A 56,398-nucleotide genomic window follows, 5' to 3' on the forward strand; every position below is an offset into this window, starting at 1 on the left:
GCGTCTGTTCGCGGGCTGTGGTAAGCGTCGGGAACGACAGAGCCTCGAGCGCGAGAGGCGCGTCGGCGCCACCGTCGCGCTTCGTCTCGGACGGCGGAAGAAGGATCCGCACTACGCGCCGATGAAGGCGAGTGCTGCGTCGACGTTGGTGCCCAGCGTCTCGACGCTGTCGATCGTCACCCGCGGAAGTGCTGATGACGGTCCGGTCCACACGGCATACCCCTCGAGGCTCTGCTCGACCGCGCGCCAGGTCGTCTCCTCGAGATGCGGAAGCCCTCGCTCACGCTTCTCGAGCCGGGCACGGTGCAGCGCCTCATCAGAGCAGACGACCTCGATGACCCGCAGCCGCACGTCGGCGCGTTCGGCCAGATCGCGCCACTGAAGGCGAGCCGCCTCGGCGGCGTTGACCGCGTCGACGATGACCGTGCGCCCCGAATCGAGCTCCTTTTCGGCGATCTCCTCGGCGACGAGATACGCCGCGAGCCCCGTGGGCTGGTCGGCGTCGATGCCGGCGCGCAGGATCGCGGACTCGATCGGGTCCACCGACACGACGGTGGCGCCGAGGCGGGCGCCGATGATCTCGGCGATCGTCGACTTGCCCGCACCCGGCAATCCGGCCATGACGATGAGCTGGGTGACGCTCAGGTCACCGAACTGGCGGTCGAACGGCTGCTCCCCCTGCATCCGCGACTCCTCAGGCGAGCTCGGCGCGCGAGGCCACGACCTGCACGGAGTTCGACTGCACCGAGAGGAAGCCCTCTTCTGCGTTCGCGGTGATCTTCTCACCGCCGGCGAGCGTGACGCGCACCTCACCGCCGGCGAGGATCGCGAGTAGTGGCTCGTGCCCGGGCAGGATGCCGATCTCGCCTTCGGTCGTGCGGGCGACGACCATGGTCGCCTCGCCCGACCAGACTTCCTGGTCGGCCGAGACGACGCTCACGTTGAGGCTGGCCATGCTCAGCCGTTCTCCTTCTGGATCTGCGCCCACTTCTCTTCGACGTCGGTGATGCCACCGACGTTGAAGAACGCCTGCTCGGCGACGTGGTCGAAGTCACCGCGCGCGATCGCGTCGAACGACTCGATGGTGTCCTTCAGCGGGACGGTCGAACCCTCGACGCCCGTGAACTTCTTCGCCATGTACGTGTTCTGCGAGAGGAACTGCTGGATGCGGCGCGCACGCGACACCGTGATCTTGTCTTCCTCGGAGAGCTCGTCGACACCGAGGATGGCGATGATCTCCTGGAGTTCCTTGTTCTTCTGCAGGATCTGCTTGACCGTCGTGGCGACGCGGTAGTGATCTTCGCCCAGGTAACGGGGGTCGAGGATGCGCGAGGTCGAGGTCAGCGGGTCGACGGCCGGGTACAAGCCCTTCGACGCGATCTCACGCGAGAGCTCGGTCGTCGCATCGAGGTGCGCGAAGGTCGTCGCCGGTGCTGGGTCGGTGTAGTCGTCGGCGGGCACGTAGATGGCCTGCAGCGAGGTGATCGAGTGACCGCGGGTCGACGTGATGCGCTCCTGGAGGATGCCCATCTCGTCGGCGAGGTTCGGCTGGTAGCCCACGGCCGACGGCATGCGGCCGAGCAGGGTCGAGACCTCGGAGCCTGCCTGCGTGAAGCGGAAGATGTTGTCGATGAAGAGCAGCACGTCCTGCTTCTGCACGTCGCGGAAGTACTCCGCCATCGTGAGCGCAGACAGGGCGACGCGAAGTCGCGTCCCCGGCGGCTCGTCCATCTGGCCGAAGACGAGGGCGGTCTTGTCGAAGACGCCCGCCTCCTCCATCTCGTGGATGAGGTCGTTGCCCTCACGGGTGCGCTCGCCGACACCGGCGAACACCGACACACCGCCGTGGTCTTGGGCGACACGCTGGATCATCTCCTGGATGAGCACGGTCTTGCCCACGCCGGCACCGCCGAAGAGGCCGATCTTGCCACCCTGCACATAGGGGGTGAGCAGGTCGATGACCTTGATGCCGGTCTCGAAGAGCTGGGTCTTGGACTCGAGCTGGTCGAATGCCGGGGGCTTGCGGTGGATCGGCCAGCGCTCGGTGACCTCGACGGTCTCGCCGGGCTCGCCGTTCAGCACCTCGCCGATGACGTTGAACACCTTGCCCTTGGTGACATCGCCGACCGGAACCGAGATCGCCTCGCCGGTGTCGGTGACCTCCTGGCCACGCACGAGGCCGTCGGTGGGCTTCAGCGCGATGGCGCGAACGAGGTCGTCGCCGAGGTGCTGCGCCACTTCGAGGGTGATGTTCGTGGTCTCGCCGCCGATGGTGATCTCGGTGCGGAGAGCGTTGTAGATCTCGGGGATCGAGTCATGGGGGAACTCGATGTCGACGACGGGGCCCGTGACCCGGGCGATGCGGCCGACGGCGCCGGCGGTCGACTCGGCGACCGGCGCGGTTGCGGTGTCAGTCATTCTGGCTCTCTCTTTTCTGGATTACTTCTTGACGACGAGCGCGTCAGCGCCGCCAACGATCTCGGCGATCTGCTGCGTGATCTCGGCTTGGCGCGCCTCGTTCGCGAGGCGGGTGTAGTCGGTGATGAGCTTGTCGGCGTTGTCGCTCGCCGACTTCATCGCCTTCTGAGTGGCAGCGTGCTTGGCCGCGGCCGACTGCAGCAGCGCGTTGAAGATTCGGCTCTCGATGTACACCGGCAGCAGCGAATCGAGCACGGTCTCGACGTCGGGCTCGAACTCGTAGAGCGGCTGCACGGCGGCGTCGGGCTCATCGACGCCCTCTACGACCTCGAGCGGCAGCAGGCGCACAACCTCGGGGGTCTGCGTCATCATGCTCACGAAGCGGTTGTAGACGACGTGGATCTCATCGACGCCGCCGTCGGCGGCATCGCGCAGGAACGCCTCGAGCACGGCCTCGGCCACGTCTTTGGCGAGGTCGAACTGCGGGTTCTCGGAGCTGCCGACCCATTGCCGTTCTGAGGAGCGACGGCGGAACTGGAAGTAGCTCACCGCCTTGCGGCCGATCAGGAAGTACACGACCTCCTTGCCCTGCGACCGCAGCAGCTCGCTGAGCTCTTCTGCCTCGCGCAGCACCTGCGAGTTGAAGGCGCCCGCGAGACCGCGGTCGGAGGTGACGATCAGCACGGCGGCGCGCTCGATCTTCTCGGGCTCGGTCGTCAGCACGTGGTCGACGTTCGAGTACGTCGCGACAGCCGAGACGGCGCGCGTGATCGCACGCGAGTAGGGCGTCGAAGCCGTCACCCGCGCCTGCGCCTTCTGGATGCGCGAGGCGGCGATGAGCTCCATCGCCTTGGTGATCTTCTTCGTCGTCTGGGCAGACTTGATCTTCTGCCGGTAGACCCGAAGTTGCGCTCCCATTTCTCTCCTGTATCGCTAGGGTTCGGTCGTCAATCGTGGAATCGCCTAGCGGCGAGCCTTGACGATCTTCTCCTGGTTGACGTCTTCGGCGGCGATGGCCTCGAACTGCTCGGAGCCGACCGAGGCGAGCGGCTTGCCCTCACCGGTCTGGAACTCCTGCTTGAACGCGTCGACCGACGACTCGAGCTGGGCGACGGTCTCGTCGGAGAGCACGTTCGATTCGCGCAACGTCGACAGCACCTCGGTGTTGCGGCCGAGGTAGTCGAGCAGCTCGCGCTCGAAGCGCAGGATGTCTTCGACCGGGACCTCGTCGAGCTTGCCGTTGGTGCCGGCCCAGATCGCGACGACCTGGTCTTCGACCGGGTACGGCGAGTACTGCGGCTGCTTGAGCAGCTCGGTGAGGCGTGCGCCTCGAGCGAGCTGGCGGCGGCTGGCCGCGTCGAGGTCGGAGGCGAACATCGCGAACGCCTCGAGCGAGCGGTACTGCGCGAGCTCGAGCTTCAGCGTTCCCGAAACCTTCTTGATCGACTTCACCTGGGCGTCGCCACCGACTCGCGAGACCGAGATGCCCACGTCGACCGCGGGGCGCTGGTTTGAGTTGAAGAGGTCGGACTGGAGGAAGATCTGGCCGTCGGTGATCGAGATCACGTTGGTCGGGATGTACGCCGAGACGTCGTTGGCCTTGGTCTCGATGATCGGCAGACCGGTCATCGAGCCCGCGCCGAGCTCGTCGGAGAGCTTCGCGCAACGCTCGAGCAGACGCGAGTGCAGGTAGAAGACGTCGCCGGGGTATGCCTCGCGACCCGGCGGACGGCGCAGCAGCAGCGACACGGCGCGGTAGGCCTCGGCCTGCTTCGACAGGTCGTCGAAGATGATGAGGACGTGCTTCGAGTCGTACATCCAGTGCTGGCCGATGGCCGAACCGGTGTACGGCGCGAGGTACTTGAAGCCCGCGGGGTCGGAGGCCGGAGCCGCGACGATGGTCGTGTACTCCATCGCGCCGGCGTCTTCGAGGGCGCCCTTCACCGAGGCGATGGTCGAACCCTTCTGGCCGATCGCCACGTAGATGCAGCGAACCTGCTTGTTGACGTCGCCCGAGTCCCAGTTGGCCTTCTGGTTGATGATCGTGTCGATCGCGATCGCGGTCTTGCCGGTCTGGCGGTCGCCGATGATGAGCTGGCGCTGGCCGCGGCCGACGGGGATCATCGCGTCGATGGCCTTGATGCCGGTCTGCAGCGGTTCGTGCACCGACTTGCGCTGCATGACGCCGGGCGCCTGCAGCTCGAGGGCACGACGGCCCTCGATGCCGGTGATCTCGCCCAGGCCGTCGATGGGGTTTCCGAGCGGATCGACGACACGGCCGAGGTAGCCCTCGCCGACGGGAACCGAGAGGACCTCGCCGGTGCGGGTCACCTCCATGCCCTCTTCGATGCCGGTGAACTCGCCGAGCACGACGACGCCGATCTCGTCTTCGTCGAGGTTCAGCGCGAGACCGAGCGTGCCGTCGGCGAAGCGGATGAGTTCGTTCGCCATGACCGAGGGCAGGCCCTCGACATGCGCGATGCCGTCGGCTGCGTCGGTGACGTAGCCGACCTCGGTCTTCTGCGCTGCACCCGGCTCGTACGCCGAGGCGAACTCCGCGAGAGCCGAACGGATCTCGTCGGGGCTGATGGAGAGTTCTGCCATTGCCATTTCCTTTTCTGGGGCTGGCCCTTATCTGTACAGGTCGTACAGCTACTGGTCTGTCGCGGCGCAGGCCGCCGGTCGTTGTGGTCCGGCGTCAGCCGGCGAGCTGCTGCCTCAGCGAGCTGAGGCGGCTGGCGACGCTGCCGTCGAAGACGTCGTCGCCGATCTGCACGCGAACCCCTCCGACGACGGTGGGATCGACGATGGTGTCGAAGCGAATGCGGCGGCCGCCCGTCTGGGCGGCGAGTCCCTGCTCGAGACGCGCGAGCTGCGCGTCGCTGAGCGGCACTGCGGTGGTGACCGTGGCGATGCCGAAACCGCGCTGGTCGGCGACGACGGATGCCGCGTGCCGCAGCATCTCGCCGATGCGGCGGCCGCGCGGCTGCTGCACCAGGTGGCGCACGATCGCAACGGTGGCCGGCGAAACCTTGCCCACGAGGAGGCGGTCGACGAGGACGGCCTTGGCCGCCGACGAACCGAGCTTCGAACCCAGCGCGAGTTCGAGTCCCGCATCAGCGGCTACAGTGCGCTCGAACGCGAACAACTCGGCGTCGATCTCGATGTCGTCGCCGGTCGCCTCTGCTGCCACGCGGATGCCGAGGTCTTCGACGCCCCCGAGGAAGTCGTGGCCACTCGACCAGCGGCTCGACGCAGCACTCGTGAGCAGCGTGGCCGCGTCGGCCGAGATTCTGCTGCCGAACACGGCGTCGACCAGGGCGCGCTTCTGCACCGCGTCGGCCTCGTTGTCGATGAGTGCCGAGCGCAGCTGCGACGTGCCGTGGATCGCGCGGACCGCGGCGAGGAGGTCTTCTGCGACCGACAGGTCAGCGCGGCCGAGTGCCGTCAGCGCGGCGCGCGTGCCGGTCAGGGCCTCTCTCGTAGCGCTACCCATGGACTACTTCTTTCCTGCGGCGGTGGCCTCGGCGGCCTCGAGGTCTGCGAGGAACCGGTCGACCACCGCGGCAGCCTTCTTGTCGTCGGTGAGCGACTCGCCGATGACGCCGGACGCAAGGTCGATCGCGAGAGTGCCGACCTCGGAGCGCAGCGACACGAGGGCAGACTGACGCTCGGCGTCGATCTGCGCTTGCGCGCTCGCGGTGACGCGAGCGGCTTCGGTCGTGGCGGCCTCTTTGGCCTCTGCGACGATCTTCTTGCCGTCTTCGCGCGCGGTCTCGCGGATGCGGCCGGCCTCGGTGCGAGCGTCGGCGAGCTGGGCGGTGTACTCCTCGAGCGCCGCCTCGGCCTTGCGCTGCGCCTCATCGGCCTTCGCGATGTTGCCTTCGATCGCCTCGCCGCGCTCATCGAGCAGCTTCTGCACGCGCGGCAGCACGTACTTCCAGAAGAAGATGAGGATGATGACGAAGGCGACCGCCGACCAGATGATGTCGTACGGCGCGGGAAGGAGCGGGTTGATGCTCTCTTCTTCAGTCGCCGCAGTCACGATTGCCTGGAGCATTGGTACCTCGGTGTCTCGTCAGGGGGTGATTACGGGAACGGGATGAACGCCACGGCGATCGCGATGAAGGCGAGCGCCTCGGTGAACGCGATGCCGAGGAACATGAGGCCCGTGAGACGACCCTGGAGCTCAGGCTGGCGTGCGACCGACTCGACCGTCTTGCCCACGACGATGCCGACGCCGATGGCCGGGCCGATCGTTGCGATGCCATAGGCGACGGGCGCCAGGTTGCCGCTGACCTCAGCGAGGATTGTCGTTGCGTCCATGTGTGTTTCCTTTCAGGTTGTCGAACCGGGGTTTTCGGTTCGCTCAGTGTTCTTCGGTCAGCGCGAGCTGGATGTACACGGCCGAGAGCAGGGTGAAGACGTAGGCCTGCAGCACGGCGACGAGGATCTCGAACAGTGTGAATGCCAGGCCGAACGCGAAGGTGCCGATGCTGAACAGGCTCCACAGGCCGCCGGCCGTGAAGATGAAGAACTGCGTGGCCGAGAAGCAGAGCACGAGCAGCATGTGCCCGGCGACCATGTTCATCAGCAGTCGCAACGCGAGCGTGATCGGCCGCAGGATGAACGTCGAGACGAACTCGATGGGCGTGACGACGATGTAGAGCGGCCACGGCACGCCCGACGGGAACAGCGAGTTCCTGAAGAACGCGCCCGGGTGCTTCTTGATGCCCGCGTACATGAACGCGATGTACGAGATGATCGCGAGGAAGAGCGGGAAGCCGATGACCGAGCTGCCCGCGATGTTGATGCCGGGGATGACGCCGGTCAGGTTCATCGCGAGGATGAGGAAGAACAGCGTCGTCAGCAGGGGCAGGAATCGCTTGCCGTCGCGCTTGCCGAGCGTGTCGTACACCATGCTGTTGCGCACGAAGTCGAGCGCGAGTTCGGCGAGGCTCTGGCCGCGGCCGGGCACGAGCTTCATGCGCCGTGTCGCGAGCCAGAAGAGCAGGATCAGCACTGCGACGACGAACAGCCGGATGAGGACGATGCGGTTGATCTCGAACCAGGTGCCTTCGAAGAGGATCACCGGCGGGAAGAAGTCGGTCAGCGAAGGACCATGGAACTCGCCCGAACCACCTTCTTCGGAGGTCGCGAACGGGAGCATGTGAACGAGAGCGTTACCTAGCAGCGCTGTCTCCAGTTTCGGGGCGTGTCGTTACGCGCAAAGAAGGGGGGATCGCGTTCGACTCTAGCAAGAAGAACGGCGGATCACCGAATCGTCAGGACGTGGAATCGGGACCTTGGGGGCCGGGCAGATCTACATCGCTGACGTAGGGAACCCGGGCGTTGCGGAAGGCCAGCACGTCGACAACGAGGCTGCCGATGACGGCGACGACGATCGTGATGAAGAAGACGTACGGGTCGATGTACTCCTGGCGGCTCACGAAGAGCACGGCGACGAAGAAGACGAGCAGCTTCGCCAGCCACCCGCCGAGCACGATGCCGAAGAACAGCGTCGAGAACATCTGCCCCTTGGCCACGTGCGAGGCGATGAGCACGGTGGCCGCCGTGAGGCCGAAGAACACCACCGTGAGCACCGCTGCGATGAGCGCGCTCGTGAGCCCGGGGATTCCGGCGACCAGGTAGCCGACGATCGATCCGACGACGGCGAGCCCCACGGCGAGGATCGCTCCGTAGACCAGCGCGAGCCGCAGGATCGGCGCGACCGCCGGGGTCGTGGAGGCCGCGGGGCGCCCGTCGGCGGGCGTGTCGGGAAGTGCGTCGGTCATCGTGCTCCTGGGTCGGGGTCGCCCGATTCTACCGAGCCGGCCTGTTCGCCTGCTGCGACCTTCGTGACCGACGCCTCCGCGGCCACCGTGAGCCGCTTGCGGCGACCGAGCGGCGCCAGCGTGACCGCGGCCAAGATGAGGAATCCGATCGCGATGAGCACGAACGCCCACATCGAGTCGATGCCGAAGTAGACCGGGAAGACGTAGGTGAGCAGGCACCCGATCGAGGCGACCGCGGTCCAGCCGTAGAAGATGAGCACGGCGTTGAGGTGCGAGTGGCCCATGTCGAGCAGCCTGTGGTGCAGGTGCTTGCGGTCGGCGGCGAACGGCGACTTGCCGGCGCGCAGGCGCCGCACCACGGCGAGGCCGAAATCGAGCAGCGGGATGATGAGCACGAGGAACGGCAGCAGGATCGGGATGAACGCGGCGAACAACTGGTCGAACCCGACGCCGGTCGGGTTCAGCTGGCCCGTGACCGAGATCGCCGCGGTCGACATGAGCAGGCCGATGAGCATCGAGCCCGCGTCGCCCATGAACAGCTTCGCGGGGTGCCAGTTGAGCGGCAGGAACCCGGCGCAGGCGCCCACGAGCACGATCGCGAGCAGCGACGCGAGGTTGAAGTAGTTGAGCGGCGAGGTCTGCTGCACGAGCAGGTAGGTGTAGAGGAAGAACACGCCGTTGGCGATGAGCGCGACCCCGGCGACGAGCCCGTCGAGACCGTCGATGAAGTTGATGGCGTTCATCACGAGCACGATCGTCAGCACCGTGAGCGTCACGCTCACCCACGAGGGAATGAGCGTGATGCCGCCGATCGGCAGCGACACGATCGACACGCCCTGCCACGCGATGAGCCCTGCCGCGAGGAACTGGCCGGCGAGTTTCGTGGTCCAGTCGAGGTCCCAGATGTCGTCGGCGACGCCGATGAGCACGATGAGCAGCGCCGCGCCCAGGATCGCAAGCATCTGGCCGGGGTTCTGGAAGATGATCGCCACGTTCGAGAACCGCGACGAACCGAGCGTCGACACGAACGCGGCCGCGCCGATCGCCACGACGATGCCGACGAACATGGCGATGCCGCCGAGGCGCGGCGTCGGCCGGGTGTGCACGTCGCGTTCGCGGATCTTCGGGTAGAGCCGGTACTTCAGGCTCAGCTTCCACACGAGGATCGATCCGCCGAGCGTCACGAGCGCGGTGAGCAGCGCGAGCAGCAGGAAAAGCGTCATGAGGCGGTGGAACCCGCTTCGTCGGCGACGCCGTCGATGTCGGATGCCTCGGGGTCGGCCTCTGCCGTCGATGCAGCACTCTCGGTCGGCGCGTCGGGATCTTCGGCGGCGTCGGCATCGCCGGCACCGGCGCCCTCGGGCGCGAGCATGTGCTCCCCCACCACCGCGGCGATGCGTTTGCGCGAGATGACCCCCGCGCGCACGATGCGCAGCACCCCCTCGCCGTCGTGGATGCCCGTGGCGTCGACGATCGTCGACGAGGTGTCGCCGGGGCGTTCGCCGATCGCCTCGTAGGACTCGCCCGCCGGTCCGCCGTCGAGGTACACGGCCACATGTTCGCCGAGCATCTGCTCGGCCTCGGCGGCGGTGGTCGCCGACGGCATGCCCGACAGGTTCGCCGACGACACCGCGAGCGGGCCGGTCTCGGCGAGCAACTCGAGCGCGATCGGGTTGGCGGGCATGCGCAGTGCCACGGTGCCGCGGGTCTCGCCGAGGTCCCATTGCAGCGAGGGCTGCGCACGCAGGATCACGGTGAGCCCGCCGGGCCAGAACTCCGCGACGAGCTGTCGCACGGCCTCGGGGATGTCGACGGCGAGCGCGTCGAGGGTGGGAATGCCGGGGATGAGCACGGGCGGCGGCGCAGTGCGTTCACGCCCCTTGGCGGCGAGCAGGCCCGCCACCGCCTGGGCGCTGAACGCGTCGGCGGCGAGACCGTAGACCGTGTCGGTCGGGATCACGACGAGCTGCCCCCGGCCGATGGCACCCCTCGCGAGTCGCATGCCGGTGAGCAGTTGGGAGTCGACCGAGCAGTCGAAGATGGCAGTCATGACCTGCCGATTCTAGACCAGCGGCGCGGGCCGGACGGATGGCCCGGGGCGGGCGTTTCGCCGCGAGGCCGCCCGCCCGGGTCATCCGATCAGCGCCTGCCGGCCTTGCGGCGGAACAGCCACGCCCCCCAGATCGCGGCCGCGGCGATGATGGCGACGCACCAGCCGATCGCCCACCACGCCGAGTCGTCGACCGGCGTGCCCATGAGCAGCGCGCGGATCGTCTCGATGACGGGTGTGATGGGCTGGTTGTCGGCGATCCACTGCAGCCATTCGGGCATGGTCTCGACGGGCACGAACGCGCTCGACACGTACGGCAGGAACAGCAGGATGAAGCCGTAACCGCTCGCGGCGTCGGGACTCGATGCGGCCAGGCCGATCGCCGCGAACAGGTACGTGATGGCGAGGATGTACAGCGCGATCACGCCGAACACCGCAACCCAGTCGAGGAACGTCGCCGAGGGCCGGAAGCCGACGAGCAGGGCGGCCGCGACGACGATGGCGGTCGCGAGCAGGTTGCGGGCGAGGCTCGCGACGACGTGCCCGGTGAGCACCGCGCCGCTGCGCAGGGGCATCGTGCGGAACCGGTCGATGATGCCCGTGGTCATGTCACGCGACACCGCGACGGCGGTGGATGCGGCCCCGAATCCCGCGCACAGCAGGATGATGCCGGGCACGACATAGTCGACGTAGCCGCCCGAGGGGTCGATCGCGTTGCCGAAGATGAATGTGAACATCAGCATGAGCATCACGGGAAGCACGACGGCCATGAGCAACGCCTCGATGTCGCGGATCGAGTGGATCAGGCTGCGGTTGATGAAGGTCGACTCGGCGGTGAAGCCACGCAGTCGCGGGCGGGTGGCGGTGAGTGTGGTCATGGTCGTCACTTCGATTCGATGAGGTCGCGGGCGGTTCGATCGGATGTCCCGTCGCCGGCGGTGATCGCGAGGAACACGTCGTCGAGGCTCGGGCGGCGGATGGTCACCTGCACGCCCTCGGCCGCGGCGGCCGGGGTGCGGTCGAGCTCGTCGATGGCTGCTCGCAACCCGTGCACGGAGCCGTCGGTGGGCAGCTCGCGGAGAAGCCCGCCGTCATGGCTTCGCAGTTCGACGACGTCGCCGCCGATGCGGGCCTTGAGCTCGTCTGCGGTGCCCTCGGCCGCGATGCGCCCGCCGTCGAGCACCGCGATGCGATCGGCCAGCCGGTCGGCCTCCTCGAGATACTGCGTCGTGAGGAAGACCGTGGTGCCGGCATCGGCAAGCGAGCGGATGAGCGACCAGAGCTCCTGGCGACTGCGGGTGTCGAGGCCGGTCGTCGGCTCGTCGAGGAAGATCACCGGCACGTCGACGACGAGGCTGAGCGCCAGGTCGAGCCGACGGCGCATACCGCCCGAGTAGGTGCCGACACGCCGGTTCGCGGCATCCGACAGCCCGAAGCGCTCGGCGAGCTCCTCGGCCCGCGCCGAGGCATCACGACGCGACAGCCCTGAGAGCCGACCCAGCATGACGAGGTTCTCGTTGGCGGTGAGCACTTCGTCGACGGCCGCCGACTGGCCCGTGAGTGCGATGCGCTGCTTGACCTGGTCGGCGTCGGCGACGACGTCGTACCCGGCGACGCGGGCGCTGCCCTCGTCGGGTCGCACGAGCGTCGTGAGGATGTTGATCGTCGTCGTCTTGCCGGCGCCGTTGGGCCCCAGCAGCGCGAAGACGGTACCCGCGGCGACGGTGAGATCGAGGCCGTCGAGCACGTCGGTACGACCGAAGCGCTTGCGCAGCCCGGTCGCGTCGATGGCGTGAACCATGAGCTTCCCTTTCCTCTCCTGTCTGCGCCTGTGTCTTTCTGAGTATGGCGCAAACTGTTTATGTCATGCACTGTTGTTTAAGTAATACACAGTTCTAGACTGTCGTCAAGCGAATCGAAGGACGGAAGCCGAATGAGCGACGCGCGAGCCGACCCCGAACTCCCCCGCGGCGTCGCGCTCGCATGGGGTGTTGCCGTGAACCCGCAGCGCGGGCCGAAGCGCGAACTCTCGATCGAGCGCATCGTCGAGGCGGCGATCGAGATCGCCGACGCCGAAGGGCTCGCGGCCGTCTCGATGAGCCGCGTCGCGGCGTCGCTCGGGTTCACGACGATGTCGCTGTACCGCTACGTGACCAGCAAAGACGACCTCATCCTGCTCATGCAGGAGGGGGCCCTCACCCCGCCGGTGCCCGATGACACGATCGAACGCACCTGGCGCGACGGCATCACCGCGTGGATGCTCGCGATGCGCGGCGCGTACCGCGCGCACCCCTGGCTCGTCGACATCCCGATCTCGGGCGCACCCATCACACCCAACAGCCTGCTCATGGTCGACTGGTTCCTGCGCGAGGTGCGCGAGCTGCCCCTCAGCGACGGCGAGAAGATGTCGGCGCTGCTGCTCGTCACGAGCTACGCGCGCGCCACGAGCGCCCAGGAACGCGACCTCGGCGCCGCCGCCGCGGCCGCCTCCGATCCGGCGGATGTCACGGGGGCGAACTACTTCGAGGCCCTCGCCGAACTCGTCACCCCCGAGCGGTTCCCCTACCTCAGCCCGCTGCTCGCAGGCGGCGGCTACGTGGCCGCGCCCGGCACCGCACCCGACGAGTCCGACGACGACTTCGTGTTCGGCCTGGCGCGCATCCTCGATGGCATCGAGCACCACGTCGACCGCGTCGGCGCCGATGCGCCGCCGCCCGAGCGCCCCGCCCCGCTCCCGCCTCAGGTCGAACTACCCCGCGACCCCAAGGTGCGCGAGGCGGCGAAGGCGCGGCGCGAGGCCGAGAAGGCGTTGCGCGAGGCGCAGAAGCGCGAACGAGAGGCGATCAAGCGCGCCGTCGAGCGCGAGCAGCACGCGCGAGAGAAGGCCGAACGGGCGAAGTAGCGCCGCGAGAAGCGTCAGCGCAGGGCGGTCGTCGCCCGGTCTCGCCCGGTGAGGTCGCGGTGATGCGCGATCGCCCGCCATCCGTCGGCGGCGAGCAGTGCCGCGATCTCGGCTGCCTGCTGTTCGCCGTGCTCGATCACGAGCACTCCCCCCGGGTGCAGCAGGGCACGCGCCCGGTTCGACAGGGCCCGAACCACATCGAGCCCGTCGGGTCCCCCGTAGAGCGCGTGCTCGGGATCGTGCAGTCGCACCTCGGGGTCGCGCGGGATCGCGCCGTGAGGGATGTACGGCGGGTTCGACACCACGACGGCGACCGTGCCGTCGAGCTCGGGCAGCGCGACCGCGAGATCCGCGAAGACGAGCTCGAGGTTCGGAGCGGCGACCTCGTCGACGTTGCGCCGTGTCCACGGGAACGCCGCCGGCGAGTTCTCGACCGCCCACACCCTCGCGTGCGGCACCTCGGTCGCGAGGGCAAGGGCGATCGCGCCGCTTCCGGAGCCGAGGTCGATGCCGATCGGCTCGGGCTCGGCGCTCGCGCGCAGCGCATGGATGGCCAATTGCGCGACGCCCTCGGTCTCGGGGCGCGGAACGAAGACGCCCGGCCCGACCGAGAGCTCGAGCGAACGGAACGCCGCACGCCCGGTGAGATGCTGCAGCGGTTCACGCCGAGCGCGGCGCTCGACGAGACCGGCCAGCTCCGAGGCATCCGTCTCTTCGATCTCGCCGCCGACGACGATGCGCGCCTGCACCCCGCCGCGCGAGAGACCGAGCACGTGCCCGATGAGCAGGTCGGCGTCGACCTCGGGGTCGGGCACGCCGGCCGCTGCGAGGCGCGCCGCCGTCTCGTCGCGCACCGCGCGCAGCGACCGCGATCCTGGGGGTGTGCTCGTCGTATCCACGCAATGGAATGTAACCCACTCGCCCGTTCGACTGCCGATCCCTAGGCTGGGGCCGTTGATTCCGAGCATGAAACCGAGGAAGGCCGAACGATGGCGCAGATCTACGAGAACATCACCGAAGTCGTCGGCCGTACGCCGCTCGTGCGCCTGAACCGGCTCACCGAGGGCGCCGGCGCGACCGTGCTCGCGAAGCTCGAGTTCTACAACCCCGCCGCGAGCGTGAAAGACCGCATCGGCGTCGCGATCATCGACGCGGCCGAGCAGTCGGGCGAACTGACGCCCGGCGGCACCATCGTCGAGGGCACGAGCGGCAACACGGGCATCGCGCTCGCGCTCGTCGGCGCCGCGCGAGGCTACAACGTCGTGCTCACGATGCCCGAGACTGCGAGCGTCGAGCGTCGGGTCGTGCTGCGTGCCTTCGGCGCCGAGGTCGTGCTCACCCCCGGTGCAGAGGGCATGAAGGGCGCCGTGGCGCGCGCGCAGGAGATCGTCGCGAACACGCCCGGAGCGATCCTCGCCCGCCAGTTCGAGAACGAGGCCAACCCCGCGATCCACCGCGCCACCACCGGCCCCGAGATCTGGGATGACACCGACGGCGCCGTCGACATCCTCGTGTCGGGCATCGGCACGGGCGGCACCATCACGGGCGCGGGCGGGTTCCTCAAAGAGCGCAATCCCGACGTGAAGGTCGTCGCGGTCGAGCCGGCCGACTCCGCCATCCTCACGGGCGGCGCGCCCGGCCCCCACAAGATCCAGGGCATCGGCGCGAACTTCGTGCCCGACGTGCTCGACCGCGACGTCTACGACGAGGTCATCGACGTCGCCACGCCCGATGCCATCGCGACCGCACGCCGGCTCGCCGCCGACGAGGGGATCCTCGGCGGCATCTCGTCGGGCGCCGCCGTGTGGGCCGCACTCGAGGTCGCGAAACGCCCCGAGAACGACGGCAAGACCATCGTGGTCGTCGTGCCCGACTTCGGCGAGCGCTACCTCTCGACCGTGCTCTACGAAGACCTGCGCGACTGAGGCGGCGGTATTCGGTCGGCGGGCCTGATTGACTGGCTTCCGTGAACATCGTCCGCGCCCTTCGAGAAGACATCGCCACGGCGCGATCTCATGACCCAGCTTCGCGCAACGGGCTCGAGGTGTTCCTCGCGTACTCGGGGCTGCACGCCATCTGGGGCTACCGGCTCACCCACCTGCTCTGGGGGGCGGGGTTGCGCCTTCTCGCACGTGTCGTCTCGCAGTTCGTGCGCTTCCTCACGGGCATCGAGATCCACCCCGGCGCGACGATCGGCCGGCGGTTCTTCATCGATCACGGCATGGGCGTCGTCATCGGCGAGACCGCGGTGCTCGGCGACGACGTCATGCTGTACCACGGGGTCACCCTCGGCGGAAAGGCGGCACGCGGCGCGGGGCGCGGGGCCAAGCGACATCCGACCCTCGAAGACGGGGTGACCGTCGGCGCGGGCGCGAAGGTGCTCGGCGACGTCACGATCGGCGCATGGAGCGCCGTCGGCGCGAACGCCGTCGTGACCAAGGACGCGCCCCCGCACTCGCTCGTGGTCGGCATTCCCGCGACCTTCAAGCCGCTGTCGCACGACACGGCCGATGCCGCGCGCGGCATCCACGACTGGCACATCTGACCGCGCACCGGCCCTGCAGTCGCACCGGCCCTGCCCCCTGCCATCGTCCCGAAAACAGGAAGACACGCCGTCCAGGCGCCGAGAACAGGAACGGGGCGCCTCATCTCAGCGGGACTTCCTGTTTCCGGGGCGGGCAGAAGCCGTGACGACGTTGCCCCGGGCACGGTTCGTGCACGGGCTTCCGCAATCTCGACGCGAACGCCGGCCCCGTGGCATCCGTCAGTCTGCTGCTGCGTGCGTCTCGGTCACGCGTCGCCGAGGTGCGCGAGGCGCGCCTCTTCGTCGGCCTGGATCGCCGACTCGATGATCGGGTCGAGCGCCCCGTTCATGACCTGATCGAGGTTGTAGGCCTTGTACCCGGTGCGGTGATCGGCGATGCGGTTCTCGGGGAAGTTGTACGTGCGGATGCGCTCGGAACGGTCCATCGAGCGGATCTGCGATTTGCGGGCATCGGATGCCGCGGCCGCCAGCTCCTCTTGCTGGCGTGCCAGCAGGCGTGCGCGCAGCACACGCATGGCCGCCTCGCGGTTCTGCAGCTGCGACTTCTCGTTCTGCATCGACACGACGATGCCCGTGGGAAGGTGCGTGATACGCACGGCCGAATCGGTCGTGTTCACCGACTGGCCACCGGGACCCGACGAACGGTACACGTCGATCTTGAGGTCGTTCTGGTTGATGTCGACCTCTTCGGGCTCATCGACCTCGGGAAACACGAGCACGCCGGTCGTCGACGTGTGGATGCGGCCCTGCGTCTCGGTGACCGGCACGCGCTGCACGCGGTGCACGCCGCCCTCGTACTTCAAGTGCGCCCAGACGCCCAGCGACGGGTCGGTCGCGTTCGACTTGATCGCCACCTGCACGTCTTTGTAGCCGCCGAGGTCGGACTCGTTCTGGTCGAGGAGCTCGACCTTCCAGCCCTTCGACTGCGCGTACTGCATGTACATGCGCAGCAGGTCGCCCGCGAAGAGGGCGCTCTCGGCGCCGCCCTCGCCGCCCTTGACCTCCATGATGACGTCGCGTCCGTCGTCGGGGTCACGCGGGATCAGGAGGCGCCGCAGCTTCTCGTGAGCCTGGGCCAGCGCCTCCTCGAGCGCGGGCACCTCGTCGGCGAACCCGGCGTCGTCTTTCGCGAGCTCGCGGGCCGCCTCGAGGTCGTCGCTCGCCTGCTGCCACGCGACGTTCGCCGCGACGATCCGGCTCAGCTCGGCGTAGCGCCGGTTGACCTTCTTCGCGCGGGCGGCGTCGGCGTGCAGCGCCGGGTCGGCGAGCTCCTCTTGCAGCTTCGCGTGCTCGTCGAGCAGCGGCTGGACGGATTCGAACACGATTGCCTCAGCGGTGGTCGGTCTCGTGCCCGTGCGAGTTGCCGTGTCCGGTGGCGACCGGCATCGACTTCTGCATGAGCATGAGGAACTCGACGTTCGACTGCGTCTCTTTCAGGCGACCGAGCACGGCCTCGAGGGCGGGCTGCTGGTCGAGCCCGGCGAGGGCGCGACGCAGCTTCCACGTGATCTTGACCTCGTCGGGGCTCAGCAGCATCTCCTCGCGACGCGTCGACGAGGCGTTCACGTCGACCGCCGGGAAGATGCGCTTGTCGGCGAGCTGGCGCGACAGGCGCAGCTCGGAGTTGCCGGTGCCCTTGAACTCCTCGAAGATCACCTCGTCCATCTTCGAGCCGGTCTCGACGAGCGCGGTCGCGAGGATCGTGAGCGAGCCGCCGTTCTCAATGTTGCGTGCCGCGCCGAAGAAGCGCTTCGGCGGATACAGCGCCGAGGCGTCGACGCCGCCCGACAGGATTCGGCCCGAGGCCGGCGCGGCCAGGTTGTAGGCGCGCCCGAGACGGGTGATCGAGTCGAGCAGCACGACCACGTCGTGGCCGAGCTCGACGAGGCGCTTGGCGCGCTCGATGGCGAGTTCGGCGACGGTCGTGTGGTCTTCGGCCGGACGGTCGAAGGTCGAGGCGATCACCTCGCCCTTCACCGTGCGCTGCATGTCGGTGACCTCTTCGGGCCGCTCGTCGACGAGCACGACCATGAGGTGCACCTCGGGGTTGTTGATCGAGATGGCGTTCGCGATCTGCTGCAACACGATGGTCTTGCCGGCCTTCGGCGGTGCGACGATGAGCCCGCGCTGGCCCTTGCCGATCGGGGCGACCAGGTCGATGATGCGCTGCGTGAGCTTGGTGGGCTCGGTCTCGAGGCGCAGCCGCTCTTGTGGGTACAGGGGCGTGAGCTTCTGGAAGTCGACGCGTGCCGAGGCCTCGTCGATGGTCTGGCCGTTGACGGAGTCGACCTTGACGAGGGCGTTGTACTTCTGCCGGCTGTTCGACTCGCCGTCGCGGGGCTGCTTGATCGAGCCGACGACCGCGTCGCCCTTGCGCAGGTGGTACTTCTTCACCTGGCCGAGCGAGACGTAGACGTCGCTCGGGCCGGGAAGGTAGCCCGTGGTGCGCACGAACGCGTAGTTGTCGAGCACGTCGAGGATGCCGGCGATCGGGATCAGCACGTCGTCGTCGAGGATCTCGGGCTCGATGTCGTCGCCCGTGCCACCCTGGCCGCGGCGCTTGCGGTCGCGGTAACGGCTGCGACGGCCGCCCTCGCCCTCGCCCTGCTGGTCGCGGCCCTGCTGGTCGCGACCCTGCTGGTCGCGGCCCTGGCCCTGCTGCCCCTGGCCGCGGCCGCCTTCGGCCTGCTGCTTGGCGTCGTCGCCCTGCGCGGCCTTGGCTTCGTCGCCCTTGCGCTGCTCGCCGCCCTGCTGGCGGTCGCCGTTCTGGCGGCGCTCGCCCTGCTTCTGGGCGTCGTCGCCGCGGTCGCCACGCTCGCCGCGCTCGCCCCCGCGACGACCGCGGTTGCGGCTGCGGCCCTGGCGCGGCTCTTCGGCTGCGGGCTGCTCGCCCTCGGTGCCGCCCTCGGCGGGCTGTGCGCCGCGGGCGCCCTCGCCCGTGGCTGCCGCGAGCTCTTCGCGCACGGCGGCGCGAGCGGCCTCGCGAGCGTCGTCGGACTCGGACGCGGCCTCGGCCTCGGGTACGAGCCCGACACCGGCACTGCCGGCATTGACGTGCGTAAGTGCCGCGGTGGTCGCGCTCGTCGCGCGACGGGGCTGACGCCCACGCCGTGCGGGTGCGGCGGTTGCGGGGGCGTCGGTGACGACCGGGTCTGCCGCAGCGGATGACTCGGGCGCGGCTTCGTCGACAGCGGGGGTGTCGGGCACGGTGGCTGCCGGACGAGTGTCGACGGGCGCCTCGACGGGCTCGGCGGCCTCGGCCACGGTCTGGTCGGCGGCCGTCGGGGCCTCGACAGGGGCCGCGGCGGCAGCGTCACCGTCGGTCACGTCGACGTCGAGCGTGGGCGCCTCGCCTGCGTCGGCCGCCTGTCGCGCCGAGATCGCCTCGACGAGCTCGCCCTTGCGGAGCTTCGAGCCGCCCGAGATGCCGAGCGAGGCGGCGAGTTCTTGGAGCTCGGCGACCTTGAGGGTGGAGAGTCGGGCGCCGTTCGCCACGCCTGTGGCGTGATCGGATGCGTTGGTCACTGGGTATGTTCCTTTCCCCTGGCGCAGATTGCGAACCCAGGAGAGCTGATCGCACATCGACCATGTCGGTGCGCGGGGCGCAGACATGCGCGAAAGCGAAAGCAAGAGATTGCCGGGAAGTGCACGATGCGGCCGTGAGACGCGAACTGTGCGTCACCTGCCAGGTGCGCGATCAGTCTAACACCCGGAATCGGGTGCCTTGACACGCGCCACGCCCTGTCGAGGACGACTGCCCGGTCGGGCAGGCGCTCACCCGCCGTCAGGCGGGCTGCACCGTTGCGCCGAGGAAGTCGACGGCGAGGGGCAACGCCTGCCACGCGGTGTCGGCTGCGGCTTCGACACGCGCGATCGCGTCGGCACGCTCGCTCGGGTCGCTCGCGAGCACCAGGATCGACGGGCCCGCGCCCGAGACGACGGCCGGATGACCCGCCGCCCGCAATTCGCGGATGAGCTGGTCGGTCTCGGGCATCGCACCGGCACGGTAGTTCTGGTGCAGCTTGTCTTCGGTGGCCTGGAAGAGCAGTTCGGGGCTCTGGATGAGCGCGGCGATGAGCAGCGCCGAACGCGAGACGTTGAACACGGCGTCTTCGTGCGGCACCGACTCGGGCTGCAGCGAACGCGCGAGCGCGGTCGACATCTCGTGCGCGGGCACGAGCACCAGCGGCGAGACGCCGCGGTGCACGATGAGCTTCTTGTGCCGCGGACCCTCGGGCGTGACCCACGCGATCGTGAGCCCGCCGAAGAGCGCGGGTGCCACGTTGTCGGGGTGGCCCTCGAGCTCGGTGGCGAGCTCGAGCAGCTCATCTGCGGTGAACTCGACGACGCCCTCGAGCAGGCCCTTCGCCGCCACGACGCCCGCCACGATCGCGGCGCCCGACGATCCGAGGCCACGCCCGTGCGGAATCGTGTTGTGCGCGACGAGCGAGAGCCCGGGCAACGGCACTCCGGCCCGCGCGAAGGCGTGGGCGATCGAGCGCACGACGAGGTGCGACTCGTCGAGCGGCACCTCGCCGGCGCCGACGCCGTGCACCTCGACGACCACGCCCGGCGCCTGGGTGACCGCCACCTCGAGCTCGTCGTAGCGCGCGAGCGCGAGGCCGAGGGTGTCGAAGCCCGGGCCGAGATTCGCCGAGGTCGCCGGCACCTTCACCTGAACGCGACGCCCGACGAGTGTCGCCGACGGATCGGCGACGAGGGTTCCGGTCATGAGGCGAGCCCGAGCACCCCGGCGATCGCCACGGCGTCGACGGGCACCACCGTGGGTGCCACGTCGGAGCCGTCGGCGGTGCGCAGCGCCCACTGCGGGTCTTTCAGGCCGTGGCCGGTGACGGTGAGCACGACGCGCGCGCCGGCGGGGACGACCCCGGCGGCCGATCGCTCGAGCAGGCCAGCGACGCTGATCGCCGATGCGGGCTCGACGAAGATGCCGACCTCGGCCGAGAGGATGCGCTGGGCCTCGAGGATCTTGTCGTCGTCGATCGCGCCGAAGTATCCGTCGGTCTCGTCGCGCGCCTGCAGCGCGAGCTCCCACGACGCGGGGTTGCCGATGCGGATCGCACTCGCGATGGTGTCGGGGTCCTTCACGGGCTCGCCGCGCACGATGGGCGCGGAGCCTGAGGCCTGGAACCCGAACATGCGGGGCATGAGCGTGGCATTGCCCGCCGCGATGTCTTCACGGTAGCCGCGCGTGTACGCGGTGTAGTTGCCGGCATTGCCGACGGGGACGAAGTGGAAATCGGGTGCGTCGCCGAGCACTTCGACGACCTCGAACGCCGCGGTCTTCTGCCCCTCGATGCGGTCGTTGTTGACCGAGTTCACGAGATGCACCGGGTAGTTCGCGGCGAGGTCGCGGGCGATGTCGAGGCAGTCGTCGAAGTTGCCCTGCACCTGCAGCAGCTCGGCGTTGTGGGCGATGGCCTGACTCAGCTTGCCCATGGCGATCTTGCCCTCGGGCACGAGCACAGCAGCCTTGATGCCGGCGTGCGTCGCATAGGCGGCCGCCGAGGCGGAGGTGTTGCCGGTCGACGCGCAGATGACGACCTTCGCACCGTGCTCGACGGCCTTCGTGACGGCCATCGTCATGCCGCGGTCCTTGAACGAGCCGGTGGGGTTCATGCCCTCGAACTTGACCCAGACGTCGGCGCCCGTGCGGGCCGACAGCGCGGGCGCCGGAAGCAGGGGCGTGCCGCCCTCGCCCAGCGTGACGATGGGCGTGGCATCGGTGACGTCGAGCCGGTCGGCGTACTCGCGGATGACCCCGCGCCACTGACGCGAGTTCGCCTTGGGGGTGATGGGGTTGTTCACACTGCTCCTTCAACTCGGAGAACGGACGCGACGGATGCGACGACGGGGCTCTGGTTGAGGGCGGCGACGGTCTCGGCGAGCGCTGACTCCTTCGCCTCGTGCGTCCCGATGACCAGCGTAGCCCGCTCGGAGCCCTCGGCCACGGTCTGCTGCAACTGCTCGACCGAGACTCCGTGCTCGGCGAACGTATGGGCGATCTTCTCGAGCACGCCCGGCTCGTCGGTGACCTCGAGCGTGATTGCGTAGCGGGTCGTGATGCGGCCGATGTCGAGCACCGGGAGCTCGGCATGCGTCGATTCCGCCGTTCCCGGCCCGCCGATGACATGGCGCCGGGCGATCGCGACGAGGTCGCCGAGCACCGCCGACGCAGTCTGCACGCCTCCGGCGCCGGCGCCGTAGAACATGAGCGGACCGGCCGCGGCCGCCTCGACGAAGACCGCGTTGTTGGCGCCGTGCACGGCGGCGAGCGGGTGACTGCGCGGCACGAGTGCCGGGTAGACGCGCGCCGAGACGCCCTCGTCGCCGGTCTCGTCGTCGATGAGCCGCTCGCAGATCGCGAGGAGCTTGACGACGTAGCCCGCACGCTTGGCCGACTCGACCTGCTCGGCCGAGACGCCCGTGATGCCCTCGCGGTGCACCGCGTCGACGGGAACGCTCGTGTGGAACGCGAGGCTCGCGAGGATGGCCGCCTTCTGTGCGGCGTCGTAGCCGCCGATGTCGGCGGTCGGGTCGGCCTCGGCGTAGCCGAGCTCGGTCGCGGTGGCGAGCGCCGCCTCGAGCGATGCCCCGGTCTGATCCATGCGGTCGAGGATGAAGTTCGTGGTGCCGTTGACGATGCCGAGGATGCGGTCGATGCGGTCGCCCGCGAGGCTGTCGCGCAGGGGCCGGATGATCGGAATGGCTCCGCCGACGGCCGCCTCGTACGAGAGCTGCGCCCCCACTTGCTGCGCCGCTGCGAACAGTTCTGGGCCGTGCGTGGCGAGCAGGGCCTTGTTGCCCGTGACGACGTCGGCGCCCGAGGCGATGGCGGCGAGCACGAGCGTGCGGGCGGGCTCGAGGCCACCCATGAGCTCGATGACGATGTCGGAACCGTGGATGAGCGTCTCGGCGTCGGTCGTGAGCAACTCGGCCGGCAGGTCGGCGTCGCGCTTCGCGCTCGTGTCGCGCACTGCGATGCCCACGAGCTCGATCGGCGCACCGACGCGCTGCGCGAGCTCGTCGGCATGCTCGAGCAGCAGTCGGGCGACCTGCGAGCCGACCGATCCGGCGCCGAGGAGCCCGACTCGGATGGAGCGGTACTCGATCATGCAGGGTTCCCTTCGGTGGAGCGGTCAATGAGGTCGACCTCGAGCACTGCATCGCGGGCGAGCAGGTCGGCCTCGGTCTCGCCGTGCACGATCACTCGCGCTTCGCCGTCGCGCACCGCGACGACGGGCGGGCGGGGCACGTGGTTGTAGTTCGACGCGAGCGACCAGCAGTAGGCGCCGGTCGCCGCTACGGCGAGCAGGTCGCCGGGGGCGACGTCGTGGGGCAGGTACTCGGCGTCGACGACGATGTCGCCCGATTCGCAGTGCTTGCCGGCGACCCGCACGAGCGCGGGCGGGGCATCCGATGATCTGGAGGCGATGCGAGCCGTGTAGTCGGCGCCGTAGAGAGCGGTGCGTGCATTGTCGCTCATGCCGCCGTCGACCGAGACGTAGTGCCGCCATCCGCCCTCGATCTGCACCGGCTTGACCGTGCCGACCGTGTAGAGGGTGATGCCGGCCGGCCCGATGATCGACCGCCCCGGCTCGAACGCGAGCTTCGGAACGGGAATGCCCCGCTCGCGGCATCCGTCGGCGACCGCGTCGACGATGCCGAGCGCGATCTCTTCGATGGGCGTGGGCTCGTCGGCCGACGTGTAGGCGATGCCGAACCCGCCGCCGAGATTCAACTCGGGCACCGGTGCGATCGCCGCCAGCTCGGCGTGGGCTGCCAGCAGGCGCGACGCCGACTCGGCGAAGCCCGCCGAGTCGAAGATCTGCGAGCCGATGTGGCAGTGCAGACCGCGTAGGTCGAGGGAGGCGTGCGAACGGATGCGCGTGCCGAGCTCGGCGGCGCGCTCGAGCGAGACCCCGAACTTCTGGTCTTCGTGCGCGGTCGCGAGGAACTCGTGCGTAGACGCGTGCACCCCGCTGTTCACACGCAGCCGCACGCGCTGCACCCGGCCCGCACGAGCCGCGGCTTCGGCGACCCGCTCGATCTCGATCTCGCTGTCGATCACGATCGTGCCGACGCGCGCGGCGACTGCTCGTTCGATCTCGGCGAGCGACTTGTTGTTGCCGTGGAAGCCGATGCGCGAGGGATCGGCGCCGGCGGCGAGTGCGACGGCGAGCTCGCCGCCCGTGCACACGTCGACCGCGAGGCCTTCTTCGGCGACCCACCGCACGATGGCGGCCGACAGGAACGCCTTGCCTGCGTAATAGATCGTCACATCGGTGCCGGCCGTCGCCGCTGCAGCCTCGAACGCAGCGCGGATGCGCCGTGCCCGGGCCCGCGCGTCGGCCTCGTCGACGACGTACAGCGGCGTACCGTAGCGCCCGACGAGCGTCACGGCGTCGAGGCCGCCGATGACCAGTCGTCCGTGGGGGTCGCGATGGGAGCGCTCGGGCCAGACCAGCGGCGCAAGGGCGTTGGCGTCATCGGGCACACCGAGCCAGCCGGGCACGGGTGCACTTGATGCGACGGATGTCACGGGAAACCTCACGTGAGGGCGAATCGACGGATCGCTCGCGGCGAGCGAACCCGGATCGGTTCCTGAAGCCTGATGCGTGCCGGCCTTGTGGGTCGGCGTTACCGGCGAGTCTACCGACGGGGCGCCGGGCGAGCCGAATCGATGACGCTCAGGAACAGGTGCCCGTGGTGGCGAGGCTCTGCTCGTCGAGACTGATTCCGTTCGCCTCGAGGGTGACCGCCGCCGTGCCCGGCTCCACCGCGATCTGCGCCACCTCGACGCCTGCGGGAAGGTGCTCGGCGACGCACACCGGGATGGGGTCGCCGCCCGTGATGCGGTCGACGAGTCCTGAGACGTCGATGGCGCCGCCCCCGGCGCCGACCTCGACGCCGACGGGCTCGAGCAGCACCCGGTCTGCTGCGGCGATCGGCCGGGCGGTGACCGTGTAGTCGATGGGAATGCCGAGGAAGCGGGTCGTGTCGGAGTAGCCCACGATGCCGTCGCCCAGCACGACCTCGCCCTGGACCTCGGGAATCTCGATCAACTGGTTGATCGCCGCCTCGTCGGCGTCGAGCCTCGCGGTGATGTGACCGACGGGCGCGTCGAGCGCCGGCGGCAGGTCGGTGGCCACCACGTCGACCGAGATCGGGACGCCCTGCACGCTGAGCTCGGGCGCCGAGAGCTGCACGCGGTCGATGGAGCCCGCGAGGTACTGCGCGAGCACCGAGAACCCGCCGATCGAGACGTCGACCTCACCCTCGACGCCCGGCGGCAGCTCGGCCTCGATCTGCTCGGCCACGCGCTGCTCGGCGATGCCGCGCACCACGACGTCGGTGATGACCAGGAGCACCGCGACGGCGACCACGATCGCCGCCACGATGATCCACACGCGGCCCGCGCGACTCCGGTGTTCGCGGGGCGTGGCCCCGGCCGCGTCATCCGTCATCGGCGCCCCCTTCGTCTCTGCGACGCTACATGCGTTCGGGAGCGGACACGCCGAGCAGGTCGAGCCCGTTGCGGATGACCTGGCCGGTTGCGTCGTTCAGCCAGAGGCGCGTGCGGTGCAGGTCGCCGATGGGCTCGTCGCCCAGCGGCAGCACGCGGCAGTTGTCGTACCAGCGGTGGTAGAGGCCCGCGAGCTCTTCGATATACCGGGCCACGCGGTGCGGCTCGCGCAGCTCGGCCGACTGCGCGACGATACGCGGGAACTCCTGCAGTGCGCCGAGCAGCGCCGACTCGGTCTCGTGATCGAGCAGCTCGGGCGCGAACGTCGAGCGGTCGACGCCGACGGATGCCGCGTTGCGGTCGACCGCAGAGGTGCGGGCGTGCGCGTACTGCACGTAGAAGACCGGGTTGTCGTTCGTGCGGCGCTGCAGGATCTCGGGATCGATCGTGAGCGGCGAATCGGCCGGGTAACGGCCGAGCGTGTAACGCAGCGCGTCGGTGCCGAGCCAAGCCTGCAGGTCGTCGAGCTCGATGATGTTGCCCGCGCGCTTCGACAGCTTCGCGCCGTTGATCGACACGAGCTGGCCGATGAGCACCTCGATGTCGCGCTCGGGGTCGTCGCCGGCGGCACCCGCGAGCGCCTTGAGGCGGTGCACATACCCGTGGTGATCGGCGCCGAGCAGGTAGATCTTGTGCTTGAAGCCGCGATCGCCCTTGTCGAGGTAGTACGCGGCGTCGGCCGCGAAGTACGTGTACACGCCGTTGCCGCGACGGGCCACGCGATCTTTGTCGTCGCCGAAGTCGGTCGTGCGCACCCATACGGCGTCGTCTTCGTCGAAGACATGGCCCTGGGCGCGGAGACGCTCGATGGCCGTGTCGACGTCGGAGAGGCCGTCGTCGCCCTTGACCTGCATGCGCCGTTCGCTCGTCCATACGTCGAAGTGCACGTTGAAGCGATCGAGGGATTCGCGGATCTCGGCGAGCTGCAGTTCGTACGCGATCTCGGTCGCGGTGTGCAGCGCCACGTCGTCGGCGAGCTCGAGCAGCTTCGGCTCGCGCTCGAGCACCTGCTCGGCGAGATCGGCGATGTAGCTGCCCGGGTAGCCGCCCTCGGGGGTCGGCTCGCCCTTGGCCGCGGCGAGCACCGAGAGGCCGAAGACGGCCATCTGGCTGCCGGCGTCGTTGATGTAGTACTCGTTCGCCACCTCTGCGCCCGCCGCGCGCAGCACGCGGCCGATCGAGTCGCCGAGTGCGGCCCAGCGGGTGTGGCCGATATGCAGCGGCCCGGTGGGGTTGGCCGAGACGAACTCGAGGTTGATGACGCTGCCGGCGAGCGAGTCGCCGTGGCCGTAGCGCTCGCCGGCCTCGACGATGGTCTTCGCGAGGGCACCGGCAGCGGCCGCGTCGAGCCGGATGTTGATGAAGCCCGGCCCGGCGACCTCGGCGGTCGCGACCCCATCGATCGCGGCGAGGCCCTCGGCGAGCTCGGTCGCGATGTCGCGCGGGCTCTGGCCGAAGGGCTTCGCGATGCGCATCGCGATGCTCGACGCCCAGTCGCCGTGCTCGCGCAGCTTGGGGCGCTCGAGCGTGACATCACCGAGCGCGAGCCCGAGTTCGACTTCGACGCCCGCGGCACGACGTCGCTCGGCGAGGGCGAGCACGAGGTCGTACAGGACGCGGGAGAGGTCGGCTGGAGTCACTCCGAAATCCTACCCGCCGCGGTTGGTAAGGTTCGTCACATGCCGCGCCCGCTCCACCCCGCCCGAACCCCCGTCTTCGGCCCTGTGCTCGTCGCCGCGGCATCCGTTCTGCTGCTCACCGGATGCTCCGGGGCCATGCCAGGGGGGGCGACCGACCCGGGCGCTCCGCCCGCGGCATCCGAGTCGCCCGCGGCAACGGCGAGCCAGCCCGCCGAACCCGACGAGAAGCCCGTACCGTTCGAGGTCGCGTGCGACGAGCTGCTGAGCGCCGACGACGTCTACGCCTTCAACCCGAACTACGGCACCGACCCCGGGTTCGAGCCGAGCGCCGAGGCCTTGGTGGGCGTCGTCGACGAGGCGGGCACCGCGTGCGGGCTGCTGAACCAGACCAACGGCGCGGTCATCGAGTTCGGGGTCGCCACTCCCCCGGCGGGCGCCCTCGCGACGCGCATGGGCGACGCGGCATTGAACAGCAACGTGGTGCCCACATACGGCACGCCCCCCGACGTCGAGGGCTACTTCAGCCGCGCCGGCGACGTCGGTGAGGCCCAGGTGTTCACCGGCCGCTACTGGGTCGTCATCGACTCGACCGAGCTCGTCGAACCCGGCGACGCGCAGTCGCTCGTCTCGGCGCTGCTCGCGAACCTCCCGGCCGGCTGAGGGCCGGTCACGCATGCGAAGCACACACGGCACTCCCTCGTGGCTCGGCGCGGTGAACGACCGCGTCGGGCTCTCGGCGCTGCTCGACCACGGTCCGCTCACGCGCAACCGCATCTGCGAACTCGTCGGCGTCTCGAAGCCGACCGCCTCGATGATGATGAACCGGCTCATCGCCGCCGGGGCCGTCGAGGAGCGGGGGCAGGTCAGCGGCGGCTCGGGGCGCAACGCCACCCTCTACGCCGCCCGCACCGACCGACCGCTCGGGGTGGCGATCGCCATCGACGCGCACGAGTTGCGCGCGAGCGTCGTCGACGCGGCGGGCGGCGAGCGCCCGGTCGTGCGCACGGTGCTGCCCGGTGATGCCGCGGCCCGCTCGGCCGTCGGCGAGGTCGCCGCGGCGATCCGCGACGCGAGCGCCGCGGCCGGCACCGACCCCGACGAGGTGCACACGATCTGCATCGGCACGGCGGGCTATGTCGACCCGGGCGGCGAGGGCGCCCTGTTCAGCGAGACGCTGCCCGGCTGGCCGACCACCGGGCTGCGCGCGACGCTCGAGGCCGAGCTCGGCGTCGTCGCCTTCATCGAGAACGACGTGAACCTCGCCGCGCTCGCCGAGCGCGAGACCGGCGCGGGCGTCGACCGCGACGTGTTCGCACTGCTCTGGCTCGGCAACGGCGTCGGGGCGTCGTTCGATGTCGCGGGCGACCTGCACCGCGGCACGTTCGGCGGTGCCGGCGAGATCGGGTTCCTCCCGCTGTCGGTCGCGGCGCGGCAGCTCGACGACGCCGCGCACACCAGCCAGGACCTCGTCGGGGCCGTCGCCGTCGAACGGCTCGCGGCCGCGCAGGGCCTGGGCGCCGACGACTACCGGGGCACGATCGACGCGATCGCGGCGAGCCCCGACCGCGACCTGATCATCGATCGGCTCGGCGAGCGCATCGCCCACATCAGCCTCGCGCTGCTCGCCACGCTCGATCCGGGCCTGCTCGTGCTCGCGGGGCCGACCGTCGCCGTCGGCGGCCCGCGCCTCGCCGAGGCCGTCGAGCGCGACATCCGGCGACTGAGCCGCTGGTATCCCGACGTCGTCGCGACGCACGTCGAGGGCGATGCCGTGCTGGCGGGCGCTCGCGCGTTCCTCACGGCGAAGGTGCGCGACGAGTTGCTCGGCACGGTCGCTCAACTGACGATGTGAGCCCCTTCGCGACGTGAGCGTCGAGCGCACCCGGCGGTCGGGCCTGGGGCGCACAGGTGGTAATGTCTCTAGTCGTGCGCCTCCGTAGCTCAGGGGATAGAGCGCCGGTTTCCGGTACCGTAGGTCGGGGGTTCGAATCCCTCCGGGGGCACGTTTTCCGTTCGCGGGTCGAGGGCATTCGCCCTCCCCGTCGTTCGAGTCGCACCCACGATCGCGGTGTGCGGTCGTGGACGGGCGGCGCAACTGCCCCATAGACTCGACACCGTCTGCTGGCACGGGGGAAGGGCACTGGCGCATGCGGTTGCTACGCAACGGTTCGGTGGTTCTGGCGATCGTGGCAGGCATCGTGCTCGCGGGCGCAGCCGGCGCGGCGCGTGCCGATGACCCCGTCGCATTCGGGTCGTCGCCGGTCGTCGACGCCGCGGGCGTGCTCGGCGACCAGACCGACGACGTGGTCGCCTCGATCGACGCGGCCGCCGAGCGCAGCGGGCGCCAGCTGTTCGTCGCCTACGTCGACACGTTCACCAACCCCGAGGCCGCCGACGAGTGGGCGACCCGCACCGCGATCGACAACAACATGGGCAGCGAAGACTACCTGCTCGCCGTCGCGGTCGACGGGCGTGCGTACTACCTGTCGGCCGCCAGCGACGCATCGCTCTCCGATGCCGAACTCGACCGAATCAGCCTCGAGGTCATCGAACCACGGCTGCGCGACGAAGACTGGGCGGGCGCCGCGACAGCGGGCGCCGAAGCCATCGCCGGCGAAACCGGGGGCGGGGGCTTCGGCGTCGGGCTGATCTGGTTCCTGGTCATCGCCGCGGCCGTGGTCGTCGTCGTCGCGATCGTGCTCGCCCGCCGCAAGAAGAAGCGCGCCTCGGTCGACGCCGGCGGCGTGCCCCTTCCGTCGATCGACGACCTGCGCCGTCGCGCCGGCGGTGCGCTCGTGCAGGCCGACGATGCGCTCAAGACGAGCGCCGAAGAGCTCGGCTTCGCAGTCGCCTCGTATGGCGACGAGGCCACCACCGACTTCCGCACCGCGCTCGAGGCCGCGAAGGCGAAGGTCGCCGAGGCGTTCACGCTGCAGCAGCGCATCGACGACGCCGAGCCCGACACCGACGACGAGCGGCGCGCCTGGTACGGCGCGATCGTCGAGCTCACGGGCGAGGCCGACGCGCTGCTCGACGAGCAGGCCGAGCGGTTCGACGCCCTGCGCGACCTCGAGCGCAACGCGCCCGAAGCCCTCGCACGCGTCGAATCCGCCGCCACCACCGCCGAGCAGCAGATCGCACCGGCCGCCGAGCGGCTGAGCGGGCTCAGAGCGCAGTACGGTGAGAGCGCCCTCGCCGCCGTCGCCGACAACCCCGAGCAGGCGCAGGTGCGCATGACTTTCGCGCGCGAGTCGCTCGCCGCCGCGAAGTCCGCGGTCGAAGCCGGCCAGGGCGGCCCGGCGGCCGTGTCGATCCGGGCGGCCGAAGAGGCGGTCGACCAGGTCGAGCTGCTGTCGAATGCCGTCGAACGTCTCGCAGCAGATCTCGCCGCCGCCGACCAGGCACTCGCCGAAGGGGTTGCCGAACTCGAGCGCGACGTGCAGACGGCGCGCTCGCTGAACACCGAGGCCACGAACGCCATCGCCGATCGCGTCGCGGCCGAGGCGTCCGACATCCGCTCGTCGATCGGCGTTCCCGGGCGCGACCCCCTCGCGCTGCAGGCGAGACTCGACCAAGTCGACGCCGAGATCGACGCCGCCGTGCAGGGCGCCCGCGACGCCGCCGAGCAGGCGGCGCGCGCACGGGCACAACTCGACCGAAGCCTCGCAACCGCCCGTGCACAGGTGCACGCGACCGAGGACTACCTCGTCGCGCGCCGCGGCGCCGTCGGCGCCGAGGCACGCACCCGGCTCGCCGAGGCCGGCAGGCTGCTCGTGCAGGCCGAGGCCGCCGCACCGACCGACCCGGCCGCAGCGCTCGCGACCGCCCAGCGCGCCGACCAGCTCGCCCGATCGGCGATGTCACTCGCGCAACACGACGTCGGCGGGTTCAGCGGCGGCATGGGGGGCGGATTCGGCGGCAGCAGTGGTGGCGGGGGCAGCGACGTCTTCGGTGCCGTGCTCGGAGGCATCCTCATCAACTCGGTCCTCGGCGGCAGCGGGGGCGGCGGCTTCGGCGGAGGCGGCGGCTTCGGCGGCGGAGGATTCGGCGGCGGCGGGGGCGGCGGTCGACGCTCCCCCGGCAGTTTCGGCGGGTCGGGCACGCGCTCGCGCCGCGGAAGCGGAGGCCGATTCTGAACCGCAACGACCGCTGACCGAACCTCGACGACCCTGTTCTCACCACGAAAGGAACACCATGTCAAAGCAGTCCATCTTCGGCCGGATCTCGCAGCTCGTGCGAGCCAACATCAACGCGCTGATCGACCAGGCCGAAGACCCCCAGCTCATGCTCGACCAGATGGTGCGCGACTACACCAACTCCATCGCCGACGCCGAGGCCGCGATCGCCGAGACCATCGGCAACCTGCGCCTGCTCGAGGACGACCACCGCGAAGACGTCGACGCCGCACGCGAGTGGGGCGAGAAGGCGCTCGCCGCCAGCCGCAAGGGTGACGAGCTGCGCGCGGCGGGCGACGCGACCGACGCCGACAAGTTCGACAACCTGGCCAAGGTCGCCCTCAGCCGCCAGATCTCGTCCGAGAACGAGGCCCGGTCGGCCGAACCGCAGATCGCCGCGCAGACCGAGGTCGTCGACAAGCTGAAGGCCGGCCTCAACGGCATGAAAGAGAAGCTCGTCCAGCTGCAGAACAAGCGCAGCGAGCTCGTGGCCCGGGCGAAGACCGCCGAGGCGCAGAAGCAGGTGCACGACGCGGTCAAGTCGATCGACATCCTCGATCCCACGAGCGACATCGGCCGCTTCGAAGAGAAGATCCGTCGCGAGGAGGCGGTCGTGCGCGGCCAGGCCGAGCTCGCCGCGTCGAGCCTCGACGCGCAGTTCAACGAACTCGACGACCTGGGTGAGCTCACCGAGGTCGACGCGCGCCTGGCTGCGCTGAAGGCCGGCGGGTCGCAGAGCGCGATCTCGGGCTGAGCCGACACCCCCGTTGCAACGGCCGTGCCACGCGTCGACCACGCGCGGCACGGCCGTTCGCCGTCGGCGGAGTCGGAGACATCCATCGTGCATCGCGCACCGAGGAGCGCGATACTGGATCGCATGCCAGCAACCTTCGTCGTCGTGCCGCTCTGGCAGGGATCGGTCTCGGCTCGCGCGATGAGCCATGCCGACGGTGCCAGCGCCATCCAGGGCGACCTGCCCGCCTCGACCACCATCGTCGTCGACGTGCCCACCGAAGCCGGCGAATCGCTCGGCACCGGGGTGGCGCGCTACTCGACGATCCGTCGTGTGCGCGAGCTCGCCGGCGCCGCGCTCGACCGGGTGCCCGACTGGGCGATCACGATCGGCGGCGACTGCGGGGCCGCCGTCGCCGCCGCCGCGCACGCGCAGCAGCGTTCGGGCGGCGACGTGGCGGTGCTCTGGCTCGATGCGCACCCCGACCTGAACACGGCCGAGTCCTCGCCGTCAGGCGGGTTCGGCGGCATGGCCCTTCGGGCGATCGTCGGCGATGGGCCAGAGGGGCTCGCCCTCGACGACGCGACGCGAGTCTCGCCCGGCAGGGTCGTGCTCGGTGGCGTCCGCGCGGTCGACGACGAGGAGCGCCGCTTCATCGATGAGCACGGCATCGTCGAGCTCACGGTCGACGACCTCGCCGACCCGGCCGCGGTCGTGAGCGCGATCGAGGCCACAGGCGCCGAGCGGGTGTTCGTGCACATCGACCTCGACGTGCTCGACCCTTCCGCCCTCGCCGGGCTGTCGTACCCGCTGCCCTTCGGCGTCGGCGCGCCCGAGCTCGCAGCCGCGCTGCGGGCTGTGGCCGCGCGTTTCCCACTGGCCGGGGCGTCGATCGCCGGGTTCGCGCCGAGCTCGCCCGAAGCGGCATCCGACGACCTGCCGACGATCCTGCGGCTCGTGGCCGCCCTCACGTCGGGCGCAGCCGCCGCGTGAACGACCGTCGCCCGGTGCGCCGCGCGGTCGAGCGCGACGGCAGCACGCTACGCCTGCGACTGACCGACTCTCGCATCAGCCGCGCCGGCTACTGGTGGGCGACCCTCGTCGGCTTCACCTGGGGTTTCCTCTGGAGCACCGGGCCGATCGAGCGCCGGCACGGACTCATCGTCTTCACCGGCATGCCGAACTGGACGTACGGTCGCGGTGGGTCGTGCGTCGGCGCGTGTTACCTCACCGGCGACAACACCCGCGAGCGGGTGCTCGAGCACGAGACCGTGCACAAGGCGCAGTGGCAGAAGTACGGCATGCTCTTTCCGCTGCTCTACTTCATCGCCGGGCGCAACCCGCTGAAGAACCGATTCGAGATCGAGGCCGGGCTCGAAGCCGGCGGCTACCTGCCTACCCCTCGGCGCGGCCGAGCTTCCAATACCCCATGAAGGCGACGCGCCGACGGTCGACGCCGAGTTCCCTGACGAGATGGCGGCGCAGCGTCGTGATGGCGGATGCCTCGCCCGCGAGCCACGCGTAGAAGTCCGCGTCGTCGCGGGGCTCGGGTACCTCCCAGAGGATCTCCTCGTCGTCGATCGGCGGGAGCTCGACTGCGGTGGCAGGGCGGTCGGACGCGGGATCGCCGCCCGATGCGCCACTGGCGCCGGATGCGTCTGCTGATGCCCACTCGTCGGCCCACGCCCGCACCGCCTCGACGAGCCGCGCACCGTACTCGTCGGACTTGTCAGACGATTCGCCGCGCGCGAGCCAGTGCACGTCGACCCCCTCGGGCGCCCGCACCTCGAGCGCATCGAGCGCATCGGGCACCTCGAGGAACGCCACGCCCCGGGCATCGCCGGGCAGCTGCTCGAGAATGGCCGACATGGCCGGCACCGCGGTCTCGTCGCCCGCGATGAGCACGGTGCGGGCGGCGCCGGGGTTCCACTCCCACCCGCCCGAGGGCTCTTCGCTCGTCGCGTCGGGTGCGATGAGCAGCATCCGCGCGCCGATCGCGGCCGTCCCGATCCACCGCGACGCCGGCCCGCCGTCGCCGTGCGCGACGAAGTCGACGTCGAGCTCGCCGAGCTCGGGCCGGGCGTCGCGGATCGTGTAGGTGCGGATCGGGTTGCGGCGCTCGTCGGGAAGCGCGCGCCAGGCGGCGAACCAATCTCCCCCGCTCGGCACGTCGGCGAAGCCGGTCGTCTCGAGCGGCAGGATCACCTTGATGCGCTGGTCGGGTCCGTCCCAGCCGACGTCGCGCAGGTCGTCGCTGCGGAAGGTCACTCGCACGAAGTGCGGCGACATCCGTTCGATGGCGGCGACGAGTGTGTCGAAGACGCGGTATCCGGGCTTGGCCATGTGCAGGCTCCTCTGTCGAGACGGTGGGTGATGATCAGGCGGTGCGGCGCGAGCGCCAGAGCAACCACACGAAGTAGGGGGCGCCGACGACGGCCGTGAGCAGGCCGGCCGGCAGCTGCCCGGGCGCGATCACGGTGCGGCCGAGGGTGTCGGCGACGGTGACGAGCAGCGCACCGAGCAGCGCCGCGAGCGGCAGCACGAGCGCATGGCGCGCCCCCACGAGGGCACGGGCCGCGTGCGGCGCGACGAGCCCCACGAAGCCGATCACGCCGACGGCCGAGACGGCCGTGGCGGTGAGCGCCACGGCCAGTGCGAGCAGGCCGAGCCGCGCGCGCCCGAGCCGGATTCCGAGCACCCGCGGGGTGTCGTCGTCGAACGCGAGCAGGTCGAGCTCGCGGCGGGCGCCGACGAGCAGCGGCACCGCGGCGAGCAGTACGACCAGCAACGCGATGAGCTGGGGGAACGTGCGCCCGTACGTCGAACCCGAGAGCCAGGTGAGCGCCTTCGCCGCGTTGTACGGGTCGGTCGCGATGATGAGCATCGAGGTGATCGCCCCGGCGGCGGCCGAGACTCCGAGGCCGATCAGGATGAGCCGGGTCGACGCCAGGCCCCCGCGCAGGGCGAGCCCGAACACGATGACCGCGGCGATCGCGGCGCCGACGATGCCGCCGGTGGCGATGCCGAGGAAGGTGGCGAGCGGCCAGAACGTGATGACCAGCACCGCACCGACCCCGGCTCCGCCGGTGACGCCGAGGATGGCCGGTTCCGCGAGCGGATTTCGCGACACGGCCTGCACGACGGTTCCCGCAAGAGCGAGGGCTGCACCCGCGAGCACGGCGGCGGCGACCCGCGGCGCACGCGTGTTCATGACGAACTCGACGAGCGGCCCGGCCTGTCCGGTCACCCAGTTGAGCACGTCTCCGCCGAGCAGCTTCGCGTCGCCGAGCAGCAGCGAGACGAAGGCGAGCGCGACGAGGAGCACCGCCGATCCGGCCATCACGAGAAACCGACCGCGTGCCGAGAGGCCGGCCCCGATCACGAACCCGGCGGATGTCTCGGACGAGGCCTTGGCCCGCAAGGCGAGCGCGATGAGGAACACGGCGCCGAAGACGGTCGTGACCACGCCCGTCGGTACTTCGACGGCGGCCTGGCCGAAGGCGAGGCGCAAGAGCACGTCGGCGCCGAGGACGACGATGACGCCCATGACCGCGGCTGCGGGGATCAGCAGCACGTGCCGCTGCATGCCCGGTACGCGCAGGGCGATGAGCCGCACGATCGCCGGCGCGGCGAGGCCGACGAAGCCGATCGGGCCGGCGACGGTCACCGCGGCCGCCGAGAGCAGCACGGCGACGACGATGCCGACGAGCCGGGTGCGTCGCACCCGCACGCCGAGCACGGTCGCGGTGTCGTCGCCGAGGGCGACGAGGTCGAACTGCCGGGCGAACACGAGCAGCACCACGACGGCGACGAGGACGACGGGCGCGAGCTGCGACACCGGGCCGAGGCCGGTCTGCGCGAGCGTGCCCTGGTTCCACGCATAGAGGCCGGTGGTTCGTTCGGGGAAGAGCAGCAACAGCATCGTCGTGATCGCCTGAAGGGCGAGCGCGATCGCCGACCCTGCGAGCACGAGCCGCACGGTGCCGCCGCTCCGGCCGCCGGCCGACAGTGCGAGCACGAGGCCCGCCGCCGCAAGACCCCCGATGAACGCGACGGCGCCACCGCCGAGTGCCGGCAGCGCGACGCCGAATGCGGCGACGCAGACCACCGCGAGATACGAGCCCGCATTGACCGCGAGCGTGTCGGGCGAGGCGAGCAGGTTGCGCGAGACCGACTGCATGACGAGCCCGGCGACGCCGAGGGCGACGCCCACGAGCACGCCGGCGAGCAGGCGCGGCATGCGCGAGGCCACGAGCACGGCGGCCGCCTGGTCGTCGGACGCGCCGGTCGCGAGGCCGAGCAGTTCAGGCAGCCCGACGTTCGCCGAGCCCTGCGTGACGTGCACCCCGGCGAGCAGCGTCGCGGCGACGAGCCCGAGGGCGATGAGCAGTACGGCGCCGAAGCGGGGACGTGTCGCCCCGCCCGGCGCCGTCACCGGCTCAGACTGCGAGCGTGTCGACGACCGCATCGATGTAGTCACTCATCGACGAGGGGCCGCCGAACATCCAGATGCCGTCGGGCAGTCGGTGCACGTTGCCGCTCTGTACGAACGACAGTGAGGTCCACACGGCGTTGTCGGCGAGGTCGACGGCGTACGCGTCGGCCTCACCGTTGGTGATGTAGAGGAACTCGACGTCGCCGACGCTCGTGAGCCCTTCGACGTCGGTCGTTCCGAGGCCGTAGTCGGCGTCGCCTTCGCCCGTCCACGCGTTCTCGAGGCCGAGTTCCTCGGCGACGGCGGTGAGCAGCGCGCCCTCGGCGAAGGGACGGATCGAGACCTGCCCGCCGCTTGCCCACGAGTCGCTCATCATGAACTCGGTGCCGGCGAGGCCGGCCTCCTCGAGCGCCGCCTTGCCTTCGGCGAGCTTGGCGTCGAACTCGGCCAGCACGGCGTCGGCCTCATCATCGGTGCCGGTGGCGGTCGCGATGCGCTCGAGGTTCGACTCCATCTGGCCGATCGGGTTCGACGCGTCGGCGCCGCGCACGACGAGCACGGGGGCGAACTCCTCGATTTGGGCGATCACCGTCTCGGGCAGGTCGGTCGTCGTGACCACGAGGTCGGGTGCGAGGCCGGCGATCGCGTCGACCGACGGCTCACCGCGCATGCCGACGTCGGTCACGCTGTCGTCGAGCGACTCGGACTGCACCCAGGCGCCGTACCCCGCGACGTCGGCGACGCCGACCGGCATGACGCCGAGCGCCACGAGGTTCTCGGCCGTGTTCCACTCGAGCGCGACCACCTGCTCGGCGGGGGCGCCGAGCTCGATCGTCTCGCCGCGGTCGTCGACGATCGAGATGGCGGCTGCCTCGTCGCCGGCGGCGGCCGGGGCTTCGGTCGTGCCGCAGCCGGTGAGCAGCAGCACGGATGCCGCGGCGGCGGCGGCCAGTGCGACGGCGGGCCCGTTCATGGTGGTACTTCTCATGGTGTCCTCACGGATCGGCGCGCGGGCATGGGTGTCCCGTGCGAGGGGGCGGTGGGTGGTCTGGGTGGTGGGCCGCGGCTAGGCCACGGCGAGAGCTTCGACGCGTTGACGCGTGTTGTAGCGCCCGATGGGGCACGTCGTGATGCAGCCGCGCTCGTCGATGTCGACATCGACCCGAATGCCGTACGCACTGCTGAGCACGTCGCTCACGAGCACCTCCGCGGGCGTGCCGACGGCCCGTACTCGGCCGGATTCGAGCAGCACGATGCGGTCGGCGATCGCCGCGGCCTGGTCGAGGTCGTGCAGCACGACGCCGATCGTGACGCCGTGATCGTCGGCGAGTTCGCGGATGAGGTCGAGCAGCTCGACCTGGTAGCGCATGTCGAGGTACGTGGTCGGCTCGTCGAGCAGCAGCACTGCCGTGTCTTGCGCGAGGCAGGCGGCGAGCCAGACGCGCTGCAGCTGGCCGCCCGAGAGCTGGTCGACGGCGTTGTCCGCGAGGTCGACGACGCCGGTGAGCGACATGGCACGGTCGACGATCGCGGCGCCGTGCGCGTCGCCCGCGATGAATCGGCCGCGATGCGGGTGCCGGCCGAACTCGACGAGCTCGCGCACGGTGAGGCCGCCGGGCGTGGGCCGGCTCTGCGCGAGCAGGGTGACGCGGCGCGCGAAGTCGCGCGCGCTGAGGCCCGCGGCGTCGATGCCCTGCGCGATGAGGTCTCCGGGCTCGCCCGCGGCAGTGCCCGATGCAACGGTGTGCACGTCACCGCCTGCCGTCAGCAGCACGCGACCCGAGTCGGGCTGGTGCAGGCGGGCGAGGGCTCGCAGCAGCGTCGACTTGCCGCTGCCGTTCGGGCCGACGAGTGCGGTGACCTTGCCCGGTTCGAGGTGGAGCTCGGCGCCGTGCACGACCGGCGTGCCGTTGTAGGAGATCGTGAGGTCGAGACCGAGCATGATCCCACTATAGGTGAGGCTTACCTAACCTCGTCAACTCGGGGCGCACGCTGCGGTCACCAGATCGACGGATGACGCTGCCAGCGCCGCACGCGCCGCTCGAGCTGCGCCCCGAGCGCGAACAGCACGGCCTCGCCGCCGGGCCGCCCGATGAGCTGCACGCCCATCGGCACGCCATCTGCGGTATCGGTGACCGGCACCGTGATCGCCGGCAGGCCCGACACGTTCACGAACGAGGTGAACGGCGTGAACTGCACCTGCTGCGCGAAGTTGCGTTCGCCGTCGTCGGGGTCGTACCAGCCGACCGCTCGCGGGGTCAGCGCGAGCGCGGGCGTCAGCACCGCGTCGTACGACGAGAATCGGCGGATCACCCGTTCCTCGAACCCCGCGAGCCACGAGAGCGCCTCAGCGAGCTCTCGTGCCGGCACCTGCCGACCCTGTTCGAGCAGCCAGCGTGTGAGCGGCTCGAGCAACGCCTCGTCATCGCCGTCGACGGGAATCGTCGCCGCGCCCGATTGCCAGATCGTGCGGAACGCCGGCGCGTAACCGGGTTCGGGCGACGGCGCCAGTTGCTCGATCCCATGGCCGATCGCCTCGAACTCCGCGACGGCCCGGTCGAGTGCACCACGCGCATCCGCGTCGATCGCGATCTCGTAGGCCTCATCCCAAGGCGAGTCGGTCATCACGCCGAGCTGGTAGCGTCCCTCGCCACGCATCGCTGCCGCGAGGAACGGACCGTCGTCGCCCGGCGCGCGCACGGCGAAGCGATGTGCGGCCGGGTAGCCGAGTGGCGCCACGAGGCCGTCGAGCAGGAGTGCCGCATCGGCCACGGTACGCGCGATCGGACCGGCCACGCCGAGGCCGGCGAGGCTCGCGAGGCCCGAGCCCGAGGGCACCCGGCCACGCGACGGCTTGACTCCGACGAGCCCGCACGAGGCCGCGGGGATGCGGATCGATCCGCCGCCGTCGGAACCAGGGGCGAACGGCAGCATGCCTGCGGCCACAGCCGCGGCCGCTCCACCGCTCGATCCGCCCGCGCCGAGCGAGAGGTTCCATGGATTGCGGGCGGGCGGCCCGGCGAGCCCTTCGGTGTACGACGGCAGCCCGAACTCGGGCGTCGACGACTTGCCGAGGCTCACCGCTCCCGCTGCGTCGACATCGCGAACGAGTTCGTCCGAGTCATCCGGAACGAAATCGGTGAACGCGCGCGAGCCGAACCGCGACGGCACGCCCGCGCGCCGAAGCAGGTCCTTGTCGGCGATCGGCAGCCCCCACAGGGGGCGGGCCATGGGAATCTCGCGCTCGACTCGCGCGGCCCGCTCGAGCGCCGCCTCGGGCGTCACCGTGGTGAGCGCGCCGACCTGCAGGTTCAGGCGCTCGATGCGCGCGAGGTAGTGCGCGGCGAGTTCGACGGGCGACACCTCGCGCCGTTGCAGCAGTCGGTGCAGTTCAAGGGCCGTGTGGTCGTGCAGCTCCATCCGTCGAGCCTACGACGCCGGGCGGCAGCGCCCCGCTAGCATGGCGCGCGTGACCGAGAACCGGGTCGTGACCCTCATCGGGCGGCATCCGCTCGCGTGGGGCACGGCGTGGAGCGCCGCGTTCGGCGTCGTCCTCGCCGCCTCGGTGGCCGCCGACTGGCCCGGATGGCTCGACTGGCTCGTGCTCACCGCGCTCGTGCTGCCCTCGCTCGTCGCCACCATCATCGTGCTGAGCGGAACGCCGCGCCGGCACTTCGACGAGATGTCGTCGGTGTTCTCGCACTTCTTCGTTCGCTACCTCGCCCTCGTCATCGCCGTCGGCGCGTGGAGCGCCTCGGTCGTCGTCGGCGCGGCGATCTCCCAGTCGATCCAGCTCGCCGCCGAGGGGCGTGAGCAGGAGATCGTGGGCATCGGCTTCGATGTCATGTCGGTCATCGTGCCGCTCGTGGTCGGCGTGCTGTGGGCGGCGTTCGTGCTGCGGTGTGCGTGGTTCCTCGCGAAGGCACGCGGCTGGGCCGAGGTGCCCGAACGCGACCGCATCCCCGACGCCCTGCTCGCCGGGCACCCGGCACTACGCCGGGCGGTCGTCGGCCTCGCGCATCCGGCGCTCTTCGCGATCACGGGACTCGCCGTCGCAGTCGCCGTGCCGTTCACGGTGGGCGAGTTCACGGTCGCGCTCTGACGCCGCGTCGCGGCATCCGAAAGACGCGCTCGCGGGGCCCGACCGCTTGGGCGCCCGGCTACTTGAGCGTCTTCTGCATCAGCACGGTGCCGAGCCACCGGTCGAACTTGAACCCGACGCGGCCCATGCGCCCGATCTCGACGAAACCGAACTTCTCGTGCAGCGCGATCGACGCTTCGGCGCCCTGGTCGGCGATGACGGCGATCATCTCTTTGAGGCCGGCCGCCTTCGATCGGTCGATGAGCTCGCGAAGCAGCGCGCGGCCGAGTCCCTTGCCGGATGCCGCGGGGCCGAGGTAGATCGAGTTCTCGACGGTGAACCGGTAGGCGCGCTTCTGCTTCCACGGCGATACGAGTGCGTAGCCCAGCAACTGCCCCGAGGGCGACTCGGCGACGATGAACGGCATGCCGAGCTTCGAGAGGTACGCGAACTTCGACTTCCACTCCTTGAGGGTCATCGCGTCTTCGTCGAACGTCACCGTCGAGTTCGCGACGTAGTAGTTGTAGATCTCGCGCACTGCGGGCAGGTCGGCGGCCCGGGCGTCGCGAATGGAGTACTCGAACGGTGCCTCTGCGGCGGGCGTCGGGCGCAGATGCCTCGGGAGTTCGCGGCGCTGCTGGTATTCCTCTTCGAGCATGCGGCAAGCCTACGCGCGCGATATTTCGATCGGGTTTCGGGTGTCTCGTCAGGCCGGCAGGCTCCAGTCGACGGGTTCGGCGCCCTGGGCCGCGAGCAGCGCGTTCGCCCGGCTGAACGGCTTCGAGCCGAAGAACCCGCGCGACGCCGAGAGCGGGCTCGGATGCACGGACTCGATCAGCGGCGTGTCGCCGAGCAGCGGCTTCAGCCCCTGCGCGTCGCGGCCCCACAGGATCGCGACCAGCGGGGTGCCGCGCGCGACGAGCGCGCGGATGGCATGGTCGGTGACCTCCTCCCAGCCTTTGCCGCGATGCGAGGCCGCGTTGCCCGGCTGCACCGTGAGCACGCGGTTGAGCAGCATGACCCCGCTGCGGCTCCAGTGCGTGAGATCGCCGTGCCCGGGCGTCACGATGCCGAGGTCGTCGTGGAGTTCGCGATAGATGTTCGCCAGGCTGCGAGGTACCGGCCGCACGTGCGGGTCGACGGCGAACGAGAGCCCGATCGGATGTCCCGGCGTGGGGTACGGGTCCTGCCCGACGATAAGCACTCGCACATCGTCGAGCGGGGCATCGAAGGCCCGCAGCACCTTGTCGCCCGCCGGGAGGTAACCGCGACCGGCCGCGGTCTCGGCGCGGAGGAAGTCGCCGAGCGCGGCGATGCGAGGTGCGACGGGTGCGAGTGCCGTCGCCCAGCCGGCGTCGATGAGCCCGTTTGCCGCGAGCTCGTCGAGGGTCTTCGCGGGCGGCACTCAGGCGCCGATCGTCGAGACCAGCACGCCGCCGTCGGTCGGGAGCACCCGCCAGACACTGCCCGAGCCTTCGACGCGCAGGCCTCCCTCTCCCACGATCAGCACGGTGCGCTCGTCGATGCCGAGCCCGCCGTCGACGAGGCCGGATTCGACGGCGGTGACGAGGCGCGAGAGCATGCCGCGCTCGGCGACATGCACCTCGATGGCCACGTCGACGAGCCCGATGCCCGACTCGATCTCGAGCTCGAACCCCGGTTCGGCGGGGTCTTCGGGAGCGACGACCACGCCGTCGATGCGCGAGCCGCTCGCCAGCGACCCCTCGGCCGCGATCATCGCACCCGCCGAGACGCCGAGATACGGCACGCCTGCGGCCACCTGCCGACGCAGCTCGCCGAACACCGGTTCGAGTCCCGCCCGCACCTCTTCGACGATCCCGCCGCCGACCGCGATGCCGTCGACCTCGGCGAGCGCGGAGAGCGCGATGGGCTCGCCGCCGCGAGCGGCCGTCACGTGCGGATCGAACTCGCCCGCCGCGCCGAGGACGTCGACGAGCACGCCGGCCCGTGCCTCGCCCTCGGGGTGGATCGAGACCACGGCGACCCGAGGCCGAGAGCGACCGGCGGCGCGAGCCCGCGCGGCCGCCTCGGCGACGAACGGCGCGTACAGCGGAGCATCCGCGACGGTGAGCGCACCGCCACCGACCAGGTGCACGCTCACGCGATTCCCTCGGCGCCCTCGCCGACCTCGACCGGCGGCAGCGACGACCACGGGAACACGATCCAGTCGTCGGTCTTGCGATAGTCGAAATCGGGCACCAGCACGGTGTGCGACTTCGTGTACAGCGTCGCGGTACGCACCTCAGCGCCCTCGTCGGTCAGCAGCCGCAGCACCTTCGCGAGGGTGCGGCCGGAGTCGGAGACGTCGTCGACGAGCAGCACACGCTTGCCGCTGAGTGCCGGTGCGTCGAGCATCGGCGGGTGCAGCACCGGCTCGGGCAGGCGTTCGTCGATGCCCGAGTAGAACTCGACGTTGATCGACCCGCACGCCTTCGTGCCGAGCGCGTACGAGATCGCCCCGGCGAGCAGCAGCCCGCCCCGCGCGATCGCGATCACCACGTCGGGGCGGAACCCGGCGCGCAGCACGTCGCTCGCGAGGGTTCGGGCGGCCTCGCCGAAGTCGTCCCAGCCGAGGATCTCGCGGCGGATCCCGTCGACGCCCGCGGCGGCGTCATTCGCATCGAAGGTCATCCCGACAGGCTACCCGGAGCCCCCCGCCGGTCGCTCGTGCGCGGCGTCGGCAACGGGCATCGGCTCGACCGGCGGCAGTACCGCCGTGGCCGACGGGTCGGGCTCCTCGCCCGTCGAGAGCGACGGCGGGGCCGCGAGCGCCTCGCCGCCGTCGCCCTGGTGCCGCAGGTTCGCAACCCTCTCGTTGAGGTACGAGATGATCGTCGCCGACGCCGTGCCCACGATCGCGATGCCGCCTGCCATGAGCAGCACCGCGTAGAACCTGCCGGCCGAGGTCACGGGGTACAGGTCCCCGTAGCCGACCGTCGCGATCGTGACGATCGACCACCAGATCGCGTCGCCGAAGGTCTCGATGTTCGCTCCCGGGGCACCGCGCTCCGACTGCAGCGTCGCGAGCGCGAGGAAGAACACCCACGCGGCCGCATAGGCGAGGGCCAAGATGATGAACCGCGCCCGCACGGCGCTCGGCGTGTGCTTCTTCAAGAGCGGCAGATCTTGCAGCAGGCCGACGACCCGGAGCGCACGGAACACCGGCAGCACCGCCGAGAGCACCTCGAGGGGGTGATGCCAGGCATAGTGCCAACGTCGGCCGCGCGGGGTGAGCGCGATCCTGATGACGACGTCGATCACGAAGACCACCCACGTGGCGATGAGCACGAAGACCATGATCGAAGTGACGCCCTGCGGGCGATCGGGCCACAGCACGAAGACGGTGTAGGCCACGACGAACAGCACCCCGAGCAACGCGAGCGTGCGCCCGGTCACGTCGACGTAGCGCGTGCGCCGACGCGTCGCCGGGTCGCCTTCGGACACGCCCCGAAGGTTCATCGCACCGTCTCCGCTCGCACCGCGAGCTCGCCCTTGGCCACCCGGTAGGGCGCCGCCTGCGCCACGGGCTTCACGACGATGAGGTCGAGGTCGACGTGCCGGGGCTTGAGCACGGCGTCGACGATGACGCCGGCGATGTCGTCGGCGACGAGCGGCTCGGGAACCCCTTCATACACCGCATCGGCGCGAGCGCGGTCGCCGCCGAAGCGCACGAGCGCGAACTCGTCGGTCCTCACCAAGCCGGGCGCGACTTCGATGACTCGCAGGGGTTCGCCGTTGAGTTCGAGCCGCAGCACCTCGGTGAGGGCGTGCGCCGCGAACTTCGCCGCGTTGTACCCGCCACCCCCGGCGTACGCCGTGTGGCCGGCGATCGAGGTGATGTTGACGATGTCGGCGACACCGCGGTCGACGGCACCGCGCCGCAGCAGCGGAAGCAGTGCGCTCGTGACCCGCTTGAGGGCGAGCACGTTGACCTCGAACATCCACGCCCAGTCATCGACCTCGGACGCCTCGACGGAATCGAGGCCCTTGGCGCCCCCGGCGTTGTTCACGAGGGCGTGCACTCCCCCGGTCGCCGCAAGGTGGTCGCGCAGGCGATCGACGTCGGCCTGCTGCGTGAGGTCGGCGACGACGACGGATGCCCCGGTCTCGGCCTCGAGCTCACGCAGGCGGTCTTCACGCCGGGCGACGCCGACGACATCCCATCCGGCCGCCCGCAGCGCGCGCACGGTGGCCGCCCCGATCCCAGAACTCGCACCGGTCACGACCGCTCGCAGCACACTCATGCGCCCATTCTGCCGCGATCCTCCCGCCGCGTCGCGCATGCGCGTGATCTCCCACGCCGCAACGGTGTGCGGTTCTGGCTGCGGCTGATGCGGTGAAGGCCAGGTCGCCTATCGCCCTACGATCGTGTGGTGAGCACCCTGCCCGGCGATCCGGCGCCTGAACCCCGAGACGCGCGCGCCACCGCAACGGTGGGCCAGGTCGCCGTCCGCATCGACCGGCTCGCAGCCGACAACGACCGTCTCATCGTCGGCATCTCGGGATTCTGCGGCGCCGGCAAGTCGACACTCGCCCGCGAACTCGCAACCGGCGCACATCGACTCCGTGTACGCGGCGACGACTTCCTCGACCCCGTGCAGTCGCATCGGCGCTCGGCCGACTGGAGCGGGGTCGAGCGGGCGCGTCTGAATCGCGAGATCCTGATCCCCTTCCGAGCGGGGGCATCGGCTCGATTCCGCAGGTACGACTGGGCCGCAGGCCGACTCGGACCCGAGCAGCTGCTTCCGCCGGCGCGCGTGCTCATCGTCGACGCCATCGGCCTCTTCCATCCCGAGTGTCTCGACCTGCTCGATCTCACGGTCTGGGTCGATGTCGGCCTCGAGCAGGCGACGGCGCAGGGCAAGGCCCGTGATCTCGCCCTCGGACGCCGGCACGGCAAGCTGTGGGATGAGGTCTGGATGCCGAACGACCGCGACTTCGCACGCCGCTACGATCCACGCGCTGCCGCCGACATCCTCTACACGCCCGACCTGTGCGAGAGAATGAGGTGATGCACACGAGGACCCACCACCCTCCGACGCCGACGCGCAGACGCGTGCCGCTCTGGGACAACGCCCGCTGGATCGCGATCACGCTCGTCGTGATCGGGCACGGAATCCTCCCGCTCATCGGTGAAGACAACGCCGCCTACAGCGTCTACCTGTTCATCTACTCGTTCCACGTCGCCGTGTTCGTGACGGTCGCCGGCTACTTCGCCAAGTCGGGCCCGCCGAACGCGCGGGCGCTCAAGCAGATCCTCACCGACATCGTCTTCCCGTTCTTCATCTTCGAGACGATCTGGACGGTGATCCGGTGGATCCTCGGCGGGGAGTTCGCGCTCGACTTCACGACCGCCTCGTGGACCCTGTGGTTCCTCATCGCGCTCGCGATCTGGCGCATCGTGCTCCCATATCTCGTGCTGCTGCGCTACCCGCTCCTCATCGCGATCCTCATCTCGATCGGCGCCGGGTCCACCGAGACCATCGACTCCACGTTCGCGCTGACGCGAACGTTCGGCATGCTGCCGTTCTTCGTGTTCGGCTGGAAGCTGCGGCAATGGCAGCTCACGGGGCGGTGGCTCGAGCTGCGCCCCGCGGTCGCCTGGCGGTGGCGTGCCGGCGCGATCGCGATCTTCGTCGCCGTGCTCGCGTTCATGCCGATCACGATCGAGACCCTGCGCGACCTGCGGCTGCGCCGGTTCATGCTGTACGACGAGTCGTACGAGGCCATCGGCTACGACGAACCGTGGTCGGGCGCCATCCGCCTCGTTCTGCTGCTGGGCGCGATGACGCTCGCGGTGGCATTCCTCACCCTCATGCCTCGGGGTGCGCACTGGTTCACGCCGTTCGGCCGCGCCACGATGTACATCTACCTGCTGCACACGTTCGTGCTGTTCCCATTCCGCGAGACCGGCCTGCTCGCAGGACAGCAGCCGTTCTGGGTGCTCCCGGCAATGATCGTGTTCTGCGTCGGCATCTCGATCGTGCTCTCACTGAAGCCGGTGCGGCGCATCTTCCGCCCCCTCGTCGAACCGCGCGCGAGGTGGCTCTTCCGGCCCGAGCCCTCCACGGCGACCGGCACCCTCGTGCTGCCCCCCGAGGCCGGGCATCGCTGACGGCGAAACCCGGGCCGCCGAGCGTGACGCCGTGTTGCGGCATCCGTTGCCCCTCTTCGGCCGCGCGCCTAACGTGGCTCGAAAGCTGCGGTGGCTCCGCACGCCCGACCACCTGAGGAGACTTCCATGAGCAACACCGCCGACTGGCGCTTCGAGACCCGGCAGGTGCACTCCGGCGCCGCCCCCGACCCGACCACGAACGCGCGGGCGACGCCGATCTACCAGACCACGTCGTACGTGTTCGACAACTCCGAGCACGCGAAGAACCTCTTCGCCCTCGCCGAGTTCGGCAACATCTACACCCGCATCCAGAACCCCACCCAGGCGGTCGTCGAAGAGCGCATCGCCGCGCTCGAGGGCGGCACTGGAGCGCTGCTGCTCGCGTCGGGGCAGTCGGCGTCGACGTTCGCCGTGCTGAACATCGCGCAGGCGGGCGACCACATCGTCTCGTCCTCGTCGATCTACGGCGGCACCTACAACCTCTTCAAGTACACGCTCGCGAAGCTGGGCATCGAGACGACCTTCGTCGAGCACCAGGACGACATCGAGGAGTGGCGCCGCGCAGTGCGGCCGAACACGAAGCTGTTCTTCGCAGAGACCATCGGAAACCCCAAGATCAACGTCCTCGACATCCGCTCGGTGGCCGACGCGGCGCATGAGGCCGGCGTGCCCCTCATCGTCGACAACACGATCGCGACCCCCTACCTCATCCGTCCGTTCGAGCACGGCGCCGACATCGTGCTGCACTCGGCGACGAAGTTCCTCGGCGGCCACGGCACGACCATCGGCGGCGTCATCGTCGACGGCGGAAAGTTCGAGTGGTCGAAGAACGTCGAGCGCTTCCCCGGCCTGACCGAGCCCGACCCGTCGTATCACGGCGCGAGCTACACGGCCGCGGTCGGCGACGGCCTCGCGTACATCATCAAGGCGCGGGTGCAGTTGCTGCGCGACCTCGGCGCGGCGATCGCGCCGAACAGCGCGTGGCTGCTCATCCAGGGCATCGAGACACTGTCGCTGCGCATCGAACGGCACGTGCAGAACGCACAAGAGGTCGCCGAGTGGCTCGACAGCCACCCCGACGTCGCGAGCGTCAACTACTCGGGCCTGCCCTCGAGCCCGTGGTACGCAGCGGCGAACACGTACGCGCCCAAGGGCGTCGGCGCGGTGCTGTCGTTCGAGCTCAAGGGCGGCGTCGACTCGGGCCGCGCCTTCGTCGACAACCTCGCCCTGTTCAGCCACCTCGCGAACATCGGCGACGTGCGCTCGCTCGTCATCCACCCGGCCTCGACGACGCACTCCCAGCTGACCCCCGAGCAGCAGCTCACGGCGGGCGTCACGCCCGGACTCGTGCGCCTCTCGGTCGGCATCGAGAACATCGACGACCTCAAGGCCGACCTCGAGGTCGGCCTCGCCGCCGCTCGGGCCGCCACCGAGGCCGCTCGCGTCTGACCGACCACGTAGGCACACGGATGCTGCGGGCCGCACCGGCCCGCAGCATCCGGCGTTTCTCGTGGGGCCCTGACCACTCGCACGCCTGCGAAGGTGTAACAAACTCCCGCAACCCCGCCTGGTTCGGGAGAATCGAAACATGGACTGGCAGACGCAGGCGAACACCGTGCCCGCGACCATCGTGCCCGAGGCACGCGCGCTCGCGATGCTCGGGCGGCGCGCCCCCGCGACCGGCGCGTGGCGCGAGGGCGACCCCGTCGGTGACCGTCGGTTCACCGCCATCGGAGACCTCGAGCTCGAGTCGGGCGGCGTGCTGCCGGGCGTGCAGATCGCCTACGAGCAGTGGGGCGCACTCTCGCCCGCCCGCGACAACGTGATCCTCGTGCTGCACGCACTCACGGGCGACAGCCACGTCGTGGGCGCGGCCGGCCCGGCGCACCCGAGTTCGGGTTGGTGGCCGGGCATCGTCGGCCCTGGGCTCGCGATCGACACCGACCGCTGGTTCGTGCTCGCGCCGAACGTCGTCGGCGGATGCCAGGGCTCGACAGGCCCCGCGTCGCTCGCACCCGACAACGCCGAATGGGGCGCGAGGTTCCCGTTCCTCACGATCCGCGACCAGGTGCGCGCGCAGCTCGCGTTCACGCGCAGCCTCGGCATCGAGCGGATCGCTGCAGTCGTGGGCGGTTCGATGGGCGCGATGCACGTGCTCGAGCTGGCCATCGAGGCTCCCGAGTCGGTCGAACGCATCGCCGTGCTCGCGGGGCCGCCGGCGACCACGGCCGACCAGATCGCGCTGAACTCGGTGCAGATCGAGGCGATCCGCTCCGACCCGGCCTTCCGTGACGGGGCGTTCTACGACGCGCCCGACGGCGAGGGGCCCACACGCGGGCTCTCGCTCGCCCGCCGCATGGCGATGCTCAGTTACCGCACCGCCGCCGAACTCAACCACCGCTTCGAGCGCGGCTGGCAGTCCGACCTCGACCCGCTCGGCGGTCACGGCCGGTTCGCGGTCGAGTCATACCTCGACTTCCACGGCAACAAGTTCACGCGCCGATTCGACGCGAACAGCTACATCGTGCTCACCGAGGCGATGAACTCCCACGACATCGGCCGGGGCCGCGGCGGTGTCGCCGCTGCGCTCGCCCGAGTCGCGGCGCGCAGCCTCGTGCTCGGCATCGACAGCGACCGCTACTTCCCACTCGCCGGCCAGCGCGAGATCGCCGCGCAGCTGCGCAACAGCGTGCACGGCGACACCCCGGTGGTCGTCACCTCCGAGTACGGGCACGACGCCTTCCTCATCGAAGACGACGCCGTCGGCGCGGCGCTCACCCGCCTGCTGGCGGCGTGATCGGCACGTCTGCACTAAGGTTTCGAACGTGACGGATGTCGCAGACGGCGCCGTCACCGCGAGGGGGTGTCGATGAAGCGCATCCAGAAGGAACGCGACCGGCTGCTGCGACGGCTGTCGCGCGTCAGCGGGCTCACCGGTGCCGTCGGCGGCCTGCTGTGCGTGCTCGTGCCCGGCACGGTCACCGGGGTTCCGCTCGCCCTCGCCGTGCTCCTGTGCGTCGCAGCCGGCACGCTCGTGTTCCTTCACACCGAGCACGGCGGCGTGCCGACCGCGATCGCCGTCGTCGCCGCGGCGGCCGCGCTGATCGCCGTGATCGCGTCGGGACCGATGCTCGACCCGGTGGCGAGCACCGCACTGGCGGTGACCGGCTCCATCACCGCGCCGTCGGTCGCGATCACCCTGGTCGTCCGGCATCGCGGGCGAACGCTCGTGGTCATGCTCGCCGGAATCACGATCGCGACCATCGCGGTCATCGCTGCAGCCGGGCGTCCGATGTCGGTGGTGCTGATCTCGACGGTCGCCGGCTGGGCCGCGGCCGCGTCGCTCGCACTCGCGCTCAACGCGGCCATCGCCCGAGCCTCGGCGCGCATCGACGAGGTGGGTCGCGCCCATCAGGCCGAACGACTCGCGAGCGAGCTCGAGGCGAGGCAGCGCCAAGACGCGCGCGTGCTGCACGACACGGTGCTCGCCACACTCAGCCTGCTCGCGCATTCCGGGGTCGGGGTCGGGGTCGGGGCGCTGCGCCAGCAGGCCGGCGACGATGCGCGGCTGCTCAAGCAGTTGCGGCTCGGCGCGCCCCTCGACAACGCGTCCGACGCGATCTTCTCTCCCGAGGCCGAAGAAGACATCCTCGGAACGACTTTCGAGTCGGTGCGGCAGCGGTTCGCCCGCATGGGCCTCGACGTCAACTGGCACGGCGCGGGGCAGCTCACACTGCCGCGCGAGACCCTCGACGCACTTCTCGGCGCACTCGGTGAGTGCCTCGAGAACGTTCGCCGGCACTCCGGCGTCAACGAGGCCGATGTCACGGTCACCGACGACGAGCGCATGGTGCGTGCGATGGTCACCGACGCGGGCAACGGATTCCAGCCCGAGACCGTCGGCGACGGCCGTCTCGGCTACTCGGAGTCGGTGGTGGGTCGACTGAGCACCGTCGGCGGGCGGGCGCGCGTCTTCTCCTCGCCGGGCTCGGGAACGACGGTGATGCTCGAGGTGCCGAAGCCGTGAGCGGTGCACATGCCCGAGGCGAACACACGGGGTTCCGCCGACCCAATCGTTCGGCCCTCGCGGCCGGCGACGTGCGCGAGCGTCATGGCGGCCGGCGCCTCGCCACGGGCGTCACCATCACCGCCGCCGTCATCATCGCGGCCGACCTGCTGCGCGCGGTGCTGCTCGCGCCGTTCTTCCCAGTGAGCTTCGGACCTTGGCTGGCCTGGCTGTCGCTCGCGGTGATCCTCGGCGTCGGCGTCGTCTCCCGCATGATCTCGAGGGCGAACCCGCTTCCCGACTGGCTCTACGTCACCCTGCTGGTCGCGCTCGGCGTTCCCGTGTGGCTCGACGTCGCCGCCACCTGGGGTCACCTCGATCGCGGGGTGACGCCCACCGCGGCCGCCGCAGCCGGCGCCGTGCTGATGCCGGTGGCGGCGATCAGGGGAACCAAAGTGCCGCTCTCGGTCGCATGCGCGATCGGACTGGTGATCGCGACATCGACACTGATGCAGGCAGGCGAGGCCGGTGAATACACGGCTGCCGGACTCGCCGTCGCCGTATCCGCGGTGCTGCCGACGCTGCTCGCCGTCTTGGCGATCAACGGGTTCCGCTCGCTCGTGGGCCGCGAGCTCGACCTGTCCCTGGTGCAGAGCACGGTATCGACGGCGCCGTCGGCCATCGGCATGCAGGCCTCCGAAGAGCTCGCCAAGCTCGACTTCGACGCCGAGACGCTGCTCGACGATGTCGGCTCGGGACGCATCGCGATCCCCCTCCCGACGGCGGCCGCCGAGCGCGCGGCGGCCGTGGCAGCCAGGCTCCGTGCCCGTCTGATCGAGGGGCGCACCGACACCTGGCTGAAGCACGCGGTGACCGAGTCGGCGTACCTCAGCAACCGCGTCGTGGTCGACGACCCCGAGGGTGCGGCCGGCCTGCTGTCGCAGCAGCAGCGCGACGGCCTGCTGCTGGCGCTCTGGCTCCTCGTCGGCGAACGACGCAAGGGACCGGCCCAGCCGATCGCCGTCGAGTTGCGCACGCCCGCCGGCGACGACGATCACACGCCCTCCCCCGTGGTCGACATCGACATCGAGGTCTCCGGTGTCGTCTTACGGCGTCTCGACGCGGCGACGTGGGAGGCTGTAGATAGTGTCGGACGACACGACCTCGTCACGGGAGACGAATCCTTCCACATCGAGATCGAATGCCGGCCGAACACGATTTCGACGGCAAATGCGACGGCCGCGCGACGCGCGTCCAATCCGAGGGGGAGCTGAATGGCCGACACCGCAGATCCGATCAGGCTTGCGATCGTCGACGATCATCGAATGCTGCTCGGTGCGCTCTCCGAGTGGCTCCGAGGAGCCTCATCCGAGAGCGAGATCGCGCTCGTCGCCGCCGTACCCTCGTGGTCAGAGCTGCTCGCCCACCCCGACTTCCCGGTCGACGTCGTGCTGCTCGACCTCGACCTGCGCGACAACATCCCCATCTCGCTGAAGCTCTCGATGCTGAAATCAGCCGGTGTCAAGACCATGCTCATGAGCAACTACTCCGAGGCGGCCGTCGTGCGCGAGGCGCTGAGCGCCGGCGCGCTCGGCTATCTCGTGAAGTCCGAGCCGGTCGAATCCATCATCGAAGCGATCCGCGCCGCGGGGCTCGGCGACTCGTACCTCACTCCCGAGCTCGAGCAGGCGCTGCTCGACGACGGCACGGTGCCGAAGCTCTCGGCGCAGGAGCGTCGGGTCATGGCGCTCTACGGTGCCGGGCAGCCGGTGAAGGCCGTCGCATTCCAGCTGGGCATCTCCGAAGAGACCGCCAAGAGCTACCTCAAACGCATTCGCGAGAAGTACCGGGCGTCGGGCTACGACGTCGGCACGAAGGTGGCACTGCGCAAGCGTGCCATCCTCGACGGAATCCTCCTTCAGTCCGACTGAACTGACTCCGCCGACCGCGCGCCTCGGGATCGCCGCCCTCAGGCGTCGATCGCCTGCATCGCGCCCGTCGCATGCGGCACGGCCACACCGCGCCTTCCGCGAGCGCGGTCGAGCGCGAAGGAACCGAGTGCGAGTGAGATCCCGACGAGCGTGAGCACGAGCCCGATCCACACAGGTGCGACGTACCCGAGCCCGGCCGCGATGGCGAAGCCGCCGAACAGGGCGCCCAGGCTGTTGCCGATGTTGAGGGCCGAGTGGTTGAGCGCAGCGGCGATCGACTGGCTGTCGCGCGCGACGTCCATGAGGCGGGCCTGGATCGTCGGCGAGAGTGCCGCGGATGCCCCGCCGACGAGGAACACGCCGGCGAGAAGCCCCACCGGTGACGAAGCGGTGAGGCCGAGCAGCACCAGCGCGGCGGCGAGGATCCCGAAGAACAGGTACATCGACCGGCGCACGCTCCAGTCGGCCGACCGTCCGCCGACGATGTTGCCGACGGTCATTCCGAGTCCGATGACGACGAGCACGATCGGCACGAACTCGGGCGTCAGCCCGGTGACGTCGGTCGCGAGGGGTGCGACGTAGGTGTACACCGCGAAAAGCCCGCCGAAACCGATCGCTCCGATGCCCAGGGCGAACCACACCTGCGCACGGGTGAACGCACGCAGCTCGCGCGCGATGGTGGCACGGGGATCGCCGGGCTGCCACGGCACGGCGACCATCACGGCGATGAAGGTGAGCGCGAAGATCGCAGCCACCGCGACGTAGGCGCTGCGCCAGCCTGCGTTCTGCCCGAGCCATGTGATGGCCGGAACGCCGATGACGTTGGCGATGGTCAGGCCCGAGAGCACGAGCGCCACTCCGCGAGCGCGCCTGCCGGGCCCCATGAGGCTCGCAGCGACGAGCGAGGCGATGCCGAAGTAGGCGCCGTGGGGCAGCGCCGAGACGAATCGCGCGGCGAGCACGAGCTCGAACGTCGGCAGTACAGCCGAGGCCACGGTGCCGAGCGTGAACGCGGCGACCAGCACGAGCAGCAGTTGCTTCCGAGGCCAGCGCGCCGCGGCGGCCGCGATCGTCGGAGCACCGACGACCACGCCGAGCGCGTAGGCGGAGATCAGCCAGCCGGCGGTCGCGTTGGCGTCGGCGGGCGAGTCGGCGTAGAGCGCCGGGAACAGGTCGTGCGCGATGTCGGGCAGCAGGCCCATGGCGACGAACTCGGTCGATCCGATGCCGAAGCCGCCGAGTGCGAGCGCGAGCAGCGCCCAACGAACACGGGCCGGCGACAACGTCGTCGGCCCGTCGATTGAAAGGGTCACCCGCCGATTCTCGCACAGGTCGAATCGATTCGATACTCCACATGACGACGCCTGCGACGCCGACGCCGGTGCGCTGCGCTGCGCTGCGCTCGTTGCGCTACCCGCTACCCGCTACTCGCTACGCTCGTTGCGCTACTCGCTGCGCTTGATCGCGGCCTCGAGCCGCTCGACCTTGGCGTCGATCTCGCCCACGCGGCCCGCGCGGATGTCGGCCTTCAGCACGAGCGACACGCGCGGGCCATACTCGGCGACCACCTCGGTCGCCCGTCGGATGACGTCGAAGACCTCATCCCACTCCCCCTCGATCTCGGTGAACATCGAGGAGGTTCGGTTCGGCAGCCCCGATTCACGGACGACGCGAACGGCGGCAGCCACGGCGTCGTGGATGGATCCCTCGGGGCCCTCGCGCCCGCTCGGGGCCAGTGAGAATGCGACAAGCATCGGCCATGCTCCTAACTACCCGGATTCCGGTTCCCAGCCTGCCACACCGCGCGCAGCGACCACACGAGCAGGGCGATCAGCAGCGCAGCCTTCACGGTCAGCAGGAACACGAACGCCGGGTTCGCGATGAGCAGCCAGCCATACCAGTACGGGTAGATGATGTGGGTCAGCAGGGCCACAGCGGCCGCGAGCGCGGCGGGAACCGCGAACCGCGCGGGCCGGAACATGAGGCCCAGGATGATCGGCGCCGCGAGCCACGTCGCGAACTGCGGTGATCCGACCTTGTTCGCCACCATGAGCACCACGACGAACCCGAGTGAGAGCGGGGCGAGGAGCTCGCCGAGGCGCGCCGTGCGCAGCGCCGCGCGCACCCCGATGAGCACGACCACCGCCACCCCGACAACCATGAGCGGCGTCGTGAGCGCGGCAGCGACATCCGCACCCGGCCCTTCGATCTGGAACGTGAGGATGTCGCGGTCGTAGACGATCTCGACCCGCTTCGAACCCGCCACGATCTGCCAGAGCCAGGCCGTCGCGAGCGGTGCCTCGATCTGCAGGCCGCGGCCGGCCTGTTCGACGATGAAGCCGATGGCATTCGCCCCGGCCCCCGCCACGATGCTCACCGCAAGGATGCCGGCGCTCAGCGCGGCGGCGACCGTGACGACCTCGACCCGGCGGCGCACGGCGATCACGAGCGCAGCGACGAGTGCGGCGGGCCACACCTTCACCCAGGCGCCGATGGTGAGCAGCACGGCCGCGACCCGCGGACGCCCCGCCGCGAAGAGCAGCCCGGTGATCGCGAGCGGCACGGTGATCGCGTCGATGCGACCGAGCGCGATCGGGCCGAGCGCGGCCAGGAATCCGACCCACCACCACGCCGCGATGCGCCTCGGCCGCGAGAGTCGGCGGGCGCTGCCGAGCAGGATCGAGAAGGCGATGGCGTCGAGCGCGGTGACGATGGCCAACCACGTCTGCGCGTAGAACTCCGAGCCGAGCGCGAGCGCTGCGGTCATCGGTGCGAATGCGAGGATCGGGTAGACCCACGGCACGTCGATGCCCATGCGCACGAGCCCGTCGGCGGCGTTCTCGGCCCAGACGCGATACACCCCCGTGACGTCGCCGAGCGGATAGCCCTGGCCATACAGATTCAGGCCGATCAGAGCCGCGTGCACGAGGGCGAACCCGCCCCAGAGCGCGCCCCGCCCGCCGAGGATGCGGCGGACGGTGACGGCCGCGCCCGCGGTCGCCTCGCGCTCGCCTCCCAGAGTCACGACGATGAGCCTAACGGAGCGCCATGCTCCGCCGTACCGCGCCGCCGCACCGCGCTCAGCGCGCGAGCAGCGAGCCGATCACCCCGGGCAGCCTCGCCGCGATGTCGAGTGCGACGATGGGGCCGCGGCCCGCCGCGTCGCTGGCGCGCCTCGCCGCCTCGCCGTGCATCCAGGCGGCCGTCGCGGCGAGCTTCGTGAGCACCGTGGCGTCGGCGGCGAGCGCCACATGATTGGTCGCGACGAGCGCGCCGAGGATGCCGCCGAGAATGTCGCCGCTGCCGGCGGTCGCGAGCCAGTGCGTGGGCGCAGTCACGACGTAGGCGTCGCGATCTGGATCGACGATGCGCGTCACGGCGCCCTTCAGCAGCACCACGACCCCCAGCTCGCGTGCGGCGCGCGCGGCCCAAGCCGCTGGGTCGGTGCGAACTTCGGCGACACTCACTTCGACCTCGCGGGCGGTGAGCAGATTCGCGAGCTCGCGCGAATGCGGCGTGATCACGGTGGGTGCCGTGTGCGTTCCGACGAGGTCGAGCCCGCCCGCATCGAGCACGACGGGCACGCGCGACGCGAGCGCGTGCTGCAGGTCGCCTTGCAGCACGAACGAACGCCGGCGCGGATCGATGCCCGAACCGACGAGCCAGCCCTGCACCCGCCCGGCGACCGTCACGGTCTCGGGTCGCTGCGCCAGCACCGCGCTGCGCACGGGGCGCGGACCGTTGTAGCGAACCATGCCCACGCCGGCACGCCACGCAGCCTCGACGCCGAGCACGGCTGCGCCAGGGTAGTCGTTCGACCCGGTGATCACGCCGAGCACGCCGCGCGAGTACTTGTCGTCTTCGGGACTCGGCGGCACGATCCACTCGGCGGAATCCTCTGCCGTCCACTCCCGCCAGGTCACCCTCATGCTCCAACGATAGGTTGATGGGGATGCCTACGTCAGCCCTCACCCCGATCAGCCTCGCACCACGCGTCGTCGTCT

The 56,398-nt window shown here is 70.3% G+C and carries 57 protein-coding genes and 1 tRNA gene (2 of these 58 running past the window's edge); 19 read left to right on the plus strand and 39 right to left on the minus strand.

Annotated elements, in window-relative coordinates:
- The 15 genes from ABD164_RS04420 to ABD164_RS04490 all read right to left on the minus strand — a co-directional run.
- Positions 1 to 112: the beginning of a YaaA family protein gene (locus ABD164_RS04420; RefSeq protein ID WP_344293845.1), read on the minus strand. Its footprint begins 650 nt before the window's first position; 112 of the gene's 762 nt are visible here — the first part of the coding sequence; the start codon lies at positions 110 to 112; the stop codon falls past the left edge of the window.
- Entirely contained in the window at positions 112 to 684 is a 573-nt protein-coding gene (locus ABD164_RS04425) for a P-loop nucleotide/nucleoside kinase family protein (RefSeq protein WP_344293846.1), read from the minus strand. Before ABD164_RS04425 ends, ABD164_RS04420 begins: the two co-directional genes overlap by 1 nt.
- A 10-nt stretch (positions 685 to 694) precedes the next feature.
- Complete coding sequence (locus ABD164_RS04430; RefSeq protein ID WP_344293847.1) at positions 695 to 955, minus strand: F0F1 ATP synthase subunit epsilon; 261 nt, start codon at positions 953 to 955, stop codon at positions 695 to 697.
- 2 nt (positions 956 to 957) lie between these two features.
- Positions 958 to 2,418, minus strand: coding sequence for a F0F1 ATP synthase subunit beta (gene atpD / locus ABD164_RS04435; RefSeq protein ID WP_344293848.1), 1,461 nt, complete (start codon positions 2,416 to 2,418; stop codon positions 958 to 960).
- 21 nt (positions 2,419 to 2,439) lie between these two features.
- A complete protein-coding gene (locus tag ABD164_RS04440) occupies positions 2,440 to 3,336 on the minus strand; it encodes a F0F1 ATP synthase subunit gamma (RefSeq protein ID WP_344293849.1) in 897 nt (298 codons plus the stop codon).
- Between the two features lie 45 nt (positions 3,337 to 3,381).
- The gene (gene atpA / locus ABD164_RS04445; protein ID WP_344293850.1) at positions 3,382 to 5,022 is read right to left on the minus strand and encodes a F0F1 ATP synthase subunit alpha; all 1,641 of its coding nucleotides are present in this window, start codon (positions 5,020 to 5,022) and stop codon (positions 3,382 to 3,384) included.
- 94 nt (positions 5,023 to 5,116) lie between these two features.
- A complete protein-coding gene (locus ABD164_RS04450; RefSeq protein ID WP_344293851.1) occupies positions 5,117 to 5,914 on the minus strand; it encodes a F0F1 ATP synthase subunit delta in 798 nt (265 codons plus the stop codon).
- 3 nt (positions 5,915 to 5,917) lie between these two features.
- The gene (locus ABD164_RS04455) at positions 5,918 to 6,478 is read right to left on the minus strand and encodes a F0F1 ATP synthase subunit B (protein ID WP_344293852.1); all 561 of its coding nucleotides are present in this window, start codon (positions 6,476 to 6,478) and stop codon (positions 5,918 to 5,920) included.
- A 29-nt stretch (positions 6,479 to 6,507) separates the two neighbouring features.
- Positions 6,508 to 6,744, minus strand: a complete 237-nt coding sequence (gene atpE / locus ABD164_RS04460) for an ATP synthase F0 subunit C (RefSeq protein WP_344293853.1) — start codon at positions 6,742 to 6,744, stop codon at positions 6,508 to 6,510.
- 43 nt (positions 6,745 to 6,787) lie between these two features.
- On the minus strand, positions 6,788 to 7,588 hold the full coding sequence (gene atpB, locus ABD164_RS04465) for a F0F1 ATP synthase subunit A (RefSeq protein WP_344293854.1): 801 nt from the start codon (positions 7,586 to 7,588) through the stop codon (positions 6,788 to 6,790).
- 115 nt (positions 7,589 to 7,703) lie between these two features.
- Positions 7,704 to 8,213: a Cg1360 family ATP-synthase-associated protein gene (locus tag ABD164_RS04470; RefSeq protein WP_344293855.1), complete on the minus strand. Its 510-nt coding sequence runs from the start codon at positions 8,211 to 8,213 to the stop codon at positions 7,704 to 7,706.
- Complete coding sequence (locus tag ABD164_RS04475; RefSeq protein ID WP_344293856.1) at positions 8,210 to 9,436, minus strand: MraY family glycosyltransferase; 1,227 nt, start codon at positions 9,434 to 9,436, stop codon at positions 8,210 to 8,212. The genes ABD164_RS04470 and ABD164_RS04475 overlap by 4 nt, the downstream gene beginning before the upstream one ends.
- Positions 9,433 to 10,263 (minus strand): L-threonylcarbamoyladenylate synthase, encoded by an 831-nt coding sequence (locus tag ABD164_RS04480; RefSeq protein ID WP_344293857.1) that lies wholly within the window; start codon positions 10,261 to 10,263, stop codon positions 9,433 to 9,435. Before ABD164_RS04480 ends, ABD164_RS04475 begins: the two co-directional genes overlap by 4 nt.
- Before the next feature lie 89 nt (positions 10,264 to 10,352).
- Complete coding sequence (locus ABD164_RS04485; RefSeq protein ID WP_344293858.1) at positions 10,353 to 11,141, minus strand: ABC transporter permease; 789 nt, start codon at positions 11,139 to 11,141, stop codon at positions 10,353 to 10,355.
- 5 nt (positions 11,142 to 11,146) lie between these two features.
- A complete protein-coding gene (locus ABD164_RS04490; RefSeq protein WP_344293859.1) occupies positions 11,147 to 12,064 on the minus strand; it encodes an ATP-binding cassette domain-containing protein in 918 nt (305 codons plus the stop codon).
- 132 nt (positions 12,065 to 12,196) lie between these two features.
- On the opposite strand from ABD164_RS04490, the gene ABD164_RS04495 reads away from it, so the two are divergent.
- Positions 12,197 to 13,165, plus strand: coding sequence for a TetR/AcrR family transcriptional regulator (locus ABD164_RS04495; RefSeq protein ID WP_344293860.1), 969 nt, complete (start codon positions 12,197 to 12,199; stop codon positions 13,163 to 13,165).
- Between the two features lie 14 nt (positions 13,166 to 13,179).
- Here ABD164_RS04495 and prmC read toward each other — a convergent pair whose 3' ends face one another.
- Entirely contained in the window at positions 13,180 to 14,064 is an 885-nt protein-coding gene (gene prmC / locus ABD164_RS04500) for a peptide chain release factor N(5)-glutamine methyltransferase (protein WP_344293861.1), read from the minus strand.
- A 90-nt stretch (positions 14,065 to 14,154) separates the two neighbouring features.
- On the opposite strand from prmC, the gene cysK reads away from it, so the two are divergent.
- A complete protein-coding gene (gene cysK / locus ABD164_RS04505) occupies positions 14,155 to 15,090 on the plus strand; it encodes a cysteine synthase A (protein ID WP_344293862.1) in 936 nt (311 codons plus the stop codon).
- Positions 15,091 to 15,131: 41 nt separating this feature from the next.
- The gene (gene epsC, locus ABD164_RS04510; protein ID WP_344293863.1) at positions 15,132 to 15,710 is read left to right on the plus strand and encodes a serine O-acetyltransferase EpsC; all 579 of its coding nucleotides are present in this window, start codon (positions 15,132 to 15,134) and stop codon (positions 15,708 to 15,710) included.
- 245 nt (positions 15,711 to 15,955) lie between these two features.
- On the opposite strand, the gene prfA is transcribed toward epsC, so the two are convergent.
- The 8 genes from prfA to ABD164_RS04550 all read right to left on the minus strand — a co-directional run bounded on the left by prfA (position 15,956) and on the right by ABD164_RS04550 (position 26,897).
- Positions 15,956 to 17,032, minus strand: coding sequence for a peptide chain release factor 1 (gene prfA, locus ABD164_RS04515; RefSeq protein WP_344293864.1), 1,077 nt, complete (start codon positions 17,030 to 17,032; stop codon positions 15,956 to 15,958).
- Between the two features lie 7 nt (positions 17,033 to 17,039).
- Positions 17,040 to 19,235 carry a transcription termination factor Rho gene (rho, locus tag ABD164_RS04520; protein WP_344293866.1) on the minus strand — a complete coding sequence of 732 codons (2,196 nt, stop codon included), beginning with the start codon at positions 19,233 to 19,235 and terminating at the stop codon, positions 17,040 to 17,042.
- Between the two features lie 259 nt (positions 19,236 to 19,494).
- Positions 19,495 to 20,442 (minus strand): homoserine kinase, encoded by a 948-nt coding sequence (gene thrB, locus ABD164_RS04525; protein WP_344293868.1) that lies wholly within the window; start codon positions 20,440 to 20,442, stop codon positions 19,495 to 19,497.
- Positions 20,439 to 21,539 carry a threonine synthase gene (gene thrC / locus ABD164_RS04530; protein WP_344293870.1) on the minus strand — a complete coding sequence of 367 codons (1,101 nt, stop codon included), beginning with the start codon at positions 21,537 to 21,539 and terminating at the stop codon, positions 20,439 to 20,441. The genes thrB and thrC overlap by 4 nt, the downstream gene beginning before the upstream one ends.
- Entirely contained in the window at positions 21,536 to 22,846 is a 1,311-nt protein-coding gene (locus tag ABD164_RS04535) for a homoserine dehydrogenase (protein WP_344293871.1), read from the minus strand. The genes thrC and ABD164_RS04535 overlap by 4 nt, the downstream gene beginning before the upstream one ends.
- Complete coding sequence (gene lysA / locus ABD164_RS04540) at positions 22,843 to 24,246, minus strand: diaminopimelate decarboxylase (RefSeq protein WP_344293872.1); 1,404 nt, start codon at positions 24,244 to 24,246, stop codon at positions 22,843 to 22,845. The genes ABD164_RS04535 and lysA overlap by 4 nt, the downstream gene beginning before the upstream one ends.
- A 175-nt stretch (positions 24,247 to 24,421) precedes the next feature.
- Entirely contained in the window at positions 24,422 to 25,198 is a 777-nt protein-coding gene (locus tag ABD164_RS04545) for an LmeA family phospholipid-binding protein (protein WP_344293873.1), read from the minus strand.
- A gap of 25 nt (positions 25,199 to 25,223) precedes the next feature.
- Entirely contained in the window at positions 25,224 to 26,897 is a 1,674-nt protein-coding gene (locus ABD164_RS04550; RefSeq protein ID WP_425545902.1) for an arginine--tRNA ligase, read from the minus strand.
- A gap of 39 nt (positions 26,898 to 26,936) precedes the next feature.
- Between ABD164_RS04550 and ABD164_RS04555 the strand changes: the two genes are divergently transcribed.
- The 7 genes from ABD164_RS04555 to ABD164_RS04585 all read left to right on the plus strand — a co-directional run bounded on the left by ABD164_RS04555 (position 26,937) and on the right by ABD164_RS04585 (position 33,238).
- Complete coding sequence (locus tag ABD164_RS04555) at positions 26,937 to 27,557, plus strand: iron ABC transporter ATP-binding protein (RefSeq protein ID WP_344293874.1); 621 nt, start codon at positions 26,937 to 26,939, stop codon at positions 27,555 to 27,557.
- Positions 27,558 to 27,570: 13 nt separating this feature from the next.
- Positions 27,571 to 28,749: an ROK family transcriptional regulator gene (locus ABD164_RS04560; protein ID WP_344293875.1), complete on the plus strand. Its 1,179-nt coding sequence runs from the start codon at positions 27,571 to 27,573 to the stop codon at positions 28,747 to 28,749.
- A 78-nt stretch (positions 28,750 to 28,827) separates the two neighbouring features.
- A tRNA-Arg gene (locus ABD164_RS04565) sits at positions 28,828 to 28,900 on the plus strand.
- A gap of 144 nt (positions 28,901 to 29,044) precedes the next feature.
- Positions 29,045 to 31,033 carry a TPM domain-containing protein gene (locus ABD164_RS04570; RefSeq protein WP_344293876.1) on the plus strand — a complete coding sequence of 663 codons (1,989 nt, stop codon included), beginning with the start codon at positions 29,045 to 29,047 and terminating at the stop codon, positions 31,031 to 31,033.
- Between the two features lie 58 nt (positions 31,034 to 31,091).
- Positions 31,092 to 31,826 carry a PspA/IM30 family protein gene (locus ABD164_RS04575; protein WP_344293877.1) on the plus strand — a complete coding sequence of 245 codons (735 nt, stop codon included), beginning with the start codon at positions 31,092 to 31,094 and terminating at the stop codon, positions 31,824 to 31,826.
- 123 nt (positions 31,827 to 31,949) lie between these two features.
- Positions 31,950 to 32,798, plus strand: coding sequence for an arginase family protein (locus ABD164_RS04580; protein ID WP_344293878.1), 849 nt, complete (start codon positions 31,950 to 31,952; stop codon positions 32,796 to 32,798).
- Between the two features lie 14 nt (positions 32,799 to 32,812).
- Entirely contained in the window at positions 32,813 to 33,238 is a 426-nt protein-coding gene (locus ABD164_RS04585; RefSeq protein ID WP_344294108.1) for a Fe-S oxidoreductase, read from the plus strand.
- Here ABD164_RS04585 and ABD164_RS04590 read toward each other — a convergent pair.
- From ABD164_RS04590 to ABD164_RS04610, 5 genes are all read right to left on the minus strand, one after another.
- The gene (locus tag ABD164_RS04590) at positions 33,201 to 34,148 is read right to left on the minus strand and encodes a siderophore-interacting protein (protein ID WP_344293879.1); all 948 of its coding nucleotides are present in this window, start codon (positions 34,146 to 34,148) and stop codon (positions 33,201 to 33,203) included. The two genes, ABD164_RS04585 and ABD164_RS04590, sit on opposite strands and share 38 nt — an antisense overlap.
- Positions 34,149 to 34,182: 34 nt before the next feature.
- The gene (locus ABD164_RS04595) at positions 34,183 to 36,273 is read right to left on the minus strand and encodes an iron ABC transporter permease (protein ID WP_425545904.1); all 2,091 of its coding nucleotides are present in this window, start codon (positions 36,271 to 36,273) and stop codon (positions 34,183 to 34,185) included.
- Positions 36,245 to 37,213: an iron-siderophore ABC transporter substrate-binding protein gene (locus ABD164_RS04600; protein ID WP_344293881.1), complete on the minus strand. Its 969-nt coding sequence runs from the start codon at positions 37,211 to 37,213 to the stop codon at positions 36,245 to 36,247. Before ABD164_RS04600 ends, ABD164_RS04595 begins: the two co-directional genes overlap by 29 nt.
- Positions 37,214 to 37,306: 93 nt before the next feature.
- Positions 37,307 to 38,182 (minus strand): ABC transporter ATP-binding protein, encoded by an 876-nt coding sequence (locus ABD164_RS04605; protein WP_344293883.1) that lies wholly within the window; start codon positions 38,180 to 38,182, stop codon positions 37,307 to 37,309.
- A gap of 56 nt (positions 38,183 to 38,238) precedes the next feature.
- On the minus strand, positions 38,239 to 39,660 hold the full coding sequence (locus ABD164_RS04610) for an amidase (RefSeq protein WP_344293885.1): 1,422 nt from the start codon (positions 39,658 to 39,660) through the stop codon (positions 38,239 to 38,241).
- A gap of 49 nt (positions 39,661 to 39,709) precedes the next feature.
- On the opposite strand from ABD164_RS04610, the gene ABD164_RS04615 reads away from it, so the two are divergent.
- Complete coding sequence (locus ABD164_RS04615; protein ID WP_344293887.1) at positions 39,710 to 40,342, plus strand: hypothetical protein; 633 nt, start codon at positions 39,710 to 39,712, stop codon at positions 40,340 to 40,342.
- Positions 40,343 to 40,400: 58 nt separating this feature from the next.
- On the opposite strand, the gene ABD164_RS04620 is transcribed toward ABD164_RS04615, so the two are convergent.
- The 6 genes from ABD164_RS04620 to ABD164_RS04645 are packed head-to-tail and all read right to left on the minus strand — an operon-like array spanning position 40,401 to position 44,586.
- A complete protein-coding gene (locus ABD164_RS04620) occupies positions 40,401 to 40,979 on the minus strand; it encodes a GNAT family N-acetyltransferase (RefSeq protein ID WP_344293889.1) in 579 nt (192 codons plus the stop codon).
- A gap of 48 nt (positions 40,980 to 41,027) precedes the next feature.
- Positions 41,028 to 41,726: a uracil-DNA glycosylase gene (locus tag ABD164_RS04625; protein WP_344293891.1), complete on the minus strand. Its 699-nt coding sequence runs from the start codon at positions 41,724 to 41,726 to the stop codon at positions 41,028 to 41,030.
- Positions 41,727 to 42,443, minus strand: coding sequence for a Type 1 glutamine amidotransferase-like domain-containing protein (locus tag ABD164_RS04630; protein WP_344293893.1), 717 nt, complete (start codon positions 42,441 to 42,443; stop codon positions 41,727 to 41,729).
- Positions 42,440 to 42,973, minus strand: a complete 534-nt coding sequence (locus ABD164_RS04635) for a phosphoribosyltransferase (protein ID WP_344293895.1) — start codon at positions 42,971 to 42,973, stop codon at positions 42,440 to 42,442. Before ABD164_RS04635 ends, ABD164_RS04630 begins: the two co-directional genes overlap by 4 nt.
- A gap of 9 nt (positions 42,974 to 42,982) precedes the next feature.
- Positions 42,983 to 43,786 carry a potassium channel family protein gene (locus ABD164_RS04640; RefSeq protein ID WP_344293897.1) on the minus strand — a complete coding sequence of 268 codons (804 nt, stop codon included), beginning with the start codon at positions 43,784 to 43,786 and terminating at the stop codon, positions 42,983 to 42,985.
- Between the two features lie 11 nt (positions 43,787 to 43,797).
- Positions 43,798 to 44,586 carry an SDR family NAD(P)-dependent oxidoreductase gene (locus ABD164_RS04645; protein ID WP_344293899.1) on the minus strand — a complete coding sequence of 263 codons (789 nt, stop codon included), beginning with the start codon at positions 44,584 to 44,586 and terminating at the stop codon, positions 43,798 to 43,800.
- A gap of 129 nt (positions 44,587 to 44,715) precedes the next feature.
- Here ABD164_RS04645 and ABD164_RS04650 point away from each other — a divergent pair, with 129 nt between their 5' ends.
- The 7 genes from ABD164_RS04650 (at position 44,716) to ABD164_RS04680 (ending at position 52,394) form a co-directional block, all read left to right on the plus strand.
- The gene (locus ABD164_RS04650) at positions 44,716 to 45,354 is read left to right on the plus strand and encodes a uridine kinase family protein (RefSeq protein ID WP_344293901.1); all 639 of its coding nucleotides are present in this window, start codon (positions 44,716 to 44,718) and stop codon (positions 45,352 to 45,354) included.
- Positions 45,354 to 46,457, plus strand: coding sequence for an acyltransferase family protein (locus tag ABD164_RS04655; RefSeq protein ID WP_344293903.1), 1,104 nt, complete (start codon positions 45,354 to 45,356; stop codon positions 46,455 to 46,457). The genes ABD164_RS04650 and ABD164_RS04655 overlap by 1 nt, the downstream gene beginning before the upstream one ends.
- 126 nt (positions 46,458 to 46,583) lie before the next feature.
- Positions 46,584 to 47,906 (plus strand): bifunctional o-acetylhomoserine/o-acetylserine sulfhydrylase, encoded by a 1,323-nt coding sequence (locus tag ABD164_RS04660; protein WP_344293905.1) that lies wholly within the window; start codon positions 46,584 to 46,586, stop codon positions 47,904 to 47,906.
- Between the two features lie 139 nt (positions 47,907 to 48,045).
- The gene (gene metX, locus ABD164_RS04665; RefSeq protein WP_344293907.1) at positions 48,046 to 49,254 is read left to right on the plus strand and encodes a homoserine O-acetyltransferase MetX; all 1,209 of its coding nucleotides are present in this window, start codon (positions 48,046 to 48,048) and stop codon (positions 49,252 to 49,254) included.
- 72 nt (positions 49,255 to 49,326) lie between these two features.
- Positions 49,327 to 50,484, plus strand: a complete 1,158-nt coding sequence (locus tag ABD164_RS04670) for a sensor histidine kinase (protein WP_344293910.1) — start codon at positions 49,327 to 49,329, stop codon at positions 50,482 to 50,484.
- The gene (locus ABD164_RS04675; protein ID WP_344293912.1) at positions 50,481 to 51,737 is read left to right on the plus strand and encodes a hypothetical protein; all 1,257 of its coding nucleotides are present in this window, start codon (positions 50,481 to 50,483) and stop codon (positions 51,735 to 51,737) included. Before ABD164_RS04670 ends, ABD164_RS04675 begins: the two co-directional genes overlap by 4 nt.
- Entirely contained in the window at positions 51,738 to 52,394 is a 657-nt protein-coding gene (locus tag ABD164_RS04680; protein WP_344293914.1) for a response regulator, read from the plus strand.
- Between the two features lie 38 nt (positions 52,395 to 52,432).
- Here ABD164_RS04680 and ABD164_RS04685 read toward each other — a convergent pair whose 3' ends face one another.
- The 4 genes from ABD164_RS04685 to ABD164_RS04700 all read right to left on the minus strand — a co-directional run bounded on the left by ABD164_RS04685 (position 52,433) and on the right by ABD164_RS04700 (position 56,323).
- Complete coding sequence (locus ABD164_RS04685) at positions 52,433 to 53,707, minus strand: MFS transporter (RefSeq protein ID WP_344293916.1); 1,275 nt, start codon at positions 53,705 to 53,707, stop codon at positions 52,433 to 52,435.
- A 132-nt stretch (positions 53,708 to 53,839) separates the two neighbouring features.
- Positions 53,840 to 54,148, minus strand: coding sequence for a thiamine-binding protein (locus tag ABD164_RS04690; RefSeq protein ID WP_344293918.1), 309 nt, complete (start codon positions 54,146 to 54,148; stop codon positions 53,840 to 53,842).
- Positions 54,149 to 54,159: 11 nt separating this feature from the next.
- A complete protein-coding gene (locus ABD164_RS04695; RefSeq protein ID WP_344293920.1) occupies positions 54,160 to 55,419 on the minus strand; it encodes a glycosyltransferase 87 family protein in 1,260 nt (419 codons plus the stop codon).
- Between the two features lie 55 nt (positions 55,420 to 55,474).
- Positions 55,475 to 56,323, minus strand: a complete 849-nt coding sequence (locus ABD164_RS04700) for an ADP-dependent NAD(P)H-hydrate dehydratase (protein ID WP_344293923.1) — start codon at positions 56,321 to 56,323, stop codon at positions 55,475 to 55,477.
- 23 nt (positions 56,324 to 56,346) lie between these two features.
- Here ABD164_RS04700 and ABD164_RS04705 point away from each other — a divergent pair, with 23 nt between their 5' ends.
- Positions 56,347 to 56,398, plus strand: the start of a protein-coding gene (locus ABD164_RS04705) for an HAD family hydrolase (RefSeq protein ID WP_344293925.1). It continues 581 nt past the right edge of the window; 52 of the gene's 633 nt are visible here — the first part of the coding sequence; the start codon lies at positions 56,347 to 56,349; its stop codon lies off the right edge, out of view.

This window comes from Agromyces neolithicus, assembly GCF_039529735.1.
Classification (GTDB): Bacteria; Actinomycetota; Actinomycetes; order Actinomycetales; family Microbacteriaceae; genus Agromyces; species Agromyces neolithicus.

Coding starts and splice junctions, on each gene's coding strand:
- atpD (WP_344293848.1), bottom strand. CDS start 2,418: ATGACTGACACCGCAACCGCGCCGGTCGCCGAGTCGACCGCCGGCGCC.
- atpA (WP_344293850.1), bottom strand. CDS start 5,022: ATGGCAGAACTCTCCATCAGCCCCGACGAGATCCGTTCGGCTCTCGCG.
- ABD164_RS04590 (WP_344293879.1), bottom strand. CDS start 34,148: ATGGCCAAGCCCGGATACCGCGTCTTCGACACACTCGTCGCCGCCATC.
- ABD164_RS04600 (WP_344293881.1), bottom strand. CDS start 37,213: ATGAACGGGCCCGCCGTCGCACTGGCCGCCGCCGCCGCGGCATCCGTG.
- ABD164_RS04545 (WP_344293873.1), bottom strand. CDS start 25,198: ATGACGGATGACGCGGCCGGGGCCACGCCCCGCGAACACCGGAGTCGC.
- atpB (WP_344293854.1), bottom strand. CDS start 7,588: ATGCTCCCGTTCGCGACCTCCGAAGAAGGTGGTTCGGGCGAGTTCCAT.
- ABD164_RS04610 (WP_344293885.1), bottom strand. CDS start 39,660: ATGGAGCTGCACGACCACACGGCCCTTGAACTGCACCGACTGCTGCAA.
- ABD164_RS04580 (WP_344293878.1), top strand. CDS start 31,950: ATGCCAGCAACCTTCGTCGTCGTGCCGCTCTGGCAGGGATCGGTCTCG.
- atpE (WP_344293853.1), bottom strand. CDS start 6,744: ATGGACGCAACGACAATCCTCGCTGAGGTCAGCGGCAACCTGGCGCCC.
- ABD164_RS04425 (WP_344293846.1), bottom strand. CDS start 684: ATGCAGGGGGAGCAGCCGTTCGACCGCCAGTTCGGTGACCTGAGCGTC.
- ABD164_RS04480 (WP_344293857.1), bottom strand. CDS start 10,263: ATGACTGCCATCTTCGACTGCTCGGTCGACTCCCAACTGCTCACCGGC.
- ABD164_RS04470 (WP_344293855.1), bottom strand. CDS start 8,213: ATGACCGACGCACTTCCCGACACGCCCGCCGACGGGCGCCCCGCGGCC.
- ABD164_RS04475 (WP_344293856.1), bottom strand. CDS start 9,436: ATGACGCTTTTCCTGCTGCTCGCGCTGCTCACCGCGCTCGTGACGCTC.
- ABD164_RS04490 (WP_344293859.1), bottom strand. CDS start 12,064: ATGGTTCACGCCATCGACGCGACCGGGCTGCGCAAGCGCTTCGGTCGT.
- ABD164_RS04605 (WP_344293883.1), bottom strand. CDS start 38,182: ATGCTCGGTCTCGACCTCACGATCTCCTACAACGGCACGCCGGTCGTG.
- ABD164_RS04575 (WP_344293877.1), top strand. CDS start 31,092: ATGTCAAAGCAGTCCATCTTCGGCCGGATCTCGCAGCTCGTGCGAGCC.
- ABD164_RS04495 (WP_344293860.1), top strand. CDS start 12,197: ATGAGCGACGCGCGAGCCGACCCCGAACTCCCCCGCGGCGTCGCGCTC.
- ABD164_RS04430 (WP_344293847.1), bottom strand. CDS start 955: ATGGCCAGCCTCAACGTGAGCGTCGTCTCGGCCGACCAGGAAGTCTGG.
- ABD164_RS04485 (WP_344293858.1), bottom strand. CDS start 11,141: ATGACCACACTCACCGCCACCCGCCCGCGACTGCGTGGCTTCACCGCC.
- ABD164_RS04645 (WP_344293899.1), bottom strand. CDS start 44,586: ATGAGTGTGCTGCGAGCGGTCGTGACCGGTGCGAGTTCTGGGATCGGG.
- ABD164_RS04455 (WP_344293852.1), bottom strand. CDS start 6,478: ATGCTCCAGGCAATCGTGACTGCGGCGACTGAAGAAGAGAGCATCAAC.
- ABD164_RS04635 (WP_344293895.1), bottom strand. CDS start 42,973: ATGACCTTCGATGCGAATGACGCCGCCGCGGGCGTCGACGGGATCCGC.
- ABD164_RS04680 (WP_344293914.1), top strand. CDS start 51,738: ATGGCCGACACCGCAGATCCGATCAGGCTTGCGATCGTCGACGATCAT.
- ABD164_RS04570 (WP_344293876.1), top strand. CDS start 29,045: ATGCGGTTGCTACGCAACGGTTCGGTGGTTCTGGCGATCGTGGCAGGC.
- ABD164_RS04450 (WP_344293851.1), bottom strand. CDS start 5,914: ATGGGTAGCGCTACGAGAGAGGCCCTGACCGGCACGCGCGCCGCGCTG.
- ABD164_RS04670 (WP_344293910.1), top strand. CDS start 49,327: ATGAAGCGCATCCAGAAGGAACGCGACCGGCTGCTGCGACGGCTGTCG.
- ABD164_RS04535 (WP_344293871.1), bottom strand. CDS start 22,846: ATGATCGAGTACCGCTCCATCCGAGTCGGGCTCCTCGGCGCCGGATCG.
- ABD164_RS04555 (WP_344293874.1), top strand. CDS start 26,937: ATGCCGCGCCCGCTCCACCCCGCCCGAACCCCCGTCTTCGGCCCTGTG.
- cysK (WP_344293862.1), top strand. CDS start 14,155: ATGGCGCAGATCTACGAGAACATCACCGAAGTCGTCGGCCGTACGCCG.
- ABD164_RS04700 (WP_344293923.1), bottom strand. CDS start 56,323: ATGAGGGTGACCTGGCGGGAGTGGACGGCAGAGGATTCCGCCGAGTGG.
- metX (WP_344293907.1), top strand. CDS start 48,046: ATGGACTGGCAGACGCAGGCGAACACCGTGCCCGCGACCATCGTGCCC.
- ABD164_RS04690 (WP_344293918.1), bottom strand. CDS start 54,148: ATGCTTGTCGCATTCTCACTGGCCCCGAGCGGGCGCGAGGGCCCCGAG.
- ABD164_RS04560 (WP_344293875.1), top strand. CDS start 27,571: ATGCGAAGCACACACGGCACTCCCTCGTGGCTCGGCGCGGTGAACGAC.
- ABD164_RS04440 (WP_344293849.1), bottom strand. CDS start 3,336: ATGGGAGCGCAACTTCGGGTCTACCGGCAGAAGATCAAGTCTGCCCAG.
- thrB (WP_344293868.1), bottom strand. CDS start 20,442: ATGACCGGAACCCTCGTCGCCGATCCGTCGGCGACACTCGTCGGGCGT.
- ABD164_RS04620 (WP_344293889.1), bottom strand. CDS start 40,979: ATGCTCGAAGAGGAATACCAGCAGCGCCGCGAACTCCCGAGGCATCTG.
- ABD164_RS04655 (WP_344293903.1), top strand. CDS start 45,354: ATGCACACGAGGACCCACCACCCTCCGACGCCGACGCGCAGACGCGTG.
- ABD164_RS04660 (WP_344293905.1), top strand. CDS start 46,584: ATGAGCAACACCGCCGACTGGCGCTTCGAGACCCGGCAGGTGCACTCC.
- ABD164_RS04595 (WP_425545904.1), bottom strand. CDS start 36,273: ATGCGGTCGTCGACACGCTCGCAGTCTGAGCCGGTGACGGCGCCGGGC.